At 71.3% G+C, this 56,427-nt stretch carries 50 protein-coding genes, 2 pseudogenes and 1 riboswitch (2 of these 53 cut by a window edge); of the genes and pseudogenes, 12 read left to right on the top strand and 40 right to left on the bottom strand.

All coding sequences use genetic code 11. The features are described from left to right. A protein-coding gene (locus ACFYX0_RS20960) for an acyl-CoA dehydrogenase family protein (protein WP_388972146.1) crosses the window boundary here: on the bottom strand, positions 1-1,071 show its 5' portion. Its footprint begins 102 nt before the window's first position; only the first 1,071 of its 1,173 coding nucleotides appear in the window; its start codon is at positions 1,069-1,071; the stop codon falls past the left edge of the window. A gap of 340 nt (positions 1,072-1,411) precedes the next feature. Between ACFYX0_RS20960 and ACFYX0_RS20965 the strand changes: the two genes are divergently transcribed. Continuing rightward, complete coding sequence (locus ACFYX0_RS20965) at positions 1,412-2,662, top strand: glycoside hydrolase family 18 protein (RefSeq protein WP_388972147.1); 1,251 nt, start codon at positions 1,412-1,414, stop codon at positions 2,660-2,662. A 69-nt stretch (positions 2,663-2,731) separates the two neighbouring features. Here the strand turns inward: ACFYX0_RS20965 and ACFYX0_RS20970 are convergent, their stop codons facing one another. The 5 genes from ACFYX0_RS20970 to ACFYX0_RS20990 form a co-directional block, all read right to left on the bottom strand. Next, entirely contained in the window at positions 2,732-3,391 is a 660-nt protein-coding gene (locus ACFYX0_RS20970; RefSeq protein WP_355913817.1) for a TetR/AcrR family transcriptional regulator, read from the bottom strand. A 143-nt stretch (positions 3,392-3,534) separates the two neighbouring features. Next, a complete protein-coding gene (locus ACFYX0_RS20975; protein WP_311695922.1) occupies positions 3,535-3,681 on the bottom strand; it encodes an SCO1431 family membrane protein in 147 nt (48 codons plus the stop codon). A 168-nt stretch (positions 3,682-3,849) separates the two neighbouring features. Beyond that, positions 3,850-5,220: a peptidase C39 family protein gene (locus ACFYX0_RS20980; RefSeq protein ID WP_388972148.1), complete on the bottom strand. Its 1,371-nt coding sequence runs from the start codon at positions 5,218-5,220 to the stop codon at positions 3,850-3,852. Positions 5,221-5,466: 246 nt separating this feature from the next. Continuing rightward, entirely contained in the window at positions 5,467-7,008 is a 1,542-nt protein-coding gene (locus ACFYX0_RS20985; RefSeq protein WP_388972149.1) for an amino acid permease, read from the bottom strand. Between the two features lie 48 nt (positions 7,009-7,056). Continuing rightward, the gene (locus ACFYX0_RS20990; RefSeq protein WP_388972150.1) at positions 7,057-8,013 is read right to left on the bottom strand and encodes a hypothetical protein; all 957 of its coding nucleotides are present in this window, start codon (positions 8,011-8,013) and stop codon (positions 7,057-7,059) included. A 225-nt stretch (positions 8,014-8,238) separates the two neighbouring features. On the opposite strand from ACFYX0_RS20990, the gene ACFYX0_RS20995 reads away from it, so the two are divergent. Together ACFYX0_RS20995 and ACFYX0_RS21000 are read left to right on the top strand one after the other, a co-directional pair. Beyond that, complete coding sequence (locus ACFYX0_RS20995) at positions 8,239-8,856, top strand: uridine kinase (protein ID WP_388972195.1); 618 nt, start codon at positions 8,239-8,241, stop codon at positions 8,854-8,856. A gap of 430 nt (positions 8,857-9,286) precedes the next feature. Further along, positions 9,287-11,143, top strand: coding sequence for an AAA family ATPase (locus ACFYX0_RS21000; protein ID WP_388972151.1), 1,857 nt, complete (start codon positions 9,287-9,289; stop codon positions 11,141-11,143). A 59-nt stretch (positions 11,144-11,202) separates the two neighbouring features. On the opposite strand, the gene ACFYX0_RS21005 is transcribed toward ACFYX0_RS21000, so the two are convergent. The 9 genes from ACFYX0_RS21005 to ACFYX0_RS21045 form a co-directional block, all read right to left on the bottom strand. After that, on the bottom strand, positions 11,203-12,273 hold the full coding sequence (locus ACFYX0_RS21005; protein WP_355913801.1) for a hemolysin family protein: 1,071 nt from the start codon (positions 12,271-12,273) through the stop codon (positions 11,203-11,205). Continuing rightward, a complete protein-coding gene (locus tag ACFYX0_RS21010; protein ID WP_355913798.1) occupies positions 12,270-13,607 on the bottom strand; it encodes a hemolysin family protein in 1,338 nt (445 codons plus the stop codon). Before ACFYX0_RS21010 ends, ACFYX0_RS21005 begins: the two co-directional genes overlap by 4 nt. A gap of 234 nt (positions 13,608-13,841) precedes the next feature. After that, positions 13,842-14,306 carry a PH domain-containing protein gene (locus ACFYX0_RS21015; protein ID WP_388972152.1) on the bottom strand — a complete coding sequence of 155 codons (465 nt, stop codon included), beginning with the start codon at positions 14,304-14,306 and terminating at the stop codon, positions 13,842-13,844. Between the two features lie 14 nt (positions 14,307-14,320). Next, positions 14,321-15,169 carry an ATP phosphoribosyltransferase gene (gene hisG, locus ACFYX0_RS21020; protein ID WP_388972153.1) on the bottom strand — a complete coding sequence of 283 codons (849 nt, stop codon included), beginning with the start codon at positions 15,167-15,169 and terminating at the stop codon, positions 14,321-14,323. 49 nt (positions 15,170-15,218) lie between these two features. Continuing rightward, positions 15,219-15,491, bottom strand: a complete 273-nt coding sequence (locus tag ACFYX0_RS21025) for a phosphoribosyl-ATP diphosphatase (RefSeq protein ID WP_311695937.1) — start codon at positions 15,489-15,491, stop codon at positions 15,219-15,221. A 34-nt stretch (positions 15,492-15,525) separates the two neighbouring features. Next, positions 15,526-16,011, bottom strand: coding sequence for a 6,7-dimethyl-8-ribityllumazine synthase (ribH, locus tag ACFYX0_RS21030; RefSeq protein WP_355913792.1), 486 nt, complete (start codon positions 16,009-16,011; stop codon positions 15,526-15,528). Positions 16,012-16,030: 19 nt separating this feature from the next. Then, a complete protein-coding gene (locus ACFYX0_RS21035) occupies positions 16,031-17,320 on the bottom strand; it encodes a bifunctional 3,4-dihydroxy-2-butanone-4-phosphate synthase/GTP cyclohydrolase II (RefSeq protein WP_388972154.1) in 1,290 nt (429 codons plus the stop codon). Next, complete coding sequence (locus tag ACFYX0_RS21040) at positions 17,317-17,961, bottom strand: nicotinamide riboside transporter PnuC (protein WP_388972155.1); 645 nt, start codon at positions 17,959-17,961, stop codon at positions 17,317-17,319. The genes ACFYX0_RS21035 and ACFYX0_RS21040 overlap by 4 nt, the downstream gene beginning before the upstream one ends. After that, entirely contained in the window at positions 17,958-18,557 is a 600-nt protein-coding gene (locus tag ACFYX0_RS21045) for a riboflavin synthase (RefSeq protein WP_311695943.1), read from the bottom strand. Before ACFYX0_RS21045 ends, ACFYX0_RS21040 begins: the two co-directional genes overlap by 4 nt. Before the next feature lie 149 nt (positions 18,558-18,706). Further along, positions 18,707-18,837: riboswitch (FMN riboswitch) on the bottom strand. A 336-nt stretch (positions 18,838-19,173) separates the two neighbouring features. Here ACFYX0_RS21045 and ACFYX0_RS21050 point away from each other — a divergent pair. Both ACFYX0_RS21050 and ACFYX0_RS21055 read left to right on the top strand, forming a co-directional pair. After that, positions 19,174-20,058 carry an RNA polymerase sigma-70 factor gene (locus ACFYX0_RS21050; protein WP_388972156.1) on the top strand — a complete coding sequence of 295 codons (885 nt, stop codon included), beginning with the start codon at positions 19,174-19,176 and terminating at the stop codon, positions 20,056-20,058. 88 nt (positions 20,059-20,146) lie between these two features. Beyond that, positions 20,147-20,257: pseudogene (locus tag ACFYX0_RS21055) on the top strand (NAD-dependent epimerase/dehydratase family protein); the annotation flags it as partial. A gap of 101 nt (positions 20,258-20,358) precedes the next feature. On the opposite strand, the gene ACFYX0_RS21060 reads toward ACFYX0_RS21055, so the two are convergent. Further along, positions 20,359-21,621: an ROK family transcriptional regulator gene (locus tag ACFYX0_RS21060; RefSeq protein WP_388972157.1), complete on the bottom strand. Its 1,263-nt coding sequence runs from the start codon at positions 21,619-21,621 to the stop codon at positions 20,359-20,361. A 147-nt stretch (positions 21,622-21,768) separates the two neighbouring features. Here ACFYX0_RS21060 and ACFYX0_RS21065 point away from each other — a divergent pair, with 147 nt between their 5' ends. Continuing rightward, positions 21,769-22,980, top strand: a complete 1,212-nt coding sequence (locus tag ACFYX0_RS21065; protein ID WP_388972158.1) for an MFS transporter — start codon at positions 21,769-21,771, stop codon at positions 22,978-22,980. Here the strand turns inward: ACFYX0_RS21065 and ACFYX0_RS21070 are convergent. From ACFYX0_RS21070 to ACFYX0_RS21080, 3 genes are all read right to left on the bottom strand, one after another. Beyond that, positions 22,940-23,398 (bottom strand): thioesterase family protein, encoded by a 459-nt coding sequence (locus ACFYX0_RS21070; protein WP_355913773.1) that lies wholly within the window; start codon positions 23,396-23,398, stop codon positions 22,940-22,942. The genes ACFYX0_RS21065 and ACFYX0_RS21070 overlap by 41 nt on opposite strands. Positions 23,399-23,583: 185 nt before the next feature. Further along, entirely contained in the window at positions 23,584-23,832 is a 249-nt protein-coding gene (locus tag ACFYX0_RS21075) for a hypothetical protein (protein ID WP_355913770.1), read from the bottom strand. Then, positions 23,790-24,845, bottom strand: a complete 1,056-nt coding sequence (locus ACFYX0_RS21080) for a trypsin-like serine protease (protein ID WP_388972159.1) — start codon at positions 24,843-24,845, stop codon at positions 23,790-23,792. The genes ACFYX0_RS21075 and ACFYX0_RS21080 overlap by 43 nt, the downstream gene beginning before the upstream one ends. Positions 24,846-24,968: 123 nt before the next feature. Here ACFYX0_RS21080 and ACFYX0_RS21085 point away from each other — a divergent pair, with 123 nt between their 5' ends. Then, positions 24,969-25,898 (top strand): polymorphic toxin-type HINT domain-containing protein, encoded by a 930-nt coding sequence (locus ACFYX0_RS21085; protein ID WP_388972160.1) that lies wholly within the window; start codon positions 24,969-24,971, stop codon positions 25,896-25,898. Positions 25,899-26,415: 517 nt separating this feature from the next. Here ACFYX0_RS21085 and ACFYX0_RS21090 read toward each other — a convergent pair. After that, positions 26,416-27,690, bottom strand: a complete 1,275-nt coding sequence (locus ACFYX0_RS21090; protein ID WP_388972161.1) for an alginate lyase family protein — start codon at positions 27,688-27,690, stop codon at positions 26,416-26,418. Between the two features lie 122 nt (positions 27,691-27,812). Here ACFYX0_RS21090 and ACFYX0_RS21095 point away from each other — a divergent pair, with 122 nt between their 5' ends. The 3 genes from ACFYX0_RS21095 (at position 27,813) to ACFYX0_RS21105 (ending at position 31,219) form a co-directional block, all read left to right on the top strand. Further along, positions 27,813-29,243 carry a uracil-xanthine permease family protein gene (locus ACFYX0_RS21095; RefSeq protein WP_388972162.1) on the top strand — a complete coding sequence of 477 codons (1,431 nt, stop codon included), beginning with the start codon at positions 27,813-27,815 and terminating at the stop codon, positions 29,241-29,243. Between the two features lie 280 nt (positions 29,244-29,523). Continuing rightward, on the top strand, positions 29,524-30,198 hold the full coding sequence (locus ACFYX0_RS21100; protein ID WP_388972163.1) for a DUF5995 family protein: 675 nt from the start codon (positions 29,524-29,526) through the stop codon (positions 30,196-30,198). Positions 30,199-30,289: 91 nt separating this feature from the next. Further along, positions 30,290-31,219 (top strand): LLM class F420-dependent oxidoreductase, encoded by a 930-nt coding sequence (locus tag ACFYX0_RS21105; protein ID WP_388972164.1) that lies wholly within the window; start codon positions 30,290-30,292, stop codon positions 31,217-31,219. A 64-nt stretch (positions 31,220-31,283) separates the two neighbouring features. On the opposite strand, the gene ACFYX0_RS21110 is transcribed toward ACFYX0_RS21105, so the two are convergent. The 10 genes from ACFYX0_RS21110 to ACFYX0_RS21155 form a co-directional block, all read right to left on the bottom strand. Beyond that, positions 31,284-32,981, bottom strand: coding sequence for a flavin monoamine oxidase family protein (locus ACFYX0_RS21110; protein ID WP_388972165.1), 1,698 nt, complete (start codon positions 32,979-32,981; stop codon positions 31,284-31,286). A gap of 49 nt (positions 32,982-33,030) precedes the next feature. After that, a complete protein-coding gene (locus ACFYX0_RS21115; protein WP_388972166.1) occupies positions 33,031-33,819 on the bottom strand; it encodes a carbon-nitrogen hydrolase family protein in 789 nt (262 codons plus the stop codon). Between the two features lie 209 nt (positions 33,820-34,028). Then, positions 34,029-34,412: a DUF742 domain-containing protein gene (locus ACFYX0_RS21120; protein WP_388972167.1), complete on the bottom strand. Its 384-nt coding sequence runs from the start codon at positions 34,410-34,412 to the stop codon at positions 34,029-34,031. 6 nt (positions 34,413-34,418) lie between these two features. Continuing rightward, positions 34,419-34,868, bottom strand: coding sequence for a roadblock/LC7 domain-containing protein (locus tag ACFYX0_RS21125; RefSeq protein ID WP_355913736.1), 450 nt, complete (start codon positions 34,866-34,868; stop codon positions 34,419-34,421). Continuing rightward, on the bottom strand, positions 34,858-37,254 hold the full coding sequence (locus tag ACFYX0_RS21130; RefSeq protein ID WP_388972168.1) for a nitrate- and nitrite sensing domain-containing protein: 2,397 nt from the start codon (positions 37,252-37,254) through the stop codon (positions 34,858-34,860). The genes ACFYX0_RS21125 and ACFYX0_RS21130 overlap by 11 nt, the downstream gene beginning before the upstream one ends. A gap of 139 nt (positions 37,255-37,393) precedes the next feature. Further along, a complete protein-coding gene (locus tag ACFYX0_RS21135; protein ID WP_388972169.1) occupies positions 37,394-38,854 on the bottom strand; it encodes an HAD-IA family hydrolase in 1,461 nt (486 codons plus the stop codon). 64 nt (positions 38,855-38,918) lie between these two features. Continuing rightward, on the bottom strand, positions 38,919-40,007 hold the full coding sequence (locus ACFYX0_RS21140) for an ABC transporter ATP-binding protein (protein WP_388972170.1): 1,089 nt from the start codon (positions 40,005-40,007) through the stop codon (positions 38,919-38,921). A gap of 5 nt (positions 40,008-40,012) precedes the next feature. Continuing rightward, positions 40,013-40,825 carry an ABC transporter permease subunit gene (locus ACFYX0_RS21145; protein ID WP_355913726.1) on the bottom strand — a complete coding sequence of 271 codons (813 nt, stop codon included), beginning with the start codon at positions 40,823-40,825 and terminating at the stop codon, positions 40,013-40,015. Beyond that, positions 40,813-41,715 (bottom strand): ABC transporter permease, encoded by a 903-nt coding sequence (locus tag ACFYX0_RS21150; RefSeq protein ID WP_388972171.1) that lies wholly within the window; start codon positions 41,713-41,715, stop codon positions 40,813-40,815. Before ACFYX0_RS21150 ends, ACFYX0_RS21145 begins: the two co-directional genes overlap by 13 nt. Further along, positions 41,712-42,869, bottom strand: coding sequence for an ABC transporter substrate-binding protein (locus ACFYX0_RS21155; RefSeq protein WP_388972172.1), 1,158 nt, complete (start codon positions 42,867-42,869; stop codon positions 41,712-41,714). Before ACFYX0_RS21155 ends, ACFYX0_RS21150 begins: the two co-directional genes overlap by 4 nt. A gap of 224 nt (positions 42,870-43,093) precedes the next feature. Between ACFYX0_RS21155 and ACFYX0_RS21160 the strand changes: the two genes are divergently transcribed. After that, positions 43,094-43,834, top strand: coding sequence for a GntR family transcriptional regulator (locus ACFYX0_RS21160; protein WP_388972173.1), 741 nt, complete (start codon positions 43,094-43,096; stop codon positions 43,832-43,834). Positions 43,835-43,868: 34 nt separating this feature from the next. Here ACFYX0_RS21160 and ACFYX0_RS21165 read toward each other — a convergent pair whose 3' ends face one another. From ACFYX0_RS21165 to fmt, 9 genes and pseudogenes are all read right to left on the bottom strand, one after another. Next, complete coding sequence (locus ACFYX0_RS21165; protein ID WP_263228900.1) at positions 43,869-44,321, bottom strand: Lrp/AsnC family transcriptional regulator; 453 nt, start codon at positions 44,319-44,321, stop codon at positions 43,869-43,871. A 10-nt stretch (positions 44,322-44,331) separates the two neighbouring features. Then, positions 44,332-45,824 (bottom strand): annotated as a pseudogene (locus ACFYX0_RS21170) (amino acid permease). A 342-nt stretch (positions 45,825-46,166) separates the two neighbouring features. Further along, positions 46,167-47,609 (bottom strand): GuaB1 family IMP dehydrogenase-related protein, encoded by a 1,443-nt coding sequence (locus tag ACFYX0_RS21175; RefSeq protein WP_388972174.1) that lies wholly within the window; start codon positions 47,607-47,609, stop codon positions 46,167-46,169. Between the two features lie 130 nt (positions 47,610-47,739). Continuing rightward, entirely contained in the window at positions 47,740-48,069 is a 330-nt protein-coding gene (locus tag ACFYX0_RS21180) for a barstar family protein (RefSeq protein WP_388972175.1), read from the bottom strand. Between the two features lie 187 nt (positions 48,070-48,256). After that, complete coding sequence (locus ACFYX0_RS21185) at positions 48,257-49,300, bottom strand: sugar-binding transcriptional regulator (protein ID WP_388972200.1); 1,044 nt, start codon at positions 49,298-49,300, stop codon at positions 48,257-48,259. Positions 49,301-49,378: 78 nt separating this feature from the next. Further along, entirely contained in the window at positions 49,379-50,065 is a 687-nt protein-coding gene (gene rpe / locus ACFYX0_RS21190) for a ribulose-phosphate 3-epimerase (protein WP_355913707.1), read from the bottom strand. A gap of 222 nt (positions 50,066-50,287) precedes the next feature. After that, a complete protein-coding gene (locus tag ACFYX0_RS21195; protein WP_388972176.1) occupies positions 50,288-52,468 on the bottom strand; it encodes a thioester reductase domain-containing protein in 2,181 nt (726 codons plus the stop codon). 166 nt (positions 52,469-52,634) lie between these two features. Beyond that, on the bottom strand, positions 52,635-54,053 hold the full coding sequence (locus ACFYX0_RS21200) for an RsmB/NOP family class I SAM-dependent RNA methyltransferase (RefSeq protein ID WP_388972177.1): 1,419 nt from the start codon (positions 54,051-54,053) through the stop codon (positions 52,635-52,637). A gap of 75 nt (positions 54,054-54,128) precedes the next feature. After that, a complete protein-coding gene (gene fmt / locus ACFYX0_RS21205) occupies positions 54,129-55,061 on the bottom strand; it encodes a methionyl-tRNA formyltransferase (RefSeq protein ID WP_388972178.1) in 933 nt (310 codons plus the stop codon). Between the two features lie 298 nt (positions 55,062-55,359). On the opposite strand from fmt, the gene ACFYX0_RS21210 reads away from it, so the two are divergent. After that, positions 55,360-55,893, top strand: coding sequence for a hypothetical protein (locus ACFYX0_RS21210; RefSeq protein ID WP_355913695.1), 534 nt, complete (start codon positions 55,360-55,362; stop codon positions 55,891-55,893). Positions 55,894-56,265: 372 nt separating this feature from the next. On the opposite strand, the gene ACFYX0_RS21215 is transcribed toward ACFYX0_RS21210, so the two are convergent. Continuing rightward, on the bottom strand, positions 56,266-56,427 hold the 3' portion of the coding sequence (locus ACFYX0_RS21215) for a primosomal protein N' (RefSeq protein WP_388972179.1). 2,001 nt of this gene lie beyond the right edge of the window; the window shows 162 of its 2,163 coding nt (coding positions 2,002-2,163); its start codon lies off the right edge, out of view; its stop codon occupies positions 56,266-56,268.

Raw genomic sequence — 56,427 nt, forward strand, 5'->3', positions numbered from 1 at the left:
CTCGACCGGGAAGTCGGCGGTGTAGCCGTACCCGCCGAGCACCTGGACGGCGTCGGTGGTGACCTTCATCGCCGTGTCCGTGCAGTGCAGCTTCGCCATGGCCGCCTGCTTGCCGAACGGCCGCCCGGCGTCACGCAGCCGTGCCGCCGCCAGATACAGCGCCCGGCCCGCCTCGATCTGCGTCGCCATGTCGGCGAGCATGAAACGCAGCCCCTCGAAGTCCGAGATCGGCCGCCCGAACTGCGCACGCTCGGTCGCGTACCCGACCGCCTGGTCCAGGGCCGCCTGGGCCAGCCCGATCGCGCAGGCGGCGATGCCCAGCCGCCCGGAGTCGAGCGCGGACAGGGCGATGGCGAAGCCCTGGCCCTCCTCGCCGAGGCGGCGCTCGTCGGGCACCCGCACTCCGTCCAGGTGGACCTGTGCGGTCGGCGAGCCGGTCATGCCCATCTTCTTCTCGGGCGTCACACCGCTCAGCCCCTCGGCGTCGCCGGGGACGAGGAAGGCGGTGATCCCGCGCGGCCCCTCCGCGCCGGTGCGTGCCATCACGGTGTAGAAGTCGGCGATCCCGCCGTGCGTGATCCATGCCTTCGTGCCGTTGATCACCCAATCGCCGCCCTCGCGGAGGGCCTTGGTGCGCAGGGACGCCGCGTCCGAACCGGAGGACGCCTCGGAGAGGCAGTAGGCGCCCAGCAGTCCGCCGCCGAGCATCGCCGGCAGATGCTCCACCTGCTGCTCCTTGGTGCCGTAGTGCGCGAGGGCGTGGCAGGCGAGGGTGTGGACGCTGACGCCGAGGCCGACGGTGAGGCGGACCGCCGCCAGTTCCTCCAGGACCTGGAGGTAGACCTCGTAGGGCTGGTCACCGCCGCCGTACTCGGAGGCGTAGGGCAGGCCGAGGAGCCCGGACTCGGAGAGCAGGCGGAAGACGTCGCGCGGGAAGTGCCCGGCGTACTCCTCCTCGGCCGCCTTCGGCGCGATCTCACGCTGCGCGATGTCGCGGACGAGCGAGATCAGATCCCTGGCCTCGTCCGTGGGCAGTACACGGTCCACCGGCTGCGGGGCGTGGTCGGGCATGGCGACGCTCCTCTCCCTTTTCGGGATCATCGGCGGACGCGCGCCTTGGGTGGGGGCGGCTCCGCCGGGTCTCACTGGGCCTGGCCGATGCTCGTGGCTCCGGGTCTCGGAGGCGGCTGACCAGCGGTTGTGCCGGTTGGAGTATGCCCGATCGGAGGCATGGAGTCACCAGTTAACGACCGCTTACTGCAAGAAACATTCCCCCATCGATATTGGTCCGAACCATTGACCCACTGGTCTAGTCCTCCTACTGTTGCGAGCCCATCCCTTCATCGCGTCCATGCCAATCGCCACGCGTTCCGTCAGCGCGCGTTCCCCTCTCCCCCACGGAGGAGAAACGATGCTCACTTCTCACCGCTTCCGCGCCCTCCCCCTGCGGGCGCTCCTGTCCGCCGCGTGCAGCGCCGCCCTCGGGGCGGGACTGCTCACGGGCGCGGGCACCGCGACCGCGACCGCCACCGAGGCCGGACCCGTCCGGGCGACCGCGGCGGGCTCCAAGGTGGTCGGCTACTTCACCGAATGGGGCACCTACGACCGCAAGTACCTGGTCAAGAACATCGAGACCTCCGGATCGGCGGCCAGGCTCACCCACATCAACTACGCCTTCGGCAATGTCACCGGCGGCAAGTGCGCGATGGGCGACTCCTACGCCGCCACCGACCGCGCCTACACCGCGGCCGAGTCGGTGGACGGCGTCGCCGACACCTGGGACCAGCCGTTGCGCGGCAACTTCAACCAGTTGCTGAAGCTGAAGAAGAAGCACCCGAACCTCAGGATCCTGTGGTCCTTCGGCGGCTGGACCTGGTCGAGCGGCTTCGGCGAGGCCGCTAAGAACCCCGCCGCCTTCGCCCAGTCCTGCTACGACCTGGTGAAGAACTCCAAGTGGGCGGGAGTCTTCGACGGCATCGACATCGACTGGGAGTACCCGAACGCCTGCGGCAACACCTGCGACACCAGCGGCCGGGCGGCGTTCAGGAATCTGATGGCGGCCCTGCGGTCGAAGTTCGGCTCCGGCTCGCTGGTCACGGCGGCGATCACCGCCGACGCCACGAGCGGCGGCAAGATCGACGCGGCGGACTACGCGGGGGCGGCGGCGTACGTCGACTGGTACAACCCGATGACGTACGACTACTTCGGCGCCTGGGACGCGACCGGCCCCACGGCCCCGCACTCGCCGCTGAATTCCTACTCCGGCATCCCGAAGGCCGGCTACACCACCTCCGCCACCATCGCCAAGCTCAGGGGCCTCGGCATCCCGGCCTCCAAGCTGCTGCTCGGCATCGGCTTCTACGGGCGCGGCTGGACCGGGGTCACCCAGGCGGCGCCGGGCGGGACGGCCACCGGCCCGGCGGCGGGCACGTACGAGCAGGGCATCGACGACTACAAGGTGCTCAAGAGCAAGTGCCCGGCGACCGGCACGGTGGGCGGCACCGCGTACGCCAAGTGCGGGAACAACTGGTGGAGCTACGACACCCCGTCGACCGTCGCGACGAAGATGACGTACAAGAACCAGCAGGGCCTCGGCGGCACCTTCTTCTGGGAGCTGAGCGGTGACACCGCGAACGGAGAGCTGATCAAGGCCATCGACTGACGTACACGGCAGAGGACTTGGGCGGGAGTCGCGGCGGCTCCCGCCCAGGCGTGCGGGCCGTGGGTGCGGTCAGGTGTCCCGGCGCGCGGGCGGTGGGGCGACATAGGCGGGCTCCATCTCCTCGATGGCGCGCAGGGTGCCGCCGAGGGTCTTCACGAGCAGCTCGCGCATGGTGTCGCGGGACAGTACCGGGCGGTCGATCCAGTCGAGGGTCGCGCCTTCCACGCTGCACACCCAGCCGAGCAGACCCATGCGCGCCAGCGGGCCGATCTCCCGCCGGCCGTACGCGCCCTCGGCGATGGTGGTGACGATCGCCTCGCGCACCCCCTCCCGGATGGCGTGGACCTGGGCGTCGAAGCCGACTCCGCCGCTCACGATCGTGCGGTACGCGGCCTGGTTGTGCTCCGCATAGCGCAGATAAGTGTCCATGGTGCGGTGCACCCGCTCCAGGGGCGGCAGTCCGAGGCTGCCGGCCGCCAGGGTCACGAGGCCGGCCACCGAATCCTCGACAATGGCGAGGTAATAGCCGCGCTTCGATTTGAAGTAGTAGTAGATCAGCCCTTTGGCCACATGGGCGTGACGTGCGATGTCATCCATCGACAACGCGTCGTACGATGTGTCGGAGAATAACTTCCGCCCGATGGCGATGAGTTCGGCGCGGCGTGCCAGAGAGCGATCGGTGCCGCGCACCCGCGGACGTACGTCGTCTCGCTGTTGACTGTTATTCAATTTCGACCCAAGCCTCCAACTGCCGGCGGGACATCCGCAGTATTGCAGAACGACATCCCCAGCATGTTCGACTCTGATCGACTTGGTGGGACGCTGTTCGGAAGTAGCGGGCCGAATTGTTCAGGAAGGTCGGGACGTCCGGGTCACAGCCAGCCGAGCTGAGTGACGAGCATCGCGAGGACCACCACGAGGACCCAGCCCACGATGTGTTCGAGGATCTTCGGGCCGTCGTCGCGGGGACCGCCCGTGCGGACGCGGAGTCGGGCGGCGGCGGCAGAGATGGCGGTCATGGCGGCTCGCTGGTCTTGGCTCGTGCGGTGGACTCCCCCTCTGTCCACCTTGCCACCGGAATGAGCGGGCGCGGCGGAGAGCTTGGTCACAGGCCGGGGCGGGCGGCGCGCACGCGAAGGCCCCTGCCGTGGCGGGGCCTCGGGACCGGTGACGGAGGCGCTTCCGGGTCAGCGCACGCCCACCGCCGCCAGCGCCTTGCGCTGCTGGGCGGTCGGGTGTGCCGGGAAGTACAGATAGCAGACCCCGCCGGTGCCGGAGACGACCTTGCCGGTGGCGTTGTACCGCTTGGTCCTGAGCCAGATGTTCTCGAACTCCCGTCGGCGGTAGACGCGCCGTACCGCGTTGTCGTCGGGCGAGGCCGGGTCGTTGGCGATCACATCGCCCGCGGCGGTGAAGCCGATCACGGTCATCAGATGGCCCGACGTGCCGTACCCGGCCCCCGTCAGCTCCTCCTTCAGGAACGACTGGGACGTGATCACGGGGATCCCCGCCGCGACCAGCCGCTCCAGATCGGTGAGCGAGGCCAGCCGGGTGACCACGGCCTGGAGGTCCTTGAACGTGGCCGCGTAGGCCGCGTTGAACGGCCAGTTGCCGCATCCCTCGTACTGGTAGTCGTAGGTGGAGCGGGCCGCGTGGCAGACCTGCGGGTCGGCGTACGAGGGGTCGACCCAGGACAGCTGCTCGGGGGTGAGCCGCCCGCCCCGGTACTCGATGATCATCTGCGAGGAGGTGGGGCTGCACCACGCCTCGCCGCCGTTGTCGTACTCGGGGTACTGGCCCTTGTGGATCTCCTGCGAGTAGCGCGGGACGGCCAGCTCCCGGGTGAGGCCCGGGGTGGAGGCCGGGACGGTGAAGCGGTCCGGGATGTCGGATCCCATGGCGCCGAGGCGCCACACGGTCGGAGTGAGCCGGGTGCCCGGTGTGCGGTAGAGGGTCAGGCGCAGGCGGTACGACACCAGGCGCAGGCCCGAGGCCGCGTCCGTGATGGCGAAGGTGTCGGTCGAGATGCTGCTCTTGCCGTCGGCCTGGCCGTCGACGGACGTCCGCCGGATGTCCTGGTCGCCGGCCGCCCAGCGGCCCATCACGTACCAGGGGGTGTCCGTGCCGTCGGAGTAGGTGCCCCGCAGCTCGACCTGGAGCCAGGTGCCCGCGGGGGTCTGCGCGTTCCAGGAGGCGACGGCCTCGGTGGACGGCACGGACAGGCGGCGCACCGGCGAGGTCCAGGTGGCGTACTCCCAGCTCGCGGTCTTCCCGGTGTGCGGGTCCGGGTAGTCGGTGCGGCCGGCCGGAGTCGCGATCACCACCCCGGGGCGGCTGCCGGCGACGGCCCGGACCCCCTGGCCGGCGCCGCTGCGCCAGTCGGAGTACGTGGTCCAGGCGCGGTAGTCCACGGGGCGCGGGGGTTCCTGCGCCGGTCCGGTGGCCGGACCCGCTGGGGCGGCCGCGGCCGCCGGACCCGTGACCGCCCCGGTCACCGCGGCCACGGCGATCGCGGTGGCGAGGACGGTTCTGCGGGACGGCTCTGAAGCTCTGCTCATCGGTCGACGACCCCCAGGTGTCCTGAAGCGATGGTCCGGACGCACGGTTTGCGCCAACTATGGCGGCCGTACGGGGAGTACGCCACCGCTTCGGCCCTCGGCGTGTCCACCAATATTGGTCCCGACCACTGGCGGGACCTGGGCTTTCGCGTCCGGCGGACGCACGCGGGTGCCGGACACCCCCGGTGCGCCCGGCGGGTGGGCACGAGAGTCGCGCACCCCGCCGGACGCGGCGCCGGGTGTCCCTCAGACGAGGTCCATCGCCGCCACCTCGTCCGGGCGGCCGTAGCTGACCGGCCCCTGGAAGCGGCGGCGCGCGGTGGCGAACCACCACGCCGTGGCGACGACCAGCACGGCCCCGAGGGCGATCGGGGCGTAGTTGAAGGAGTCGACGGTGATCGGCGAGGCCTGGGGCAGCATGAACAGCACGCTGCTCAGCAGGATCCAGGCGACCGCGACCACTCCGACCGGCCGGCTCCAGCGTCCGAGCTGCCAGGGCCCGGGGTTGAATTCGGCGCCTAGGCGGAGCCGCAGGAAGATCGGCACGGCGTAGGCCAGGAAGAGCCCCACCACGTTGACGCTGACGATCGCCGTGAACGCGGTGTGGGACCACCAGCCGGGCAGCACCAGGGCGAGCGAGGAGACGACCGCGAGCCACACCGCCTTGACGGGGGTACGGGTGCGCGGCGAGACCGAGTGCCACCAGCGGGAACCGGGCATCGCGCCGTCCCGGGAGAAGGCGAAGATCTGCCGGGTGTTGCTGGTCAGGTTGGCCAGGCCGCAGAAGAGCATGGCGCCGATGACGATCAGCAGCAGCGCCTTCGCCACGCCCGTGCCCAGACCGTCGATGAGGATCTGTACGGGCGGCGCCGAGGAGCCGGCCACCTTGGTGTAGTCGCCGATGCTGTACACCAGGGCCAGCATGAGGACGAGCCCGGTGGCCGCCGACCAGGCGATGGAGCGGGTGATGCCCCGGGGTGCGTTGACCGTGGCCCGGACCGTCTCCTCGGACATGTGGAAGCTGCCGTCGAAGCCGGTGAAGGTCCAGCTGGTGACGAGCAGGCCGAGCATGCCGCCGTAGAGCCCGTTGGTGAAGCCGGTGTTGTTCACGAAGTGCGTCACGAACGAGGCGGGCCGGTGTTCGTCGGGGCCGAACGCCAGGGCGCCCACGATCACCACGAGGCCGGTCAGCAGCCACCACACGGAGATCCGGTTGAGGACCGCGACCAGACGCACGGTGTAGGTGTTGGCCAGCCCCTGGAGCACGATGATCAGCGCCGTGATCAGCACGGTCTGGTGTGCGGTGGGCTGGTACGAGGTCCACTGCAGGGCGATGAACGCCTGGATGAAGGTGGCGGCCGCGTATCCGGTGGCCGCGGTGCCGCCCACCTGTCCCACGAAGTTCAGCCAGCCGGTGTACCAGGACCAGGCGCCCTTGTGCCGTCGGGCGAGTTTTCCGGCGGAGAAATACAGGGCCCCGCTGGTCGGATAGGCGGATGCCACCTCCGCCATCGCGGCGCCGATGAAAAGCACCATGACGGAGACCCCGATCCAGCCGAAGACGAGAATGCGGGGGCCGCCCGCATTCATGCCGAAGCCGAACGAGGAGAAGATTCCGGAGAGGATGTTGATGATGGTGAAGGATATGGCGAAATTGTCGAAGGCCTGGAACCTTCGGGTGAGTTTTCGCGGATATCCCATCGCGTGCAGGGTCGCGTCGTCGTCGATCGCGACGGGATCCCGGCCCGCACGGCGTCTCGTACGGGGCAACGATGTCCGTTCTGACACAATCGGACCCTTTCTGTGTGGGGGTGGACCGATGGACGGAGAGACGGATCAGGGGGCTCCCGGGACGGGCAGTCCGCAGGTGCGGCGGGCGCGTGAGAGCTGTTCCTCGGGGTCCCCGAAGACGCTCCACGGCATACGGGAGGCGTAGGGCCCCATGGCCATCAGGACGGCGCGCGCCTCGAACACGCACTGGGCCATGACCAGCGCGTGCGCGAGATAAGCGAGGTCGAGCACCGGTGTGAAACGGTAACCGGCGACCTGGGGCAGCCAGTTCTGGTAGACCGCGAGCGCGGTGGAGCGCCACTGGGGCTGTTCCCAGACCCGGTCGGCGAGCGACTGCTCCGGGTTGTAGCTCTCCACGAGCGCGACCAGGGGCAGCAGCCGCAGCGGAGAGGTGACGGGCGCCCGCTGACTGAGGAAGGCGGCGACGTCCCAGGCGGCATTCACCGAGCCCCGATGGCGAGCGAAGAAGTAGGCGAGGAAACGGTGGTGGCCCTCGCGGTGGAAGGGGTCGAGCCGCAGGATGTGCGAGAACAGCTCCCAGGGGCCCGGCGGCGCGGTCAGCAGCCCGTGCGGGGCGGGTTCACGGATCACGTGCAGCCGCGCGAGCGACATTCTGGCCACCCAGGGGGTGGAGTCGTGCGGTGCCATGACGGTGGCGCGCGCACAGGCCTTCAGCGCGATGTGCTCCAGCGGACGGGCCCGCTCGTCGCGGGCGTCCGCGGCCCGTAGCGCCCGGAGCGTGGCCACGCGTGCCCAAAACAACGCGGCCTCGGGGCCGGGCTCCTCGGCGAGCCAGCGTTCGGCGAGGTCGGAGTCGGCGGCCTCGGAGGCGAGCACCAGGGATCGATGGGCGCGCAGCCCGGGGTCGTCACGCGTCTCGGCGAGCAGTCCGTGGGCGCCCAGATAGCGGCCGGCCCGCACTTCCACGCATACGCTCGCCAGCTCACGGTCGTCGGCCGCCGGATGCCACATGTACTGCCCTGCGAATAACCCCGCGGCCATGCTCCCCTGTCCGTCCCCGTAACGACACCGGCGGTTGCGCATCTGCACCTTACTCACCACGCGGCACAACCGGAATGCTCATTCCCGCCTCCTGGACCGCGCCGGTGATTGATCAATGAACAGTTCAATGCGAGACCGATTTCCGGCACCGAGGCCTCCGACGCGGTCGCGTAAAATGTCCCTGCGGAAAAGCCCCTGTCCCCTCCACTCCTCGCAGGAAACGCCATTCACACACTCGCCTCCTGTCTGCGGCGGCTGCCGCCGTCCTGCGGCCCCGTCCGCCTCGTCGGCGTCGACGGGCACGCCGGCTCCGGGAAGTCCACGTTCACCGGACAGTTGGCGGCCGCGCTCGATGCGCCGGTGCTGCATCTCGACGACATCGCCACCCACGAGGAGCTCTTCGCCTGGACGGACCGGCTGCTGCGCGAGGTGATCGCCCCGCTCGGCCGCGGCGAGAGCGCGCACTACCGGCCCTACGACTGGCGCACCCGCACCTTCGCCCCCGCCCGCACCCTGCCGCCCGCTCCGGTGCTCCTCGTCGAGGGGGTCGGCGCCGGACGCCGCGCGCTCCGCCCCCACCTGGGGCGTCTGCTGTGGATGGAGATGCCGCGCGAGGAGGCCTGGGAGCGCGGACGCTCCCGGGACGGCGAGGAACAGAGCGCGTTCTGGGCCGGATGGATGGCGGCGGAGCAACAGCACTTCGCAGCGGACCCCTCGCGACCGTACGCCGATCTCCTGGTGCACCAGAGGCCGATGGGTTATCAGGTGGTTCGTGGACCCGCCGGGACCCCTGGTCCGGACCACGAGATCACCGACAGTGACGAATCCACGCCGTTGTGCTGAACTTGTGAAGACCCTTGCGGACGAACTTCCTTGAGCGCTTCAGGTCGGCTTGACCCGGGGGCCGGGCAGGACTTACGTTCTCAATGTGCGGTTTCGAAGCCGCCCTCAGACGCGAAGCCCCCGGTTGTTCCCCCGTGATCGGGGGCTTCGTTCTGCCCTGAACACCCTTTCCGGGCGCTGCGAGGCGAGATCCGCTCACACCCGGTCACCATCCGTAGTGCGCCCGTGGCCTCCCACCTCGTCGAACGGCTCGTGCGGCACCCTTCGGTGCGCCGCTCCCCCGCAGGTACGATGCCTCTCGGTGCGACCATCGGACAGCCGCTTCGCGCACTGTTCCAACTCCGGTCCGCGGTACAGCGGTTCGAGCACGACGGCCGGCGGGCACGGGCCCGGCGGTGAACCAACGGGGGCACGGTTTGTGGGGGACGTGATGGACTTCGGCACGCGGGGCCCCGAGGCTCCGGCCGACCTCGCCTGGGTGCGGGGCGTCGACGCCTACACCATGGGCGCCTATCCGCAGGCGGAGGAGGAGTTCCGCGCGGCGGTCCGGATGGATCCCGGGATGGCCGACGGCTGGCTCGGGCTGCACGCGCTGCGCGTGGACACGACGACCGCGCTGCTGCGGATGTTCCGCCATCGCGACCGCTTCGGGGAGCAGCGGGCGCGGCACCGGCGGACGATCAACTCCTGGTACTGGCTGGGCTGGTGGGTGCAGCCGGTGCTGGAGAGCCCGCGCGACCTGCTGCTCGCGCACGCCTCGCACTGGCTGGACGGCCGCCATGTCCCGGAGCTGGACCGGGCACTGGCCGGGCTGCCGCCCGTCGACACCGACGCCCAGGTCCGCTTTCTGCACGCCTGCCGCGCCTACCTCGTCAAGGACTGGGAGCAGCTGGTCCGGCACACCGATCCGCTCATCGACGACCCGATGCTGGGCATCGAGGCCGGGCTGTTCGGCGGGATGGCCCGGGTCCGCCTGGAGATGTACGGCCAGGCCGAGCCGCTGCTGTCCGCCGCGCTGATGCGCTGCCGCAGCGAGCAGCCGCAGCGCAAGGAGCTGCGGTACTGGCTGGCCCGGGCGCACGAGGGCACCGGCCGTTCGGCGGCCGCGCTGCCTCTGTACCGGGCGGTGCACCGGGTCGACCCGGCCTTCATGGACACCTCCGCCCGGCTCGCCGCGATCGCCGAGGGCGACGGGTACGACGAGTCGGTCGACTTCACGTCGGTGGCGTTCGCCGGGGGCGCCGATGCGCTGGACGGGCCGGACTGCCTCGATCCGCTCTTCGGCGCCGAGAGCCGGGAGGTGAAGCTGTCCGAGCCCGAGCCGCCGACGGGCCCGCTGCCGGCGCAGAACGATTTCGTACGGGAGAAGGACACGCCCCCGGCGCCGCCGCTGCCGACGGGCCCCACGGATCCGGCGCTGCTGGAGGAGGCCCTGACCGAGCTGGAGCGGATGGTCGGCCTGGAGCCGGTCAAGCGCCAGGTGAAGGCCCTGTCGGCCCAGCTGAACATGGCGCGGCTGCGGGCGGGCGAGGGGTTACCCGTCCAACCGCCCAAGCGCCACTTCGTCTTCTCGGGCCCCTCGGGCACCGGCAAGACCACGGTGGCGCGCATCCTGGGCCGGGTCTTCTACGCGCTCGGTCTGCTCGGCGGCGACCATCTGGTGGAGGCGCAGCGGGCGGACCTGGTCGGCGAGTACCTGGGCCAGACCGCGGTGAAGGCCAATGAGCTGATCGACTCGGCGATCGGCGGCGTGCTGTTCGTGGACGAGGCGTACTCGCTGTCTAACTCAGGTTACGGCAAGGGCGACGCCTACGGTGACGAGGCCCTCCAGGTGCTGCTGAAGCGCGCCGAGGACAACCGGGACCACCTGGTGGTGATCCTCGCCGGCTACCCCGAGGGCATGGACCGTCTGCTGGCCGCCAACCCGGGCCTGTCCTCCCGCTTCACCACCCGCGTCGACTTCCCCTCCTACCGGCCCCTTGAGCTGACGTCGATCGGCGAGGTCCTGGCGGGCGAGAACGGAGACGTCTGGGACGAGGAGGCGCTGGACGAGCTGCGCTCCATCGCCGGTCATGTCGTGGACCAGGGGTGGATCGACGAACTCGGCAACGGGCGGTTCCTGCGGACGCTGTACGAGAAGAGCTGTGCCTACCGGGACCTCCGGCTGAGCGGATACCCCGGGATCCCCAACCGGGACGACCTGTCGACCTTGCGGCTGCCGGATCTGATGCAGGCCTACGGGGAGGTCCTGTCCGGGCGCGGGCCGCACGATCCGTCGGGTCCCTGAACGGCGGGGGCCGGCGTCCGCGATCGCGGACGCCGGCCCCTGTGGCCTGGAGCACGGTGTCAGCCGGCCACGGCTGCCTGCTCCTCCGGCATGCGCGGCTGGGGCGGTGCCTCCCGGTGGGCCGGGTCCCTGACCTCACCCACGAGGAGTTCCAGCACGTCCTCCAGGGCGACCAGACCGAGCACCCGGCCGGAGCCCTCGGCGACCGCGGCGAGGTGGGTGGCGGCGCGCCGCATCACCGTGAGCGCGTCGTCGAGCGGCAGCTCCGCCGCGAGTGTGATCATCGGACGCCACAGCTGCTGCGGCACCGCCCGCTCGGACTCCTCCAGATCGAGGACGTCCTTGACATGCAGATAGCCCATGAAGGCGCCGTTCTGGCCGACCACCGGGAAGCGGGAGTACCCGGTGCGCGCCGTGAGCGCCACCACCTCGCCGGGGGTCACCGTGGGCGCCACGGTCACCAGCAGCTCCGGGTCGAGGAGGACGTCGGTCACCGGGCGTGAGCCCAGCTCCAGCGCGTCCCCCAGCCGCTCCTGCTCCTCGGGGTCGAGCAGTCCGGCCTGGCCGGCGTCCTCCACCAGCTGGTTGAGCTGCTCGCTGGTGAAGACGGCCTCGACCTCGTCCTTCGGCTCCACCCGGAACAGCTTCAGGATCAGCCGGGCGCAGGCGCTCAGTGCGACCGTCACGGGCCGGCACAGCCGCGCGAACGCGACCAGTCCCGGGCTGAGCCAGAGCGCGGCCTTCTCCGGTGCCGCCATCGCCAGGTTCTTCGGCACCATCTCGCCGATCACCAGATGGAAGAAGACGACGGCGGCGAGCGCGATCACATAGCCGAGGGGATGGACCATTCCGTCGGGCAGCCGCGCCGCCTCGAATATCGGTTCGAGCAGATGGGCCACCGTCGGCTCGGCGACCGCGCCGAGCGTGAGCGAGCAGACGGTGATGCCGAACTGGGCGGCGGCCATCATCTGCGGGAGCCGCTCGAGGCCGTAGAGCACCTGACGGGCCCGGGCGGTGCCGAGCGGCTCGATCTGGCTGCGCCGCACGGACACGAGCGCGAACTCGGCGCCGACGAAGAACCCGTTCACCAGCACCAGCAGTGTGGCGAGCACGAGTTGGAGCAGGCTCATCGCACCGCCTCCGCGACCGGTGCGGGGGCGTCCGCGAGCTTCACTAGCCTGACCCGCTCGGCGCGGTAGTGCTCGACCTGGCGCACGGTGAGCCGCCAGCCGGGCAGCTCGGCCCGGTCGCCGGGCGCCGGGATCCGGCCGAGGAGATCCGCGACGAGTCCAGCGACGGTCTCGTAGGGCCCCTCGGGCACGTCCAGGCCTATGCGCTGGAGGATGTCGACCCGGCAGCTGCCGTCGGCCTCCCAGGCGGGCCGCCCGTCCTCGGGCGGCGCGACCGCGAGTTCCGGCAGGTCCTGCACGTCGTGCTCGTCGCGCACCTCGCCGACGAGTTCCTCGACGATGTCCTCCAGGGTGACGACACCCGCCGTGCCGCCGTACTCGTCGACGACGACCGCGATGGGCTGCTGGCTGCGCAGCAGCTCCAGGAGGGGCTGCACCGGCAGGGTCTGGGGGACGAGCAGCGGCGTCTGGGCGATGCGCACCACGGGGGTGCGCAGCCGTTCGTAGGCCGGCACCGCGAGGGCGTCCTTGAGGTGGACCATGCCGACGACCTCGTCGATCTTCTCTCGGTAGACGGGGAAACGGGACAGTCCGGTGGCCCGGGTCAGATTGACCACGTCCTGGGCCGTGGCGGACGACTGAAGCGCGCTCACCTTGACTCGGGGGGTCATCACATGCTGCGCGGTCAGCTCGCCGAGGGACAGCGTCCGCACGAACAGGTCGGCCGTGTCCTGTTCCAGCGCCCCGGCCCGCGCCGAGTGCCGGGCCAGGGAGACCAGCTCCCCGGGCGTACGGGCGGAGGCCAGCTCCGCCGTGGGCTCGACGCCGAGCGCGCGCACCAGCCGGTTGGCGACCGTGTTGAGGGCCGCGATGACGGGCCGGAACAGCCGGGAGAACAGATGCTGGGGGCCCGCGACGAAGCGGGCGACCTGGAGCGGCCGGGACACCGCCCAGTTCTTGGGGACCAGCTCGCCGATCACCATCTGGGCGGCGGACGCCAGCAGCATGCCGACGATCACGGCTATGCCGTCCGCCGCGCCGTCGGGCATGCCCACGAGGCCCAGGGGACCCCGCAGCACCCGGGTGAGCGCGGGTTCGGCGAGCATGCCGACGAGGAGCGAGGTGATGGTGATGCCGAGCTGGGTGCCGGAGAGCTGGAAGGACAGCTCCCTGAGCGACTCGACGACCGTACGGGCCCGTGCGTCGCCGTCGGCTGCGGCCTTCTCGGCGTCGGCCCGCTCGACCGTGACCAGTCCGAATTCGGCCGCGACGAAGAATCCGTTGGCCAGGATGAGCAGAAGAGCCGCCCCGAGGAGCAGCAGTGCGAGGGTCATGATGCCGCCGCCTCCGCGTCGACGCGTACCGCAGGAGAGCGGTACGCGCTATGTCGGCAGGGGGCGGCGCAGGTACTACAGGACGATCCGTCCATCGCCGGAGGGAGTCACTCCTCGGGTAGCAGGAACCCCTGAGCACCGGGCGGAGCCTCAGGGGCGGAGGCGCAACAGGAACGCCTCTCCCACCAGATTAATCAAGATTCCGTCGTATGTGTCGGGCAGGACCGCCCGGAGTCAGCCCTGATGTCGCTCGAGACCGGCCGTGGACCGGGCCTCGGCGAGCGCGCGCAGGGTGCGCGCGTCCTCGATGGCCCGCTGCTTGGCGATGCCCGGCTGGATGCCGAGCGCGGGCAGGCTGGTGCCGTCGCTCAGGTTCAGGAACACCCAGGGGTCACCCGGACGCAGGTTGACCTGAAGGATCTCGGCCCAGTCCAGACGGCGCCGGCCTGCGATGTTGACGACGGTGACCCCGGATTCGTCGGCGACGACCTTGGGCCGGGCGAGCAGCAGCAGGATGCCGCAGAGAAGGGCCCCTGTGAACACGAAGCTGACACGTTCCCCGGCGGTGAGCGTGTCCAGCAGCAGGGCGACCGCGGTGATCACGGCGAATATGGCGATGCCCGCGGTGACCAGCACGGCCCGGGTGCGGGCGGGGCGGAAGGTCACGGGGAGGGCGGGCAGGTGTGGCAGATCAGGCATCGGTGTGCGATCCCTCACAGACGGCAGGCGTGGATCGCCGTGGTCAGGATGGCACGGGCGCCGATCGCGTACAGGTCGTCCATGATCCGCTGGGCCTCCTTGGCCGGGACCATGGCGCGGACGGCGACCCAGCCCTCGTTGTGCAGCGGGGAGACGGTCGGGGACTCCAGGCCCGGGGTGAGGGCGACGGCCTTCTCGAGCTGCTCGACGCGGCAGTCGTAGTCCATCATCACGTACGTGCGGGCCACCAGGACGCCCTGGAGACGGCGCAGGAACTGCTGGACCTTGGCTTCCTCGGTGTCGGCGCCGGTGCGGCGGACGACGATCGCCTCGGACTTCATGATCGGCTCGCCGAAGACCTCCAGACCCGCGTTGCGCAGCGAGGTGCCGGTCTCGACGACGTCCGCGATGACCTCGGCGACACCGAGCTCGATGGCGGTCTCCACGGCGCCGTCCAGGTGGACGACGGAGGCGTCGACGCCCTGGTCCGCGAGGTGCTTGGCGACGATGCCCTCGTAGGAGGTGGCGACCGTCGTGCCCGCGAGGTCCTCGATGCTGCGCGCGGTGCCGGGCCTGCTCGCGAAGCGGAAGGTCGAGCGGGCGAAGCCGAGCGGAAGGATCTCCTCGGCGTTGGCGCCGGAGTCGATGAGCAGGTCCCGGCCGGTGATGCCGATGTCGAGGCGGCCGGAGGAGACGTAGATCGCGATGTCGCGGGGGCGGAGGTAGAAGAACTCGACCTCGTTCTCCGGGTCGACGATCCTCAGTTCCTTGGACTCCCGGCGTTGCTGGTAGCCGGCCTCATGCAGCATCTCCGCCGCAGGGCCGGACAGTGAACCCTTGTTGGGGACGGCGATGCGCAGCATGAGGTCGGCTTCCTTTGCTCGTTCGTACGGAACTGGAGGGAGGGCTTGCTCAGAGGTGGGCGTAGACGTCGTCCAGGGAGATCCCGCGCGCCACCATCATCACCTGGACGTGGTAGAGCAACTGGGAGATCTCCTCGGCGGCCGCCTCCTTGCCCTCGTACTCGGCGGCCATCCAGACCTCGGCGGCCTCCTCGACGACCTTCTTGCCGATGGCATGGACACCCTTGCCGACCAGCTCGGCGGTACGGGAGCTGGCGGGGTCGCCGTGGACGGCCTTGTGCTGGAGCTCGGTGAACAGCTCCTCGAACGTCTTCTTGGACATGGTGGTGCTAACCCTACGCGCTCCGGACGCTGTCTCAGTGCCAGGGCTCGGATACGGAGCGAAGCGTCGCGGCGGTCGCCACGGCCGCCGTCACGGCCTCGTGGCCCTTGTCCTCGTTGGAACCCTCCAGTCCGGCGCGGTCCAGGGCCTGCTCCTCGGTGTCACAGGTCAGTACGCCGAAGCCGACGGGGACGCCGGTCTCCACGGACACCTGGGTGAGGCCCTGGGTGACGCCCTGACACACATAGTCGAAGTGCGGCGTGCCGCCGCGGATGACGACCCCGAGGGCGACGATGGCGTCGTAGCCCCGGCCCGCGAGCACCTTGGCGGCGACCGGCAGCTCGAAGCAGCCGGGGACCCTCAGCAGTGTCGGCTCGTCGATCCCGAGCTCGTGCAGGGCCCGCAGGGCCCCGTCGACCAGACCGTCCATCACCTTGTCGTGCCACTGTGCCGCGATGACGCCGACCCGCAGGTCGCTCACGTTGCGTACGGACAGCTCCGGTGCACCCTTGCCGCTCACGTCTCTCCTCTGTGCTCTGTTACTGGTTGCCGCAGGCGGACACGGCGGTCGTGTCCAGCCAGGGCAGGTCGTGCCCCATCCGGTCCCGCTTGGTGCGCAGGTAACGGAGATTGTGTTCGCCCGCCTGTACGGGCATCGGCTCCCGCTCGGTGACCTTGAGCCCGTGCCGGGTCAACGCCTCGGTCTTGTCGGGGTTGTTGGTCATCAGACGCAGGCTGTGGACCCCGAGGTCCTCCAGGATCTGGGCGCCGGCCGCGTAGTCGCGGGCGTCGGCGGGCAGGCCGAGCTCCAGGTTGGCGTCCAGTGTGTCGCGGCCGCGCTCCTGGAGTTCGTAGGCGCGCAGCTTGGACATCAGCCCGATGCCGCGTCCCTCGTGGCCGCGCAGATAGACCACCACGCCCCGGCCCTCGGTCTGGATGCGCTCCAGGGACGCCTCCAGCTGGGGGCCGCAGTCGCAGCGCAGGGAGTGGAAGACATCGCCGGTGAGGCACTCGGAGTGCACGCGGACCAGGACGTCCTCGCCGTCGCCGATCTCGCCGTGGACGAGGGCGATGTGCTCGACGCCGTCGGCGGTCGACCGGTAGCCGTACGCCGTGAAGGCGCCGAAGGCGGTGGGCAGACGGACCTCGGCCTCCCGGCGGACCGTGGGCTCGGAGGTACGGCGGTAGGCGATCAGGTCCTCGATCGAGATGATCGTCAGGCCGTGCTTGCGGGCGAACGGAATGAGTTCCGGCAGGCGCAGCATGTGGCCGTCCTCGCCGGCGATCTCCACGATCGCGCCGGCCGGGCGCAGGCCCGCGAGCCGGGCGAGGTCGACAGCGGCCTCGGTGTGGCCGTTGCGGACGAGGACGCCGCCGGGCCTGGCGCGCAGCGGGAAGATGTGGCCGGGGCGGACGAAGTCGCCGGGGCCCGTCTCCCCCCCGGCGAGCAGCCGCAGGGTGGTGGCGCGGTCGGAGGCGGAGATCCCGGTGGTCACACCGTGGGCGCCGCTCGCGTCGACGGACACGGTGAACGCGGTGCGCATCGACTCGGTGTTGTGGTCGACCATCTGCGGGAGTTCGAGGCGGTCCAGTTCCTCGCCCTCCATGGGGGCGCAGATCAGGCCACGGCACTCGCTCATCATGAAGGCGACGATCTCGGGGGTGGCCTTCTCGGCGGCGATGACGAGGTCGCCCTCGTTCTCGCGGTCCTCGTCGTCGACGACGACGATCGGGCGACCGGCCGCGATGTCGGCGATGGCCTGCTCGACCGGGTCGAGCGTGAAGTCCTCGATGTTGTCCATGCTGTACAGGACGGGCGCGGTCGTCATGCGTGGGCTCCTTCCAGTACGGGCCGCGCGGCGTTGCGGGAGCGCAGCCACCAGTCGCGCATGCCCCACAGGACGAGCGCGCCGTAGATGACGTAGACGAATCCGGAGAAGGCGAAGCCGTTGGCGAAGTTGAGCGGGACACCGACGGCGTCGACGAGCAGCCAGGCGAACCAGAACTCGACCATGCCGCGCGCCTGGGCGTACATGGCGACGATGGTGCCGACGAAGATGTAGGCGTCCGGCCAGGGGTCCCACGACAGCGACGGGAAGGCGGTGAACAGGCCCGCCACGGCGAGCGTGCCCACGGCCGCGACGCCGGCCAGGACCGCGCGCTCCGGCCACGTGGCGAACCGCACGGAGACGTGGCCGTCCTCCGCCTGGCCGTTGCCGCGGCTCCACTGCCACCAGCCGTAGCCGGCGACGACCATGACCACGATCTGCTTGCCCGCGCTACCGGACAGATGGGCGGTCGCGAAGGCCGCGAAGAGGATGAGGCCGGACAGGAACTGGGTCGGCCAGGTCCAGAGGGAACGCCGCCAGCCGAACGCCAGGGCGACCAGGCCGATGATGTTGCCGATCATGTCCGACCACTTGATGTGCTGGCCGAACAGGACGAACGCCTCCGAGTTCAGCCAGTTCACCGGGTGGCCCCGTTCGCCAGCAGTCGCTCGACGTACTTGGCGACGATGTCGACCTCCAGGTTGACCGGGTCGCCGGGCTGCTTGAGGCCGAGCGTGGTCAGAGCCAGGGTGGTGGGGATGAGGCTGACGGTGAAGTAGTCGGGGCCCGCCTCGACGACGGTGAGGCTGATGCCGTCGACGGTGACGGAGCCCTTCTCGACGACGTAGCGCGAAAGTCCCGCGGGCAGCGCGACCTTGACGATCTCCCAGTTCTCGGAGGGCGTGCGCGCCAGCACCGTTCCGGTGCCGTCGACGTGGCCCTGCACGATGTGCCCGCCGAGGCGCGCGCCGACGGCGGTGGGGCGTTCGAGGTTGACCCGCGAGCCGACCGCGAGGGCGCCGAGGCTGGAGCGTTCGAGGGTCTCCGCCATGACGTCGGCGGTGAACTCGTCGCCCTCGTGCTCGACGACGGTGAGACAGACACCGTTGACGGCGATGGAGTCGCCGTGTCGAGCTCCCTCGGTGACAACGGGTCCACGCAGCCGGAAGCGGGAGGAGTCGCCGAGATTCTCGACGGCGGTGACCTCACCCAGCTCTTCGACGATTCCGGTGAACACTTCCCGGGTCCTCCTGCCTCTGTAGGGCACGGACTCCGGGGTCTGTCGATGACGACAGCAGACACGAGCGAGAGCACCGGGACGACGACGCCGGACAGAGCCCGTCCCATGGACGAGCCGGTACGGCGGCGCGCACGAATGCCCGCCCGCCGCGCACTGCCTCCCATCCGGACTTTAACCGTCGGTCCAGGAATTTCACCTGGTCAACCGATCGCTGGAAGCGACCGGGTCGCGGACTGTAACCGCCGGTTCGGACTTTCACCGACCCCGGAGTGCGCTGCTTTTGGTACAGGCCCAGTGTGCCACGCTCGATCCGCAGCCATGTGAGTGAACCTGTGTGCGGTGCCTCACACGTTCGGGTGTCGTCTCTCCGGGCCCGTCGAGCGCGTTCTTCGACTCACGCGACGGGACGTCACCGACACCCCCGCACCAGGGACAACGCCCGTCCCATCGACGCCACTTGACGAGTGGTCCATACCTATTGACGCTGTTGGTCTAGTCCTTTTAGGGTCGGCGGTCCCGGCTCGGTGCGCCGTCCCCGAACGGCCCGGCGGCGGTGACGGAGGCCCTTGCCCCGCCGCCGGGCTCTCACCGGGAGGTCTGGGACGCTGGCGGCGTGACCACACACGCCGACGAGTTCGAGATCCACCGTTCCCGCCTGTTCGGCCTCGCCTACCGGATGCTGGGATCCGCCGAGGAGGCGGAGGACACCGTCCAGGACGCGTATCTGCGCTGGAGTTCGGCCGACCGGGAGGATGTGGAGCGGCCCGGGGCCTGGCTCGCCAAGGCCGTCACGAATCTCTGCCTCACCCGGCTCACCTCGGCACGTGCCCGGCGCGAGGTCTACCCCGGGCCCTGGCTGCCGGAGCCCGTGGTCACCTCGGACGGCGCCCTCGGACCGCTGGAGTCGGCCGAACAGCGCGATGCCGTGTCGTTCGCCCTCCTGGTCCTGCTGGAGCGGCTCACCCCCGCCGAGCGGGCGGTGTACGTGCTGCGCGAGGCGTTCGCGTACGGCTACCGGGAGATCGCGGAGGTGCTGGACCTCGGGGAAGCCAACTGCCGTCAGCTGCACCGCCGGGCGACACAGCGCCTGTCCGCGGAGGGCACCCGGTTCGAGGCTGAACCCGAGCGTCAGGCCCGGCTCGTGGAGTCGTTCCTGACGGCGGCCCGCGACGGCGACGTGGCCGAGTTGGAGCGGCTGCTCGCGGCGGACGTCACCTGGTGGGGCGACGGCGGCGGCAAGGTCAGCGCGGCACGGCGGCCGATCGAGGGGCGCGAGAGGGTCCTGCGCGTCATGGCGATCGGGTTCCGGCGCTACATCGCGCCCCTCGGCCTCACGGTCGAGGAGATCAACGGCGCTACGGCGCTGGTGGCCCGGGACGGCGACGAGATCGTCGGGGTCATCACCCTGGAGATCCACGAAGGGGTCATCACTGAGGTGCGCGCGGTGGTGAACCCGGACAAGCTGGCGTTCGTGAAGCGCCAACTCGGCGGGGCCTGAACATGTCACATACGACGGGTGCTGTGCGGTCGTAGCGTCGAAGGGGCGTTCCGGAGGGGAGCGCCCCCGCGCGAAGGGACACAGCGGCATGAGCACGATCCTGGTGACCGGCGGTACCGGAACTCTCGGCCGGCTCGTCACCGAGCGACTGCGGGCGGACGGCCACGAGGTGCGTGTTCTCGCGGCGGCACGCAGACCCGGCAGGGGCCGCCCGACGAACTCGCGGCGGCACGCAGACCCGGCAGGGGCCGCCCGAGGCACCGCCCGGTGGGGCGGTCCCAGGGGCCCCGCGGCCTCCGGTCAGCGGGTCTGTGGCCCGAAGAGGTCGTCCTGCGCGCCGTCCCGTGCGGTCAGCAGCGCGCCGCGCAGGACCGCGCCGCCGCCCAGCACGCTCGCCCGCACCTCGGTCGGCAGCGGTGACATCCGGACCAGCCGCTCCTGGACGAGCCCGGCGAGCACCGGGCCGCCCGCCTGTCCGACCTCGCCGCCGAGCACCACACAGCCGGGGTCGAGGACGGCGGTCACGGACGCGGCGCCGATGGCGAGACGGCCGGCGAGGGCGTCGAGGAAGGCGGAGGCGGTGTCCTCGTCCGGGACGGCGTCCCCGCCGCCACCGATGTCCCGGCCTGCCCCGGCGTCTCGGTCGTCCCCGTCACCCCGGCCCGCCACCGCCCGTACGGCCCGGCGGACCAGCGCGGCCGCGGCCGGGCCGTCCGCCTGGCCGTCGATCAACAGCCCATAGGTACGGGCAAGTTCGGCGATGGCGGCCGCGCCCACCAGGGAGTGGAAGCCCCCTTCGCAGTCCGTCGCCGACGGCAGTGTCGTGGTGCACGGCACCGGCAGGAAGCCGATCTCACCGGTGCCGCCCGAGGCACCGCGGCGCAGGGCGCCGTCCAGCACCACGGCCGCGCCCGTGCCGTGCCCCAGCCACAGCAGCACAAAGGTGTCACGGTCGCGCGCGGCGCCCTCGCGCTGCTCGGCCAGCGCCGCGAGGTTGGTCTCGTTCTCCACGATCACGCGCGCCGGCAGCCGCTCCTGGAGCGCGGTGACCAGCCGGCGGTGCCATTCCGGCAGCCCGCTGGAGTCGCGCAGTTCCCCGGTGGCGGGGTCGATCAGTCCGGGTGCCCCGACCCCGACCGTGTGCAGCGACGCGGCACCGGCCTCCTTGGCGGCGCGCTCCACCAGCGTCACCGCCTGTTCCACCGCGGGCCCCGTACCGGTGTCGCCGCGGATGGGCACCGACGCCTCGGCGAGCACCCCGCCGAGCAGATCGGACACGAGGACGGAGACGCCACCGGTGCGCACGTCGAGGGCCGCGAGATGAGCGCGGTCGGCGACGATCCCGTACAGCCGCGCGTTCGGACCGCGCCGCTGCTCACCCGACTCCCCCACCACCGTGATCAGCCCGGCCGCGGTCAGCCGTTCGGCGAGGTCGGCGACCGTGGGCCGGGACAGTCCGGTGAGCTGCTTCAACTGCCCTGCCGTCAAGGGGCCTTCCTGCTGGAGGAAGCGCAGGGCGAGCCGGTCGTTGATGGCCCGGGCGGTGCTCGGGGATGCGGGCATACCGGGATCCTTCCAGATCGACGGGGCCTCGGGCGACGGAGCCGTTCGAGGGGCGGCTTCCTTTGCCAATCTATCTATCAGGTAGGGTTCCTAATAGTTTTCGGCGCGCAGCGGGGGCGGACACCTAGGGGCCCGAGAATGAGCGTGATGACGGACAGAGGCTATGACCAGCGCGAGGTGAGGCGCGCCCGCTGCGCCGTGGCCGCCGTGTTCGCCGTGCACGGCGCCGTCACCGGCTCCTTCGCGACCCGGGTGCCCTGGATCCAGGACCATGCCTCGCTCAGCGCCGGCCAGCTGGGGCTGGCGCTGGCGTTCCCCGCGCTCGGCGCGTCGGCCGCGATGCCGCTCGCGGGCCGGATCACCCACCGCTTCGGCGCCCGCAACGCCCTGCGCGGTCTGCTCGCCCTGTGGACACTGTCCCTGGTCCTGCCGTCCCTCTCCCCCAACCTGCTCACCCTGTGCCCGGCACTGTTCGTCTACGGCGCCTCGGCGGGCATGGCGGACGTCGCGATGAACGCGCTCGGCGTGGAGGTGGAGAACCGGCTCGGCCGGTCGATCATGTCCGGTCTGCACGGCATGTGGAGCGGGGGCGCCCTGCTGGGCTCGGCCGCCGGCACCCTCGCCGCGCACCTCGGCTCGGACGCCCGGGTGCATCACGCCCTGGCGGCCGTCGTACTGACCGTGCTGGGGCTGGTCGCCTGCACCTGGGTGCTCGATCTCCAGGCCGCCGAGGACGAGGAGCCGCCGCCCCGGTTCGCGCTGCCGCCGAAGTCGGCGCTGCTGATCGGTGCCATCGGGTTCTGCGCGGTGTTCGCGGAGGGAGCGAGTCTGGACTGGTCCGCCGTGTATCTGCGGCACGAGCTGGCCACCTCCGCCGGGCTCGCGGCCGCGTGCACGACGGGCTTCACCCTCACCATGGCCGTCGCCCGGCTCGCGGGCGACAAGGTGGTGGACCGTTTCGGCTCGGTGCGCACGGTCCGGGCGAGCGGTGTCCTGGCCGTCCTCGGCGGTCTGCTGATCGTCGGCGCGGGCCATCCGGCGGTGGCGATGGCCGGTTTCGCGCTGATGGGCCTCGGTATTGCGGTCGTCGTGCCCCTGTGCTTCGCGGCGGCGGGCCGCAGCGGGCCGAACCCCAGCCAGGCCATCGCCGGCGTCGCGACCATCACCTACACCTCGGGGCTGGTGGCGCCGAGCGCGATCGGCGGGCTGGCCCAGGCGACCAGTCTCGTGGTGTCGTTCGGCCTGGTGACGGTGCTGGCCTGCGGGCTCGCCGCGTTCGCGGGGGTGCTGCGCGCGGGCGAGCGGGACCGTCCGGGGGTCAGTCGGCCGGACGCAGCAGTTCCCGGCCCGCGGCCCTGAACCGCTCGCTCCACGACGTGGGGCGCAGCGTCGCCGCGTCGAGCCGGACGAGGACCCGGGTGCCGTGCGCGTACGTCACCGCTCCGTCGGCCGAGCAGAACCGGAACCCGTAGGTGAGACCGGTGTTCCCGAGCCGCTCCAGCCACAGGTGCACGGCGTACCCGCCCGGCCTGGTCACCGGGGCCTCGTAGCTGATCCGCAGTTCCTTGACCGCGTTGCAGAAGTCGCCCGCGGCCTCCCAGTCCCCGTCGAAGACCCAGCCCAGCTCGTGCCACAGCGCCGACCAGGCCCGTTCGACCATGACCGGATAGCGGGCGTTGTGGAGCAGTCCGAGCGCGTCCAGGTCGTCGAAGTGGACGGTGACGGGGATCAGCCGGCCGTACGACACGGCGGACGCGGCCTGGGCTTCGACGGTCACGGGCGGGGCTCCTGAAACGTTCCTGGTGAGGCGCTCGCGACGCCGCGGCGCTTGACCAACCCATGGTAAGCGGTCGCTCAGCCGACTCCCTCCGTGGGGCCGCGGCGATCGAGCCGGGCTGCCCGGAGGCGGGCCGAGGGGCGGCCTCTCTCGGATGCCGCCCCTCGGGAACCGTGACCGGTGCGTCAGCCGGCCGGTGCGAGCTGGACTTCGTCGTGCAGGCCCTTGGCGTCCACTCCCGGGAAGAGGGAGAGGTGGCCGTCGTTCCAGCGGACGATGAGGTCGTCGGCGGTGGTGTTGGCGGTGAAGGCACCGGCGGCGACCAAGGTGGCGTCCTTCCAGTTCGACTTCGCGGGCCGGACCTTGATCTCGCCCGGCAGACCCTTGGCGGTCAGGCCCGGACAGATGGTGGTCTCGCCGTCGATCCAGCGCACCAGGAGGTCATCGGTGCCCTTGCCGGTGAAGGAGCCGGTGGAGAGCTGCTCGGCATAGGGCCAGGTGGCGTTCTTGGCGACGATCTGGGCTGCTTCTTCAGCCCGTTGGCCGCCAGGTCGCTGAAGAGGGAGACGTGGCCGTCCTTGAAGGCCACCAGCAGGTCGTCGCGCTGTCCGCCGGGCGTGAAGCGGCCGGTGGACAGCACCCGGGCGTCGTCCTGCCAGGCGGGGGTCTTCGGTGGGGCGAGCTGCTTCTCGCCGTGGAATCCCTTGGCGTCGACGGTCGTGTACTGGGTCATCTCGCCGTCGATCCAGCGCACGACGAGTCCGTCCGTGCCGGTGCCGGCATTGATGCTGCTTAGCGAGAGGGCCTTGGCCCAGATGCTCTTGGCGGCGGCCAGCCGGTATTCGGCGGCGAAGGGGTGGGCGGGGTCGTTGCCGTTGCCGCCCTGGTAGAGGGGGACCTTGCCGTCGTCCCAGCGGACGATCAGGTCCATGTGCCGCCTGCCGCCTGCCGAGCCGCCGGTGTAGTAGCCCGCGGTCATCTGCTCGGCGTGCTTCCACGGGGCGCCGACGAACGCGGGGCCGTAGGCGACCTGCTGGACCCAGTCGGCCAGGTCGTCGACGCGGGCGGCGCTCGCTCCCGTGCGGGTCTCCGCGGGGTCGGCGCCCAGGCAACCGCCCTGCCAGGACAGGCTGTTGACACCTACGACCACGGTGCGTCCGTTCGCCGTGCCCAGCGCGGGGCCGCCGGTGTCGCCCTTGCAGATCGCGGCGCCGTCGGACTTGGCCGCCAGGCCCAGGGTGGTGGTGCCCACGGCCTGGACGGTGAACGCGGCCGCGTGCGCTCGGTCGGGCACCCACTCGTCGTGTGTGCGCCCGTATCCGGCGGCCTGGACCTCGTCGCCCACGCCGGGCGCGGTGTCGGCCACCGGGACGGGGGTGACTCCGCTGACCGGCGTGGCCAGTTGGGCCATCACCACGTCGCGGTCCGTACGGGGGACAAGGTTCACCACCTGCTGGGAACCGCCGCCGAGGGTGGCCGTGGTCTTCAGCTTCGGCGCGCCGAGGCTTCCCGCGCCGCGAAGGTTGCCGAGAAGTGCCTTCAGTGCTTCCTCGCCGGCACCAAGGTCCTCATGGCCGACGGCTCGACCAAGAACATCGAGTCCGTCAAGGCCGGCGAGCTGGTGCTCGCGACGGATCCCGTGAGCGGTGTCACCGGGGCACGACCGGTGACCGACCGGATCGTCACCGAGCACGACAAGCGGTTCGACGAACTGACCCTGCGCACCCGCCACGGCATCGAACAACTCACCGCCACGAACGAGCACCCCTTCTGGTCCCCTTCGGCCGGAAACTGGGTGAAGGCCGGGAACCTGCACGCTGGGGCGACCCTTCGGACCGTCGACGGCAGCACGGTCACCGTCCAGAGCCATCGCTCCTTCGAGAAAACCGCCCGGACATACAACCTCACCGTTGCCGGCCTGCATACGTACTACGTACTGGCCGGCCGGACACCGGTCCTCGTCCACAATGCGAACTGCAATGTCGCCGATGCGCGACGCCTCCAGGCCAAGATGGCCGCGGAGGAACTCGCAGGCGCCGACGGGCACGCGTTCCGTAAGCACGTCCTGGAGCAGGGAGAGTTTCCCGGCATCCGGACCCGCCAGCAGTTCGCCGACATGGTCGAAGACGTCGTTCTCAACGGCGAGCGCCGAGTTGGTGCCGGCGGGCGAAGCGCCCACTGGCGTAATGGAGTGATTGTGATCAGGAACCCCAACGCTCGGGACGGTGGCACCGTCTTCGCACCCAAGGAAGGAAAAGACTATTTCTCAGGAACTTCAGGCCCGAATAGGAGGAACGCCTTCATGAAGGTGGAGGACCACGGTGCGGAGATCGTCGTCACCATGCCCAGAGAGGAGTTCTTCCTCGTCGTCTCACTCATGAGCGAAGCGCTTGAGACGGGGGACGAACGAGACTTCGAGACACGCGTGGGCGCATCGAAGGACGAGGTGCGGGCCCTGCTGCGGAGCCTGCCTGATCTACCGCTGGGCGGCAACCACTAGCTCCGTTCTGCGCCACTACAGCCAGAAAGGCGCTCGGCTGGGATGCTCCAGCCGGGCGCCTTTCCGCGCAGCGACTCCTTCCTTCGTACCGGAGCTGCTGGGCCATACGTTCGGGCAGTTGAGCTGCGACCCGCTGTGGACTGCTGCCGGGCTCCGCGCTGTCGTTCCGGCATGCCCCACCTCGCAGGCGAGGTCGTCCCGGGTCGCCCACCGGCTGCGCGGCCCGCTCACCCGGATGCGTCCCCCGCTGGAACGCGTCCTCGGCCCGCGCATCCAGCACCCGGCCGTGCTCCGGCTGCTGGAACGCTTCAGCTCCCCGGCCCAGATCCGCAAAGCCGGACGCCGTCAACTGATCACCATGCTCCCTCCCGGTTCGGCAGGGCAGCCTGCCGGTCGGCCGACCGAAGTGGCTGCCGCCGTAGTAGAACCCGTGCCCGACGGTTCGCGGCCTTCATGACCCGTCCGGCACCTGCCGGCAACGCGAGACGGTCCGTCCGCGACCGCTCCCCCGGCGGGTTCAGCCCGCAATGGAGTCCAGCTGCTCGGCCGCGGGGCGCAGGGCCCACAGGTCGCCGCCGGGCGGGGGCTCCAGCAGGTGTACGGCCTGCCTGGCCCGGAGGTCGCCCGCGTCCGCCGCCGCGTGCACCACGTCGGTCGCCGCGTACCGGTGGAACTCCAGCTCCGGATGGGTCCAGGAGGCGGCGCCGGTAGCGGCGGGCAGCAGGTAGTCGACGGCCTGGAACAGGCCCTGCCCGTCCGGGCCACGGTAGGACCACAGGTCGACGCCGACATGCCGGCCTATGGCCGCGAGCCGGGTGTAGGCGACCAGGTCGAAGGTCGAGTAGTGCCAGCTGCGCGTCCGGGCCAGTTCCTGCGGCTGGCTGCCGTCGCCCTCTATCTGTGTGTCGATGCGCGCGGTGCGCGCGGCGAGGACGGTCCGCCGGGCGAGGTCCTTGTCGCCGGTGGCGTACGCGAGGGCGGCGAGCTGCATGTCGTAGAAGGTGCCGTGGTTGTTCTGGGCGGCGCCCTCCTCCTTGCCGAAGGCGCTGTCCGTCAGCCAGTTCCGGAAGGCGACGTTCCAGTCGTGCATCGCGGTCCGGTCCGCCCTGGACCAGCCGGGCGCGCCGGTGTCCAGCAGGGCGATCGCGTCGAGGACGCTGGTGTAGGACTGCGAGAAGTCGATGATGCCGATGGCGCGGCCGTCGTACTTGCACGGGATGAACTGCCCGTGCTCCAGATCGGGGTTCATCCGGGTCGCCGGGTCGAGGAACCAGGTGCGCAGGACCTGGGCGGCCTTCTGGGCGTACTGCTTCTTCCCGGTGTAGTACCAGGCCAGCGAGAGGTCGTAGGACGAGCCGAAGACCTTCTCCACGTCCTGGCGGTCCGTCCCGCTGTCGACGTCGGGGTTGCGCTGCCCGTCACGCTGCACATAGGGGCAGCCCCAGGGGTTGTCCGCGGTCTTCGGCTGCGTGGGCCACCAGTAGGGGGCCTGGCTCAGATACTCGTGGACGTCCCCGCCGGGTGCGGGCCTCGGCTTGTCGACGACCGTCCACGGCCCCTGGCCCAGCCAGGCGTCGGCGCGCGCGGTCAGAGCCTTGAGCGCACCGCGCAGCCGGGCGTCCCCGTGGTCGAGCCGGATTCCGGTCTGTTGCAGCCGGGTGCCGTCGAGCACGGCGGTCGCGGGGACTTTCGGGGCCGCGTGGGCGGAGGCGGTGGGTACTCCCGCGATCGCCACGGCCGTGAAGGCGGTCGCCACGGCGAGCAGGGCGGCCAGCCGGGATCGAGCACTCATCAACGCTCCGATCATATACGTGAACGCAGTTCATGAGTGGGACCGTGTGAGCGTAGGGCCCGCTGGTGCCCCTGACAATGGTTCGGACAGTTCTTCACGTACAGAGAAAGAGAAGCTTCACCATGGACCTCGGCGTGCGCTGGAAGCTGCACGGTGACGGGCGTACGCCCGCGCCCGGAGCGGTCGTCCGCCCCGACGAACGGCTCTCCTGGCCCCGCACGATCGGGCTCGGCGCCCAGCATGTCGTGGCCATGTTCGGTGCAAGTTTTGTCGCCCCCGTGCTCATGGGGCTCGACCCCAACCTCGCGATCATGATGTCGGGCGTCGCGACCGTGATCTTCCTGCTGGCCACCCGCGGCCGGGTGCCGAGCTACCTCGGCTGCTCCCTGTCCTTCGTGGGCGTCGCCGCGGTGATCCGGGCGCAGGGCGGCACCAGCGCCACCGTGACCGGCGCCGTGTTCGTCGTGGGCATCGTGCTGTTCCTGGTGGGCCTCGCGGTCCAGCGGTTCGGGGCGCGGATCATCCACGCGGCGATGCCGCCGATCGTGACCGGCGCGGTCGTCATGCTGATCGGGTTCAACCTCGCGCCGGTCACCGCGTCGACGTACTGGCCGCAGGACCAGTGGACCGCGCTGCTGGTGATGCTGTTCACCGGGCTCGCCGTGGTGTGCCTGCGCGGTTTCTGGTCCCGGATCGCGATCTTCCTGGGCCTGCTCTTCGGCTACGGGATCTCATGGGCCTTCGACCGGGTCCTCGGAAAGATCCACTCGGTGGACGCGAGCGGCAAGCTCACCGCCCACTGGCGTCTGGACCTGTCCGGGGTCGGCAAGGCGGACTGGATCGGCCTGCCCCACTTCCACGGACCGTCCTTCCAGTGGTCCGCCGTCCTGGTCGCCCTGCCCGTGGTGATCGCCCTGGTCGCGGAGAACGCCGGGCACGTCAAGGCGGTCGGCGAGATGACCGGCGACCCGCTGGACGACAAGCTCGGCACCGCGATCTCCGCGGACGGCGTCGCCTCCATGCTCTCCACCGCGGTCGGCGGCCCGCCCAACACGACGTACTCCGAGAACATCGGCGTGATGGCGGCCACCCGTGTCTACTCGACCGCCGCCTACTGGGCCGCGGCCGGCTTCGCCCTGCTCTTCGGCGTCTGCCCCAAGTTCGGCGCGATCGTGGCCGCGATCCCCGGCGGAGTGCTCGGCGGCATCACCGTCATCCTGTACGGCATGATCGGCCTGCTCGGCGCGCAGATCTGGATCAGCTCCAAGGTCGACCTGCGCAACCCGCTGAACCTGGTGCCGGCCGCCGCGGGCATCATCATCGGCGTCGGCAACGTCAGCCTGAAGTTCACCGACCACTTCTCGCTGAGCGGCATCGCCCTGGGCACGCTGGTCGTCATCACCGGCTACCACGCGCTGCGGGCGCTGGCACCCGCGCATCTGAAGACCCAGGGACCGCTGCTGGACCCGGGCACCTCCTCGTACGACGAGGAGAGCGCCGAGGGCGACGGCACCTCGGCTCCCCGGGACACCCTCGGGCACACGGGCTCCTAGGCCCTGTCGTCAAACTCCCGCCTGCCCCGCGACGCCATGCACGCACTCTCGCCGCACCTGACGCCGCGGAGCCCGCCCTCCGGGCGGACGACGGGAGTTTGACGACAGGACCTAGGGAGCGTGCGACGCGCGCACGCCGGTTCGTGGAGCGCAGCGCGCGGGCACGCACGTTCGTGGACGCCCTCCGTCCCCCTGACGGCCGACGGAGGGCGTCCCCCGTTCCGGGGAAGCACGCGGGCCGCGGCTGCTCCGGTCGGCCCAGGGCTGTCACCCTGCCCCCATGGTGCGGTTGGAGCAGTTCACGACCGGGGTGGACTCGGTCGTCTCACGGATGCGCGCGCTCGACGGAGACTGGCCGGAGCGCGACGGCGTCGCGGTCTTCAACCGGGTCTACCTAGCCGTCACCCAGGAGGTCGACCGCCGTCTGGAGGGCGGGTACTTCCGGGACCGCCGAGGGGCGATCGCGCTGGACGTGCGGTTCGCCGAGCGGTATCTGGCCGTGGCCGAGGAGGGGCCGCTGCCCGCCTGCTGGCGGCCGTTGTTCCAGCTGCGGCGCCATCCGGGCGTACGGCCGCTGCAGTTCGCGCTGGCCGGGATCAACGCCCACATCGGCCATGACCTGGCACTCGCCGTCGTGGACACCTGCCGCACGCTCGACTGCGAACCGGCCGTTCTGGAGGACGAGTTCGAGCGGGTGGGCGACCTCCTCGTCGCGCTGGAGGAGCACATCCGCGAGGACCTGATGCCCGGGCCCGATCTGCTCCAGCTCGCCGACCCGCTGACGCATCTGCTCGGCGCCTGGAGCCTGGAGCGGGCCCGGGAGGCCGCCTGGTCGGCGGCCCGCGCGCTGTGGGCGCTGCGGCATCTGCCGGACGTGGCGGAGGAGTTCGCGCACCGGCTCGACGCGGCGGTGGGATTCGCGAGCCGGATGCTGCTCACCCCCCTGCCGCACTGATCCGGCCGGCCGCGCCTGTCGTGTCGCGACGTGCCCTTGTGACCGCTGTACGTTGATGAGGCGGCCCCTCCCAGGCGAAGGAGCGACAGGTATGGCGACCCGGCTCGGACTCGGCCTCCCCCAGAACAAGCAGTACGACATCGGGCGGGACGTGCCGGACGTCGCACGCACCGCGGAGGCGATGGGCTACGACAGCCTGTGGGTGTACGAGCGCGCCCTGTTCCCCGAGACCACCACCCAGGGGCTCTACGGCGTCGAGGGCCTGCCCTGGCCGGACAGCTACCGCGGGGTGGCGGAGCCCCTGGTCACCCTCGCCCTCGCCGCCACCGCCACCCGGCGCGTCCGGCTCGGCACGAGCGTGCTGGTGGCGCCCCTGCACGGCCCCTTCCAGCTCGCCAAGGCGCTGGCCTCGCTGGACGCGGCGAGCGGCGGCCGGGTCGTGGCGGGCCTGGGCACGGGCTGGTCCCTCGACGAGTACGCGGCGGCCGGGGTGCGCCCGTTCGAGGAGCGCGGCCGGGTCATGGACGAGATCATCGATGTCTGCCGTGCCGTCTGGGGCCCGGACCCGGTCACCTACGAGGGCTCGCTCACGACGATCTCCTCGGCGGTGGTCGCGCCCAAGCCGGCCCGGCCGATCCCGATCCTGCTGGCGGCGACCAACAGGAGGGCGCAGCGGCGGCTGGTCGAGAAGGCCGACGGCTGGATCCCGGTGGCCCTCGGCGCCGAGGTGCTGGCAAGTCAGTGGCGCGTCTTGCAGGACCTGGCCGCCGAGCAGGGCCGCGTCGAGCCGCTGCAGACCGTGCTGCGCACGAACGCCGCGTACTCGGCGAAGCCGTACTCCGGCCAGGACCGGGGCCCCTTCCAGGGCAGTGTCGACCAGATCGTGGAGGATCTGGTGGCGCACGCCCAGGTCGGCCTCGAGGAGATCCTCATCGACCTTCAGGGCTCGGTCCGGGACGCGGAGGAGCTGAAGGACGTGGCCGCGCAGGTGTACACGTCCGTACGGGCGGCCGGCATCTGACCGGCCGCCCGTCGTCGGATCATCGGTCCGACAGCCCGAGGATCCCTCGGTCCGTCGGTCCGGCTCAGTCCTCCGGCAGCTCCACCGGCGCGATCTCGTCGTAGACGTCGCCGGGGCCGGGGTTGGTCGGGTCGGTCTCGCCGCCGAAGTGGTGCATCACGCCCCACACGGCGTTGAGCGCAGTCTGCACGGCGCCCTCGGCCCAGCCCGCCGTCCAGGAGATGTCGTCGCCTGCGAGGAAGATGCCGCGCTTGTCGGCGGGCAGCCGGTCCTGCATGAAGTGCGTGAACAGGCGCCGCTGGTAGCGGTAGTGGCCGGGCAGGTTGGCCTTGAACGCGCCCATGAAGTAGGGCTCGTTCTCCCAGGAGACGGTAACCGGGTTGCCGATGATGTGCTTCCTGATGTCGACCTTCGGGTAGATCTCGCCGAGGGACTTCAGCATGACCTCCATCCGCTCGCTCGCGGACAGCGGCAGCCACTTCAGGCTGTCGTCGCACCAGGTGTAGGACAGGCAGATGACGGCGGGCTTGTCCGGACCGTCGTCCAGCAGATAGGTGCCGCGGGTCATCCGGTCGGTGAGCGTCATCGACATGACGTCCCGGCCGGTCTCCTCGTCCTTGTCCAGCCAGAAGGGCCGGTCCACCGGCACGAAGAGCTTGCTGGACTCCATGTAGTGGGTGCGCTCGATGGCCGTCCAGTGGTCGATCGGGAACAGCGCGTCGTCACAGGCAATCTTGGAGAGCAGCATCCAGGACTGGGCGGTGAAGATCGCCGCCGGGTAGGTGCGGATGTCGCCGTGCGCGTCGGTGACGGTGATCCGGTTGCCGGCGGTGCGGTGCAGCCGGGTGACGGCGGGCCGGGGCTCGCCGCCCTCGTGCAGGGACTTCAGGGACGTCCCGTGGGCCCAGTGCACGATCTTCTGGGGCTCGCGCTCCCACAGCCGCAGCGGCAGCTGCTGGGAGCCGCCGACGATGCCCCGGTGGTGGTCGTCGGCCTCGGTGTAGACGACCCGCAGGATCTCCAGGATGGAGTTCGGGAAGTCGGTGTCCCAGCCGCCGGTGCCGAAGCCCACCTGGCCGAAGATCTCGCGGTGCCGGAAGGACTTGAAGGCCTCGGAGTCGCAGAGGAAGCCGTAGAAGGTCTGGTTGTCGAGCTTCTCGACGAGCTTCGCCCAGATCTCGCGGATGCGCGGCACATCGCGCTCGCGCATGGCGCGGTTCATGTCGGAGAAGTCGGCGCCCTCCTCCAGGCAGGCGTTCCACGCGTTCGCGACGTCACGGTAGACCTGCGGCAGGTCGTCGAGCGTCTCGGCGTAGTGGCTCTCGCCCTTGAGGTCCACGACCGTCGAGGGGGTGGCCTCGGCGAGCGGGTTGGGGAACGGCGCGGTCCGGAGGTCGACCAGGTCGATGTAGTGCTGGAGTGCCGTGGAGGAGGGCGGGAAGCGCATCGCGCCCATCTCGGCGGTCAGCGACGGGTCGCAGCCCTCGAATCCGACGGTGCGCAGCCGGCCGCCGATCTGGTCGGCCTCGTAGACGACGGGCTTGAGGCCCATCTTCATCAGCTCGTACGCGGCCACGATGCCGGAGAGGCCACCGCCGATGACGGCGACCTCGGTGCCGTGCTCGGTCGCGGGAATCTGGCCGAGGCCCGCCGGGTGGGCGAGGAAGTCGTCGTAGGCGTAGGGGAAGTCCGGGCCGAACATGGTGATCGGCGGCTGCTGCTCGTCGGCGTGCTCGACGGCGTTGGGCACCGTGGACGTCATGGGGTACGGACTCCTTGCGGGAAGAACTCGGGGGAGGAGGGCTGCGGGGTCAGACCAGGGACCCGTACAGGCCGGGGCGGCGGTCCTTGAGGTACGGGTTGGCCTCGCGGGAGGCGGCGAGGTGCGCGGGGTCGACGTCGGCGAGGACGAGTTCCTCGACGCGGGCGGCCCGGGCGCGGGCGATCCCGTCGGGTCCGGCGAGGGTGGACAGCCCGACGAACTCGAACTCCCCTTCCTGGCCGACCCGGTTGACGTAGGCGATGTACATCTGGTTCTCGAAGGCCCGCACCGGTACGAGGGACTCGGCGACGAACTGGAACGGATGCATCTGGGCCGTGGGGACCACGAGGAGGTCGGTGCCGGCCAGGGCGTGGGCGCGGACGTTCTCCGGGAACTCGACGTCGTAGCAGATCATCAGGCCGATGTGGAGGCCGTCCAGCTCGGCCTGGACGACCGGCTGGTCGCCCGGGACGAAGTGATCACGCTCGAAGCCGCCGAAGAGGTGGGTCTTGCGGTAGTTCGCGAGGCGGGTGCCGTCGGCGGAGATGAGCTGGGCGGCGTTGAAGACGGTCTCGCCGTCCCGCTCCGGGTAGCCGTAGGCGACGGCCAGGCCGTGCCGGGAGGCGATGTCCGCGATCACGTCGGCGGAGTCGCCGTCGGCGGGCTCGGCGAGCCGGGCGATCGCGTCGTCGATCGCGTAGCCGGTGAGGAACATCTCCGGAGTGATCAGCAGCCGGGCCCCCGCAGCGGCGGCACGGCCCGCGGCCTCGTCGAGCACCTTGAGGTTCTCGACGACCGAGCCGGGGCGGCCGGAGCTCTGGAGCAGGGCGGTGCGCATGCGTGTTCTCCACCGGTGCGGAAGGGTTTGGGGGGCCGCTTAGACGGTACGGTCGGCGCCCTCGGCCGGACAAGGAGAACCCGTTGCGCGCCGGTGCGTGATTCGTTGCGTGCACCGGGGGCCGCCCGGCGATTCGTTGCGTGCCTCCCGAGCCGCCTCGCGACCGGCGGGGCGCGAGTGGCCCGGGTGCGCCAGCCGGCCCCCCGGGCTCACAGCTCGCGCAGCCGGTCCACGATCTCGCGCAGCAGCTCGGGGTCGGCCGCCGGGGCGCCCGCGGGCCCGGAGCGCGGCTCGTCGATGCGTACGAGTCCGGCCTCCGCGAGGTCGCCGACCAGCACCCGGACGACGGTCAGCGGCAGATCGGCGTCCGCAGCGAGTTCCACGACCGGCCGGGGGCCGCGGCGCACCAGGTCGAGCAGGGACGCCCGGGCATGGTCGACGTCCCCGCGCCGGTCCTCCGTGTCCAGGGCGGTGATCCGCGACATCAGGTCGATGGTGTGCCGGTGCGAGGGGCGGGTACGCCCCCGCGTCACCATGTACGGGCGCACCATCGGCCCGGTCTCGTCCTCGTACCAGTGGTCGTCGTCGGACACGGTGGGTCAGGAGCCGGCCGGGCCCGTGGCCGTCCGCACGGCGGCGTCCATATGGCGGCCGACCCGGCGGACGAGCAGCGCCATCTCGTGCGCCAGCTGTCCGACGTCGGTGCGGGCCTCGCTCAGCACGGCCAGCCGGGTGCCGGCCCCGGCCGGGGTGATGAACAGGTACGCGTCGTCGAGCATCACCATGGTCTGCCGGACGTTCCCGCCGCCGAACCGCTCCCCCGCCGAGGCTGCCAGGCTGTGGAAGCCGGAGGACACGGCGGCGAGGTGCTCGATGTCCCGTCGGGGCATGCCCTCCGAGCGGCTCAGTGGCAGGCCGTCCGCGGTCAGCAGCACGGCCTGGCGTACATGGTCGGTTCTGGCCACGAGATCGTCGAGCAGCCAGCCCAGATCGGTGCCGGGCTGCTGCTCGGCCTCGTCGGAGTGCTCGGGGCTCTGGTCACGGCGCATCGTCGGCGTCGGTCCCTTCCTCGGTGTCGGTTCGCTCCGTGGGGGGCTCGTGGGGGCCGGTGTCGCTCGGGATGCCCTTCCGGCCGCGGTCCAGGCCGCGCTGGTAGGCACCGAAGATCGCCCGTACCTCCTCGGCGCTCACCTCACGCCCCGGGGCCTCCTCGGCGGCCGGGGCGTCGGTGCGCAGTTCGGGGGCGAGCGAGCTCTGCCGGACCCGGGTGGGCAGGGCGTGGGTGGCGGAACCGGGACGGCCGGGAGCCGGGGCGTCGGGGCCCGTCCCACCGGTGGCCGGGGCGTCCGTGCCCGCATTGTCGGAGGCCTCACGCGCGGGCCGCCGCTCCGGCTCGGGCGCCGGCTCCCGGGTGAGCACCGCCGTCCTCTCCCGTACAGGCAGCGTCAGCACGGGCGCGTCCTCCCGCCGGGCCGGAGTCCCGGGCGGCACGGGCGCCTCGTCGGGAGCGGCCGGAGTCCCGGGCTCCACCTCCGCCAGAACCGCGGCCGGCAGCAGCACCACCGCCGTCGTACCGCCGTACGGCGACCGGGTCAGGGTGACCTCGATGCCGTGCCGGGCGGCGAGCCGGCCCACCACGTACAGGCCAAGCCGGTCGTGGCGGGTCGGGTCGAAGTCGTCGGGCCGGGTGAGCGTGCGGTGGGCCGCGTCGAGCTGGTCGGGGCCGAGACCGAGGCCGCGGTCGTCGATCTCCAGGACGAAGTCGCCGCGGACGCGGTCGGTGCGCAGGGTGACCCGGGTGTGGGGCGGCGAGAACACGGTGGCGTTCTCGAGGAGCTCGGCGAGCAGATGCACGACGTCGGCGACGGCGTCCGCCGCGACCCCGACCTCCGGCATCGGCGGGACCACGACCCGTGCGTAGTCCTCGATCTCGCTCACCGCGGAGGACACCACGTCGGCTACGGGCACGGGCCGCCGCCAGCGGCGGCCGGGCGCCGCACCGGAGAGGATGATCAGGCTCTCCGCGTTGCGCCGCATACGGGTGGTCAGATGGTCGATCCGGAACAGCTCCTCCAGGGCGTCCGGGTCGTCCGTACGCCTCTCCAGCGTGTCGACCAGCTTCAGCTGGCGGTGGACGAGCGCCTGATTGCGCCGCGCGATGTTGAGCAGCACGGCGAAGAGCCCGCTCCTGAGCATGGCCTGCTTCACGGCCGCCTCGACGGCCGCGCGGCGGGCGGCGTTGAAGGCCCGGCCGACCTGCCCGATCTCGTCGGAGCTCGCCTCGCCCTCGGCCAGTGGCGGCGCCGCCACCTGGGCGTCCACCTCCTCGCCCGCGCTCAACCGTTCCATGACGTCGGGCAGTTGCCGTGTCGTCAGCAGGTCGGCGGCGTCCCGCAGGGCCTCCAGTCGGCGCGAGATCCGCCGGGCGCCGCGCACCGCCAGCCAGAGGGACAGACCCATGGCGGCCAGTCCGACCAGCGCGACGACGGCGGCCTTGGCCAGTTCCCGGTAGGCGAACGCCGTCCCGCGTGCGGCCGAGTTCTTGGCCGCCTGAGTGCACAGCAGCATGTAGCGCTGCACGGCCCGGTCGGTGGTCGTCCGCCAGGAGTCGGCCGCGACCGCCCGGCCCGCGCCGTCGGCACCCGCCCGCAGCAGGGCGTCCTCGCCCTCGGTCAGGGCCCGGTGCACGTCGTCGCGCTGGAACCGCTCGAAGAGCGTCCGCGAGTCGGACGGCAGGGCGGGGACATAGGTCCGCTCGAACACCCGGCGGTCCTCGATGGTGGCCGCGAGCATGTCGTACTGACCGCCCGTCAGCCTCCCCGCGGCGCGTGCCCCGGCGACGATCGCGTCCTCCCGGGAGACGAACTCCCTTACCCGGACCAGCTCGCTGACGGTCTGCGCCTCCCGCGCGAGGCGGCCGGCCTGCAACGCGGTGAGGGCGGACTGGACGTCGAAGTCGGGTTCCACGAGGGCGCTGTACTCGGACACCGCGCCGTCCCAGGAGATACGGCCCGACAGCACCCGCTCCCGCAGTCCCTCCAGTTTGTCCGCAGCGGCGAGCGCGGAGTCGAGTGCCCGCTGCTGCCCGGCGGACAGCCGGCTGCGGTCCGCGCCCTGGATCGCCGTGCGCATGGCGTTCACGGCCCGGTCGGTGCGGCGCTGCTGCTCCAGTAGATCGAGGGCCGCACCGTTGCGGTGGCCCCCGCCCAGATACGCGGCGGCGAGCCGCCGCTCGATCTGGATCTGGCCGGTCGCCGTGTCGACGGGCGTGCCGAAGTCCTCGTAGACGCCCTGGAGCCGGACCAGTGCCCGGAGTTCACCGGTCACCGACACCATGGCGAAGCTCCACAGGATCAGCAGGGCGATCGCCGGAGCCAGTGAGAGCGCCACGATACGCGCGCGAACCGTGGTGGGACGGCCGAAGGGCCAACGCATGGTCTCCCCCGGGGGAACAGGACGGTCGGGTGCCTGGCGGGACTCGGGTGACCTGCAGGTATTACCCGCCGGTAGTGAACGCGCCACAACCTACGGGAAGGATCACGCCACCGCAATGGTTGCCCTGGGTAACCCGGAGTCAGAGCCTCCGGGACACGGCGAAGGTGGTGAGGACCGCCGCGTGGTCCGAGGGCCAGTCGTTGTCGGCGACGTCGGGCCAGGCGCTCGGGGTGCCGGTGACCACGGTGCGGGAGTCGAGCACCGTGAGGCCCCGGTGCAGCACGAAGTCGATGCGGTCCTGCGGTTCGGGGCGCCCGCTGCCGTCCTCGTGCAGAGGGTGGATCGGGGACCATGTGTGGCCCGGGTCGCGGACCGGGTCGGGGTGCGCCGCACGGTAGGAGTCGCGCAGGCCCGCCTCCTCGGCGGCCCGGGTCACCGGCCAGGCGACGTCCGGCCAGTCCAGGTGCGAGGGGCAGTTGAAGTCGCCGGTCAGCACGACCGGCACATCGGCCGACTCGTCGATCCGCCGCAGGGTGTCCCGCATCTGTGCGAGCCGCGCCTCCTCATGGGCGATCAGCTCGGCCTCGGGCAGTCCGTCGAAGAGGGACTCGTAGGGCCCGTAAGGCGTGTAGTCCAGGTGGGCCGTCCAGATGTCGACCTCGCACCCCGGGGCGACGCGCACCCTGACGCCAGCCGCGCCGTAGAAGCCCACCTCCGGGTCGCCGAAGCGGCAGGTGATGGGGTACCGGCTGATGACGCCGAGGTTCTCCCCGGCCCGGTGGTGGTACCAGCCGAGCGCCTCGGCCAGTTCCTGGGCCGCCGTGCCGGCCGTCTCCTGGAGGCCCACCACATCGGCCCCCGTCTCCAGGACGGTCTTGAGCTGCTTGGCCCGGTGGTCGTCGACCATGCCTCCGCCGAGCCACAGGTTCCAGCTCATCACCCGCAGTTCGCACGACAGCAGGGACCGCAGCCGCTCGGGCGTGACCTCCTCCAGGCTGGCCAGCACGGTGCGCCCGGGGGCCGCGTCGATCGGCGCGAGCGACGGTACGGCGAGCACCGCGCAGCCCGCCGCCTCGGCCGAGGCGACCCCGGTCGGGGTGTCCTCCACGGCCACACAGCCGGCCGGGTCCACACCCAGCGCACGGCACGCGGCCAGGTACGGGTCGGGCGCGGGCTTGGTGTGCTCGGTGTCGTCGGCGGTGACGGAGACCGCGAAGCGTTCGGCGCCCAGCGCCTGGAGGACGGTGTCGGTGACGGCCCTGGGGGAGGCGGTCACCAGCGCGGTGGGGACGCCGTCGCGGGCGAGGGCGTCCAGCAGAGCGAGCGCGCCCGGGCGGGGCACGACCCCGTTCCGGACCCGGTCGGCGAACTCACGGTGCAGCTCCGCGGCGACATCGGCGGCCGGGGCGCCGGTGAGCGAGGCCAGCCAGTCGGCCGTGTGCTCGATGGGGCGGCCGAGCACCTCCGGCTGATCGTCGTCGTCCAGTGTCCGGCCGAGTCCGGCCGCGACCCGCTCCACCGCCTCCCACCACAGTCGCTCGGTGTCGACGAGGGTGCCGTCCATGTCGAACAGGACGGCCTGGAGCGGGAGTCGGGTCACGGTTCTCTCTTTCCTGTGTGGGGGGAGCAAGGCATGCAGGGCATGCGGACGGGAACAGCGGGCCTCAGCGGGCGCGTTCGGCGACCAGCACCGGACGCTCCGGCAGCGTCACCGTCACGGCGGCGCCGGCGCCGAGTCCGGCCGCGTCGTGCGCCGGCAGGTCGGCCTTCACCTCGGTGGCGTCGGCGAGACGCACGGTCAGCCGGACTGTGGCGCCCAGGAACGCGGTGGCGACCACGCGCGCCTCTCCCGTGTCGTCCGCGGTCACCCGGACCGACTCGGGCCGCACCAGCACGTCCACCTCGGTCGCGGCGGGCGTGTCCCCGTCCACGGGGAGCCGCTGCCCGAGCACCTCGACGGTGTCCGAGTTCAGCCGGCCCGGGATCCGGCTCATCGTGCCGACGAACTCGGCGACGAAGGCGGTGGCCGGACGCCCGTACAACTCGGCCGGGTCGGCGCACTGTTCGAGTCGGCCGGCGCGCATCACCGCGACCCGGTCGGCCATGGACAGGGCCTCCTCCTGGTCGTGGGTGACGAACAGGGTGGTGATGCCGAGTTCCTGCTGAAGGCGGCGGATCTCCTCGCGCAGGGTGAGCCGCACCTTGGCGTCGAGCGCGGAGAGCGGCTCGTCGAGCAGCAGGACGCGCGGGCGCAGGGCGAGCGCCCGGGCCAGGGCGACGCGCTGCTGCTGTCCGCCGGAGAGCTGGTGCGGGAAGCGCTCGCCCTTGTCGCCGAGACCGACCAGGTCGAGCAGCTCGGCGGCGCGGGCGCGCCGCTGCGCGGTGCGCACCTTGCGCATGCGCAGCCCGAACGCCACGTTGTCGAGCACGGTCAGATGCGGGAAGAGGCTGTACGACTGGAAGACCATACCGGCGTCGCGGCGGTGCGCCGGAACGCGGGTGATGTCCTCGCCGTCGACGAGCACCGCGCCGGAGTCGGGGTGCTCGAATCCGGCGAGCATCCGCAGCGCGGTGGTCTTGCCGCAGCCGGAGGGGCCCAGCAGGGCGAGGAGTTCGCCGGGCCGGACGGTGAGGTCGAGCCCGTCGAGGGCCACGGTGGGGCCGAACTCCCGGCGCAGGGCGCGGAATTCGACGGTGGCGGCGTTGTCGCGGGATTCGGCCGCAGCGGTCGGGGCGGCCTGGTCGAGGGTCATGTGGTTCATCCCTTGGCGGCGGTTCGGGAGCGCCCGCCGAAGACGGCGAGCGAGAGGAGCAGGGCCCAGGTGACGAGCAGGCTGAGCACGGAGACGGCGACGGACAACTGGGCCTGCTCGCCGCCGATGCTGTAGATCCACACGGCGAAGGGGGTGAATCCGAGCAGCTGTGCGACGGTGAACTCGCCGAGGACCAGGGCCAGGGTGAGGAACGAGGCGTTCAGCAGGGCGCCGCGCAGATTGGGCAGCACCGCCTGGACGAGGGCCTTGGGCCAGCTGGCCCCGCAGCTTCGGGCCGCCTCGACCAGGGTGCGCACGTGGATGGCGCGCAGGCCGGCGTCCAGCGCCCGGTACACGAACGGCAGCGCCATCACGACGTAGGCGAGGACCAGCACGAACGGGAAGTCCGGGTTCTGGATCGCCACGAACGTCTCGAACAGCGGCGTGCGGGACAGATAGTCGGGGCCCCACTTGAGCACGGTCGAAATGCCCGCGACGAACGCGATCGGCGGCACGACCAGCGGCAGTGAACAGACGACCTCCACGACCGGACGCAGCTTCGGCGCGCCGAGCCGCAGCGCGACCATGGCGGGCACCATGAGCAGCAGGACCAGGGCGATGGTCGCGGCGGCCAGTTCCAGCGAGAGCAACAGGCTGGTGGTGAAGCCGTCAGTCGAGACGATCTTGCTGTAGGCGTCGAAGGTGACGCCCTGGCCGGGGACGTCCACCGTGAAGATCACGGAGGCGGTGAGCGGGACCAGGAAGTACAGCCCGGCGAAGGCCCAGACGGCCCAGCGCCACAGGTTCAGGCGAGCCATCGGGTACTCCGTCGTTGCAGGGGCAGATACACGGCCATGACCAGGCCCGCGACGATGACCATGTCGAGGCTGAGCGCCAGCGCCACATGCTCCTGCCCGACCAGGACGTTGCCGCCGAGGGCGTCGGCGATCTGCAGCGTCACGAGCGGGACCGCGCTGCCCACCATGGCCGCGGCGGTGGCGTAAGCGGCGAACGCGCTGCCGAAGAGCAGTACGAACCCGCCGAGCAGTGAGGGCAGCAGCACGGGCAGGGCCACATGCCGCCAGTACTGGAAGGCCGTGGCGCCGTTGTTCTGCGCGGCCTCGCGCCACTGGACGCGCAGGCCCTCCAGGGCGGGGGTGATGGTGAGGACCATCAGCGGGATCAGGAAGTACAGGTAGACGATCACCAGACCCCAGAAGCTGTAGAGGTTCCAGCCCTTGTCCTCGAGGCCCAGGTGCTGGGTCACCACTCCGGAGTTGCCGAGCGTGGCGACGAAGGCGAACGCGAGAGGGACGCCGCCGAAGTTGGCGAGGACCCCGGACGCGGTGAGCACGGCCTCGCGCACGGCCCGGAAGCGGGAGGTGACCACGGCCTGCGCGAGCAGCAGGCCGAACACGGTACCGATCGCGGCGGAGATGACGGACAGCTTGACGCTGCCGACCAGGGCCGTCAGATAGGCGCCGTGCAGGGAGCCGGTGAGGTTGGCCATGGTGTACGAGGTGACGCCGGTGGCCTCGTCCTTGACGGTGAAGGCGCCGTTGAACATGGCGAGCGCCGGAACACCGAAGGCGATCGCCGTGAACGCGAGCAGCGGGAGGACGGCGAGTGCGCCGAACGAGCGGCGGCGCCGCCGCTGCTGCGAAGCAGCGGCGGACGCCCGTTCGGCCTCGGTGAGGACGGCGGTCATCCGGAGACGGCCTTGCCCCAGCCCTGCGTCAGGACCGCACTAGCCTTGTCCTGCTGGGCCTTGGTCGGGAACGAGGGGGTGCCGGTGACCTGCGGGAGGGCGGCGGCGGCCGTCTTGTCCAGCGTGCCGGCCGTGTCCATGGCAGGCATCAGCACGGGGCGGGCGTAGCCCTTCAGCCAGAGGTTCTGGCCCTCGGCGCTGTACAGGTACTCCTCCCACAGACGCGCGGCGGCCGGGTGCGGGGCGTCCTTGTTGATGGCCTGCGAGTAGTACTGGGCGTACCGGCCGTCGCTCGGGACGGCGATCTTCCAGTCCAGGCCCTTGGACTTGAACTCGTCCGCGTAGCCGGCGTTCAGGTAGTCCCAGTCGATGCTGATCGGGGTCTCGCCCTTCTCGACGGTGGCCGGGGTCGACTCGACGGGCGTGTAGTTGCCGCTCTTCTTCAGCTTGGCGAAGAAGTCGATGCCGGGCTGGATGTTGTCGAAGGAGCCGCCGTTGGCGAGGGCCGCCGCGAAGACGCCGCCGAAGGCCGAACCGGACTTGGTCGGGTTGCCGTTGAGCGCGACCTGGCCCTTGTACTCCGGCTTGAGGAGGTCCTTGAACGTGGTCGGGCACACCTTGACGCGCTTGGCGTCGCAGCCGATGGAGACGTAGCCGCCGTAGTCGTTGAACCAGCGGGCCTGCGCGTCCTTTTGCGAGGCGGGGATGTCGTTGTAGCCCGCGACCTTGTAGGGGGCGAGCAGGCCCTGCTGGGCGGCGCTGGCCGTGAAGGAGCTGCCGATGTCCAGGACGTCGGGGGCGCGGTCCTGGCCCTTGCGGGAGGTGACGGCCTGGATCTCCTGCGAGCTGGTCCCGTCCGGGTTCTCGACCGTGACCTTGATTCCGTACTTCTTCTGGAAGCCGTCGAGCAGGGCGCCGTAGTTGGCCCAGTCGCGGGGCAGGGCGATCGCGTGCAGCGTGCCCTCCTTCTTGGCCGCCTTGACGAGGCCGTCGAGGCCGCCGAGGTCCGCGGCGGAGGTCGCGGTGGCCGCGCTCTTGCCGTCGGTTGTGGTGGACGCGTTGTCGGGAGCGGCGCCACAGGCGCTGAGGGCGAGTGCTGCGGCGACGGCGAGGCCACCGGTCAGGACGGCGGTTCTCGGCAGGAACACGGTCACTGTCTCTCCAGGAGTACACGCGAGCGGTGAAGCTGAGGGCGGGAGGGCTTGTTCAACTTGTCTGAACAAGTTGCCCCTAGTACGCCCGTCGCTGGTGTCTTTTTCGTTAACGCCGAAGGAACCCTGACCCCTTCTTGCCTGCACAATCCCCGCGAGGGAAGATCACGCCCAGGTCTCGATTAGGCTGGCCATGCTGTGAACAGCAGTCGACTCAGAGGGGAAGCATGGCGGCGCGACACGAGGAGATCGCCGACGAACTGCGGCGGGCGATCGACCGCGAGGAGTACACAGTGGGCAGTCTGCTGCCCACCGAGTCGGACCTCGCTGCCCACTACGGCGTCTCCCGCGGCACGGTCCGCCAGGCGGTCGCGGCCCTGACCGCAGAGGGGCTCATCGGGTCCCGGCAGGGCGCCCGCCGGGTGGTGCTGGCCAGCCGGCGCAGCCAGAGCTTCGCGGAGCTGCGCAGCTTCGCCGAGTGGGCGCGCGCCATGGGCCGGGAGGCGACCGGGCACGTCGTGGCGCAGGAGTACCGGCCGGCGACCAAGGAGGACGCCGTACGGCTTCATCTGCCGGAGCACACACCGGTGTTGCACGTCCTGCGGGTGCGCGGGCTGGACGGCGAGCCGGTGCTCCTGGAGCGCACGGTGTACGCCGACTGGATCTCCCCCGCGGTGCACTCCATCGAGCCGGACTGCCCCTCGGTCACCCAGCGGCTCTACGAGGACACGGGCCTGGTGTTCGCGTACGGCGAGCACGTCATCGACGCCGTCGCGGCGGGCGCCCAGGACGCCGAGCTGCTCGGTGTCCGCCGGGCCGGCCCGCTGCTGCGGGTCCGCCGGGTCACCACCACCCGCGAGGGGCGCCCGGTGGAGTGGTCGGACGACCGCTACCGCTCGGACGCCGTGAGCTTCAGCGTGCACAACTCGATCGGGAACAACGCGCTGGCCCGGAAGACCGCGGAGTAGGGCGCGGCCCGGCCGGCGCCCTCGAGGAGACGGCTCAGGTGGGCGATCCCGACGAGAAACGGCGCAGCAGGGGCGACAGCACAAGGACCGACTTCGTGCGCTCCACGAACGGCTCCCCGGCGATCCGCTCCAGCACGCGCTCGAAGTGGCGCATGTCGGAGGCGAAGACCTGGGCGATCGCGTCCGCCTCACCGGTGACGGTGGAGGCGGCCACGACCTCCTGGTAGCGCTCCAGCCCCCGCTGGATGGTCTCCGGGGACGTGTTGCGCCGGCAGTAGATCTCGACGAACCCCTCGGTCTCCCAGCCGAGCGCCCCGGGGTCGACCCGGACGGTGAACCCGGTGATGGCGCCGGTCGCGCGCAGCCGGTCCACCCGCCGCTTCACGGCGGGCGCGGACAGGCCGACGAGCTGCCCGATGTCCGCGTAGGAGCGGCGGGCGTCCTCGGCGAGGGCGTGGACGATGCGTTCGTCGAGATCGTTCAGCAAGGCGGGTGGTTCACTTCTCTACGGTGACTGCGGGCGCCGCGGGCTCCGCGGCGGCCAGCCGGGATCGCCGGTGGCCATACACGAAGTAGAACACGAGCCCGACGGCCATCCAGACTCCGAACACCACCCAGGTGACGGCCGAGAGACTGCCCATCATCCACACGCAGAAGGCGAAGCCCAGGGCGGGCAGCACCGGCGACAGCGGCACCCGGAAGGTACGGGGCATCTGCGGACGGGTCCGGCGCAGCATCACGACCGCGACATCGACCAGCGCGAAGGCGAACAGCGTGCCGATGCTGGTGGCGTCGGCCAGCTGGCCGAGCGGGATCGCGGCGGCGAGGACACCGCAGAAGGCGGAGACGATGACGGTGTTGGCGCGCGGCGTGCCGGTACGGGGGTGCACCCGCGAGAACACCTTCGGCACCAGGCCGTCGCGGGACATCGCGAACAGGATGCGCGTCTGGCCGTAGAGCACGGTCAGCACGACGCTCGCGATGGCGATGACCGCGCAGGCCGCCAGCAGCGTGCCCCAGAAGGTCTGTCCCGTGACGTCCTTCATGATCTGGGCGAGCGCCGCCTCGGAGTCGTTGAACCGCCGCCAGGGCTTCGCGCCCACGGCGACGGCCGCGACGACGACGTACAGCGCCGTCACGATGACCAGCGACAGCATGATCGCGCGGGGCAGGTCGCGCTGCGCGTTCTTCGCCTCCTCGCCGGCCGTGGAGGCGGCGTCGAAGCCGATGTACGAGAAGAAGAGCGTGGCCCCGGCAGCGCTGACCCCCGCCATGCCGAGCGGCATGAAGTTCGCGTAGTTGCCGGAGCGGAAGCCCTGGATGCCGATGAGGCAGAACAGCAGCAGCGCGGCGATCTTCACACAGACCATGATCGTGTTGGCGCGCGCCGACTCCCGGGCACCGCCGAGCAGGAACGCCATGGCCAGCAGCACGACGATCAGCGCGGGCAGGTTGAAGATGCCGCCGTCACCGGGCGGCGCGGACAGCGCGGCCGGGATGGTGACGCCGATGGTGCCGTCCAGCAGCTCGTTGAGGTACTGGCCCCAGCCCACCGCGACGGCGGCGACCGAGACGCCGTACTCCAGGACCAGACACCAGCCGCAGATCCAGGCGATCAGCTCGCCCATCGTTGCGTACGCATAGGAGTACGAGGATCCGGCGACCGGGATCGTGCCCGCCAGCTCGGCGTAGGACAGGGCGGAGAACAGCGCGGTGAGCCCGGCGATCACGAAGGACAGCGTCACGGCCGGACCGGCCTTGGGGACGGCCTCGCCGAGGACCACGAAGATGCCGGTGCCGAGGGTGGCACCGATGCTGATCATGGTGAGCTGCCACAGCCCGAGGGAACGCCGAAGCGTTCCTCCTTCGCCCTGGCCGCCCTCGGCGACCAGGTGTTCCACGGGCTTGCGGCGCATCAGCCGCGCGCCGAGGCCGGGGGACGGCGGGGCTGGATGACTGGGGGACTGCGGGGTGCGCCTTGGTCGAGCACGCATCGGCTCCTTTTCGCTGCCGGTCACGGGGGCAGGCGGGGACCGGCGGCACCAAGGGCAGGGACCACCGAGCGGGGTCCTCGCCACGCCGCGTACAGCGCATGACCCTATGAGTCCGCCCTTCACAGGCGTAATGCAGCAACCTTGCGCACCGTCGCAAGATCCATGCGTTCACCGGGATGTCACGGACGTTTGTTGCGCAGGACCTTCAGATGTTTGCGATGTGTACGACTGAGCTGCACGAACCCGTCCGAACACGGCTACGGCCCCCGTTCCGCCCGGAGGGGGAACAGGGGCCGTACGGCCGAGGCGACCAGATCACGTCGCCGGGGCGGCGGAGGTCAGCTCCAGCTGGCGTGCAGCGGCTTGCCCTCCGCGTAGCCCGCCGCGCTCTGGATGCCCACGACGGCCCGCTCGGCGAACTCCTCCAGCGAGTTGGCGCCGGCGTAGGTGCAGGAGGAGCGGACGCCCGCGATGATCGAGTCGATCAGGTCCTCGACGCCCGGGCGGCCCGGGTCGAGGAACATCCGGGAGGTCGAGATGCCCTCCTCGAACAGCGCCTTGCGGGCCCGGTCGTACGACGACTCCTCCGACGTGCGGTTGCGGACCGCGCGCGCCGACGCCATGCCGAACGACTCCTTGTAGAGCCGGCCGCCCGCGTCCTGCTGCAGATCGCCCGGGGACTCGTAGGTGCCCGCGAACCAGGAGCCGATCATCACGTTGGAGGCACCGGCCGCCAGCGCCATGGCGACGTCGCGCGGGTGGCGGACACCACCGTCGGCCCACACGTGCTTGCCGTACTTCCGCGCCTCGGCCGCGCACTCCAGCACCGCCGAGAACTGGGGCCGGCCGACACCGGTCATCATCCGCGTGGTGCACATGGCGCCGGGGCCCACACCGACCTTGACGATGTCCGCGCCGGCCTCGATCAGATCGCGCACGCCCTCGGCGGCGACGATGTTGCCCGCTACCAGCGGCACCTGCGGGTCCAGCGCCCGCACCGTCCTGATGGCGCTGATCATCGACTCCTGGTGGCCGTGCGCGGTGTCGATCACGAGGGTGTCGACGCCCGCGTCGAGCAGCTGCTTGGCCTTGCCCGCGACGTCGCCGTTGATGCCGACGGCGGCGGCGATGCGCAGCCGGCCGTTCGCGTCGGTGGCCGGCGTGTAGAGGGTGGCCCGCAGGGCGCCCTTGCGGGTGAGGATGCCGGCGAGCTTGCCGTCCTCGTCCACCGCGGGCGCGTAACGGCGGTTGGCGCCGTCGAGGGTGTTGAACGCCTCGCGGGGGTCGATACCGGCGTCGAGCAGCAACAGGTCCTTGGACATGACCACTTCGAGCTGGGTGAAGCGGTCCACGCCGGAGAGGTCCGCATCGGTGACCACACCGATCGGCCGGTGCTCCTCGTCGACGACGACACCCGCGTTGTGCGCGCGCTTGGACAGCAGCGCCAGGGCGTCGGCGACGGTCTGGTGCGGGGCGAGCACGATCGGGGTGTCCAGCACCAGGTGGCGGCTCTTGACCCAGGAGATGACGTCGGTGACCACGTCGATCGGGATGTCCTGCGGAATGACGACCAGTCCCCCGCGCCGGGCCACCGTCTCCGCCATACGGCGGCCGGCGATCGCGGTCATGTTGGCGACGACCAGCGGAATGGTCGTACCCGAGCCGTCCGGGGAGGAGAGGTCCACACCCTGCCGGGAGCCGACCGCGGAGCGGCTCGGCACCATGAACACGTCGTCGTACGTCAGGTCGTAGGCAGGCTGGATGTCATTCAGGAAACGCACGTGCTGCACATCCCAGTCGATCAAAGGCGGCCCCCGGACAGGACAGCCAGGGGGAAGAGCACGTACTTCATTGTCCCATGCCCGGCACGGCAGAGTCCCCGGACAGATCATCCAGGCAGGTCAGAGCGGGTTAGTGGGATCCTCCAAGCGCGAGCGCCACGGTCAGCTCCGGGGTGCCGTCCACGGCCTCGCAGAACACCTCCTCGGCGATCCGCCACTCCTCGGGCCGCTCCTTCGCGTACGCCCGCCAGCCCTGGATCACCAGCAGCAGCCCCCGCTCCACGGCACCGGCGGGCCAGACGGTGAGGTCGGTCAGCGAGTCGGCGAGGGCGTCCCAGTTACGGCCGAACCAGTCCGGGAGCTCCAGGGCGAGCCCGATCCGCTCCATGAACTCGGCCTTGTCGGTGACACCGTCGAGGTCCAGCGTCACCACGTGCCGGGACTCGAGGTCTTCGGTCATGTCGATACCGCCCTGAACGCGTTGTAGGGATCTTCGAGGTGATCGTCGGTGGGGCGCACCGCGCCGCCCGGCCGCCGGTCGGCACATGGTGTCCCGCCGTACGGATACGGGCGAGGGGACGGCCCTGCCGCGTCAGTGGGGCATGACGCGGCCGGGGCCGTCCCCTCGCATTCTGCCGTCGGTCCCCTCAAGGACCGTCGGGGTCCGCGCGGTGCAGGGCCGGGGTCGGCGCCGGACCCGCCGTCATCAGGTAGTCCGCCGCCGACGTGTCCGTGACCAGGCTGGTGACCAGCCCGGAGCGCAGGACCGCGTCGATCGCGGCCGCCTTCCGCTGCCCGCCCGCGATCGCGACGACCTCGGGGATACGGCGCAGCTGGTCCGCCTTGACGGTGATGCAGCGCTCCCCCAGGTCCCGCCCGACCCGGCGGCCCTCGGTGTCGAAGAGGTGCGCGGACATCTCGGCGGCGACGCCGAGGGACGCGTAGTGCGCCCGCTCCTCGTCGCTGAGCATGTCGTGCACCGTCGAGATGCCCGGCTCCCAGGAGCCGATGGAGACACAGGCGACCGTGACCTTGTCGAAGTACTCGAAGGCACGGGCGATCCCCGTCTGGTTGCGCAGCGCGGCCGCCGTCGCCGCGTCCGGCAGCAGCATCGGCGCGTAGATGGGGTGCGCGTCCCCGCCGGAGACCTGGGCGGCACGGCGGACGGCCTCCACCGAGCCGCGCTCGGCGGTCCCGGCGTCGTACACGCCCGTCAGCTGCACCACCGTGCACGGCGGCAGCCGGTCCAGGGCGGCCGCCATATGGATGGTCGACCGGCCCCAGGCAAGCCCGAGCACATCTCCCTCGGTCACCAGTTCGCCGAGCAGATCCGCGGCCACCTCCCCGAGGTTCTCGGGGTCGGGCGACTCCTCGGCCTCGGCAGGGGACTCCACGACCACGGCGTGCCTGAGGCCGTAGCGGGCGCGCAGCGCGTCAGAGCGCTCCGCGTCCAGCTCGGCCGGCACTCTGATCTCGATCCGTACGAGATCCCGTTCGAGGGCGGTCTCCAGGACCCGTGCCACCTTGAAGCGGCTGACGCCGAACTCCTCAGCGATCTGGATCTTGGACTTGCCCTCGAGATAGAAGCGACGGGCCATGGCCGCCGCCTGCACCAGCTCAGCGGGTCCCATCCGCATGGCTGACCGGCCCGCCGACATACCCGACACGGCCATCTCCTCACTGCTGTTCACACTCTGCATTCGCCGTTCATCCTTGCAGATCCGGCGGATTCGATCAGCCCGGACGGTCGGCGTTCAGGTTCCGTTGGCTCAGTCGTCGCACGCCCACGACGCCCGGGCCGTCGCCGCCTCCGCCTGGCTGCGCAATGCACGTACCGCCGCGGCCGGGTCGGCCGCGCCGTAGACCGCCGAGCCGGCCACGAAGACGTCCGCCCCGGCCTCCGCACAGCGCTCGACGGTGGAAGCGGAGACTCCGCCGTCGACCTGGAGCCACAGTTCGAGGCCGTGCTTGCTGATCAGCTCACGGGTGCGGCGGATCTTCGGCAGCATGATGTCGAGGAACGCCTGCCCGCCGAAGCCCGGCTCCACCGTCATGATCAGCACCATGTCCAGCTCGGGCAGCAGGTCCTCGTACGGTTCGATGGGCGTCGCGGGCTTGAGCGCCATGGAGGCCCGCGCCCCCTTGGCCCGGATCTCCCGCGCGAGCCGGACCGGCGCGGCGGCCGCCTCGGCGTGGAACGTGACCGATCCGGCACCCGCCTCGACGTACTGCGGCGCCCACCGGTCGGCGTCCTCGATCATCAGATGGCAGTCCAGCGGGGTGTCCGTCGCCCTCGCCAGGGCCTCTACGACCGGCACACCGAGCGTGAGGTTCGGGACGAAGTGGTTGTCCATGACGTCGACGTGGAGCCAGTCGGCTCCTCGCGCGGCCTGCGCTTCCTCGGCGAGGCGGGCGAAGTCGGCGGACAGGATGCTGGGGTTGATCTGCACGGCCATGCCCCAAGCCTGCCATGCCCGCCGACGGTTGCTCCCCCCGGTCCGAATGCCGGGCTGCGCGCCCGTGACCACAGCGCCCCGCCGGGCCGGGTTCCCGCGTCTCCCGCGCCGTGGCCGGCGGCGAAGGCCCGGCTTGCGGATCTTCCGTTTCCTCACACGGTGACCAGCGCCGATCCGTCTCACGATCCCGGCCACGCGTCGGCCTCCGCGTGCGGTCGGCCTTCACAGCACATGCAACTGCCGCAGGTCGCTGATGTACTTGCGGATCAGTGCCGCCGACAGGTGCGGAATGTCCTTGTCCGGCCCCACCTCGGCCGCGCGCACCGCGGTACGGAAGCGGTCGGTGGGAAAGCCCGCGCCGTCGATGGGCTCCTCGGGGTGGGCGAAGGCGTGCAGCAGGGGCAGCAACGAGTACTGCTTCTGCTGGTCCGGCATGGCGCGGATGGCGGTCTCGAACCGGGTGAACCACTGGTCGTAGTCGTCGATCCGTGCGACGGGGCAGCCGGCGTCGTTCAGCCAGTCCACGAAGACATCCAGTGAGATGCCGTCGGCGTGGGGGTTGAGCACATTGAACGTCCGACAGCCCCGGGAGGCCTGCCCGCCGATGGCGGTGATGGCCTCGGCGGTGAAGTCGACCGGCAGCCCGTTGTAATGCGCGGCCTGACGGTTGCCCGCGGCGTCGAGCCGGTAGAAGGAAACCGGTGCTATGCCGGTGGCGACCAGGCTGAACAGCAGACGGGTGAAGACATCGGGCACGTTCAGCTGCCCGGCGTACGTGCTGTGCGCGAGGATCATGTCGGAGCGGAAGGTGGCAACCGGCAGGCCGCACAGGTCGTGGGCCTCCCTCAGGAGCACCTCGCCCGCCCACTTGCTGGTCCCGTACCCCGCTGCGTAGCCGCCGTCCAGCCTGCGCACCGGGCTGGTCGCCCTGATGTCGGCGTACTCGTCGGCCGACGACACCTGGGAGGAGATCGCCGCGACCGTCGACAGATAGGTGACCGGCTTGATCCGGGTGGTGATCGCCATCCGGATCAGCTCGGCGGTGCCGACCACATTGGGGCCGAACAATTGTTCGTACGGCAGCACATGGTTGACCAGCGCGGCCGGGTGCACGATCTGGTCGACGGTGCGGGCCAGCCGCTGCCAGGTCGGTTCGTCCAGTCCCAGGTCCGGTTCGCCGATGTCGCCGGCCAGCACTTCGAGGCGAGCCGCGGCCGACTCCCGGAAACGGCGTAGCAGTTCGGGGTCACCGCTGTCGTAGACGGATTCGAGTCGCTGCCGCGCGGCCTCGGCACTGTCGCCTCGCACGATGCAGACGAGGGTGCCGCCGGTGGCCGCCAGCCGCTCCATCCACTCAAGGGCCATGAATCGCCCCAGATAGCCGTTGGCGCCGGTCATCAGGACGGTGCGCACCGGTCCGGTGGGGAGCGGCAGCTTCGTGGCGGCGGCGAGGGTCCGCTCGTCGACGAACTTGTCGAGGGTCAGATCCGCCGCCTTCACTTCCGTGCTGCCCGCGCCGTGTACGGCTGTGAAGGTCGGCCGCTTCGCCCCCGCCAGGTCGGTCTCGATGTGCTGCGCCAGCCGCCGAAGATTGTTGGCGGGGCTGATGATGACACCGACCGACACGGCGATGCCGAAGATCTGCCCCAGCAGGTTCGACAAGGTGAGCGCGGACAGGGAATCGCCGCCGAGGTCGGTGAAGCGCGCGTTGGGGTCCACGAGGCCGGTCGCGCCGCCCAGCACCGCCTGAGCGGCCTGCAGCACGGTGTCGATCACCGGCTGCTTCGCGCCCACGTGGCGCAACCTGCTCAGCGCGCTGGTCTCCCGGTCGGCCAGCTCCGCGTACAGCTGCTCCAGCCGCGGGCCGTACCGGTCCGCCAGCCGAGGACGCAGCAGCTTGCGCGTCGAGGAGAGCAGGCCGTTGTCGGTGGTGAAGGGCTCGGTCTCGATCAGGAAGTCGCGGGGGATCTCGTACGAGTTGAGGCCGGCGTCCGCAGCCGTCTGCCGCAACGACTCGTGCAGCTGGGCCGCGAGGTCGCCGCCGCCGCGCAGCGCCTCCTCGGTGGGCACGATCACCGCGAGCAGAAAGGCCCGCTCGCTGTTGCCGTGGACGAACATCTGCCGCACCAGTGGACTGGTCGCGAAGGTGGCCTCCACCCGGGACAACGCGACGAACTCGCCCTGTGCCAGCTTGAGCACGTTCTTGCGGCGGTCGACATAGACCAGCTCGTCCGGACCGATCTCGGCCATGACGTCACCGGTGCGGTAGTAGCCGTCCTCGTCGAAGATCTCGGCGGTCGTGTCGGGACGCCTGTAGTAGCCCGGGATGATCGTTTCCGACTTGATCAGCAGCTCACCCCGCGGGTGCGGGGTGTCGGTGCGCAGGTAACCCAACTCGGGCACGTCCACCAGCATGTGGTGGCGAGCGGTGCCGGGGATCGTGCAGGCAGGAGGGCCCGGTCCGCGGAAGTGAACTCGACCCTGGCGGTGCCGAGTTCGACGCCGCACAGAAGAAGCTTCACAACATGAGAACCGGTCACTCGTTTGGAGAACCTACGGCTCCGGAGGGTCAGGCGGTGCGGCGGATCAGGGCCAGATACATCGCGTCGGTGCCGTGCATATGCGGCCACAGCTGTACGTCAGGGCCGTCACCGACGGCCGGTACGCCGGGCAACAGCGGCCGGGCGTCGATGAGTTCGGCGTTCCGGTACTGCTTGAGGACGTCGTCGACCACGGCCCGGGTCTCGGCGAGATGGGGCGAGCAGGTCGCGTAGCCCACGACGCCACCGACGCGTACGGACTCCAGAGCCGTCCGCAGCAGGGCGCGCTGGAGGGGCGCGAAGCCGTCGAGGTCCTCGGGCCGGCGCCGCCAGCGGGCCTCGGGCCTGCGGCGCAGCGCACCGAGCCCCGTGCAGGGCACGTCCATCAGGACCCGGTCGAACACCCCGGGGCGCCACGGCGGCCGGGTTCCGTCGGCGGTGACGACCTGGTACGGCCCGGGGTTCCCGGCGAGCGCCTTGGCCACCAGACCGGCGCGGTGCGGCTGCTTCTCGGAGGCGAGCAGCGTGGCGCCCCGCTCGGCGGCGAGGGCGGCCAGCAGCGCGGCCTTGCCACCGGGTCCGGCGCAGCCGTCCAGCCACCGCTCGTCGGAGCCCTCCAGGGGCGCGTTCGCGAGGGCGAGGGCGACGAGCTGGCTGCCCTCATCCTGGACGCCCGCGCGGCCCTCCCGCACGGCCTCCACGGCCCCGGGGTCGCCGCCCTCGGTGAGCCGGACGGCGTACGGCGACCAGCGGCCGGGCACCGCGGCCTCCTCCCCGAGCAGCTCCTCGGTGGTGGCGCGGCCGGGCCGGGCCACCAGTGTGACCTCGGGCCGCTCGTTGTCGGCCTCCAGCAGGTCCTCGATCCCGGCACGCCCGCCGCCGAGGGAGTCCCACAGGGCGGAGACGATCCAGCGCGGGTGCGAGTGGACGACGGCGAGGTGGTCCTCGGGGTCCTCGTCGTAGGGCGGCGCGACCTGTTCCAGCCAGCCGTCGAGGTCGTTCTGGGCGACCTTGCGCAGCACGGCGTTGACGAACTTGGCCCGTCCGTCGCCGAGCACGACCCGGGCGAGCTCGACGGTGGCGGAGACGGCGGCGTGGCTGGGGATCCGCGTTCCCAGCAGCTGGTGCGCCCCGAGGCTCAGCACATCGAGCACGGGCGGGTCGACCTCGCGCAGTGGCCGGTCGACACAGGCCGCGATGACGGCGTCGTACGTCCCCTGGCGGCGCAGTGTCCCGTACACCAGCTCGGTGGCGAGCGCCGCGTCCCGCCCGTCCATCTCGCCCGCCTCGCGCGCCTTGCGCAGCAGGGGCGGCAGGACGAGATTCGCGTACGCGTCCCGCTCGTCGACGGCCCGTAGCGCGTCGAAGGCGAGGATGCGGACGGGGTCCTTCTTGGGCCGACGGTAGGGCTTGCCGGGCTTGCGGGGCCGACGGGACTGGTCACTCACGAAAAAGGTGCTCCGGTTATGGGACGACGTGCGCTTCCCAGCGTACGTCCGGGGGTCGGCGGGCGGACGGGGAGGTCAGCCGCCGAGGGTCTCGGCGCCGCCGATGCGCACTCCGCGCGCCCAGTCCGCGGCCTGCATCGGCTTCTTGCCCTGGGCCTGCACCCACACCAGCTCGACGGCGTAGGAACCGGTGCCGACGTGCACCTTGTTCTTGCCGGCCGCGAGCTGTCCGGGGGCGAGATCCGTCCGCTCGGGCACGGGCGTGACCTGGATCAGCTTGAGCCGCTCGCCGCGGAAGGTGGTCCAGGCGCCGGGCGCGGGCGTGCAGCCCCGGACCACGCGGTCCACCCGGAGCGCGGGCGCGGCCCAGTCCACCTGCGCGTCCTCGACGGTGATCTTGGGCGCGAGCGTGACGCCCTCGGCGGGCTGCGGTACGGCCTTCAGGGTGCCGTCCTCGATGCCGTCCATGGTGGCGGCGAGCAGCCCGGAACCGGCGAAGGCGAGGCGGGTGAGCAGGTCGCCGCTGGTGTCGGTGGAGCGGATCCGCTCGGTGACGGTGCCGTAGACGGGCCCGGAGTCCAGTCCTTCCTCGATGAGGAACGTGGAGGCACCGGTGATCTCGTCGCCCGCCATGAGCGAGTGCTGCACGGGGGCGGCGCCGCGCCAGGCGGGCAGCAGCGAGAAGTGCAGATTGACCCAGCCGTGGGTGGGGATGTCGAGGGCCACCCGGGGCAGCAGCGCCCCGTAGGCGACGACGGGGCAGCAGTCGGGCGCGATCTCCCGCAGACGCGCGAGGAAGTCCTCGTCGCGGGGCCGGTTCGGCTTGAGGACCTCGATCCCTGCCTCCTCCGCCCGTTCGGCGACGGGGCTGGCGACGAGCCTGCGCCCACGTCCCGCCGGTGCGTCGGGCCGCGTGACGACGGCCGCCACCTCGTGCCGGCCGGACGCGATCAGGGCGTCCAGCGCGGGAACGGCGACCTCGGGGGTACCTGCGAAGACAAGCCTCATGGGTGGGTGACGGCCTCTCGGGCGGGAGTCGGGACAAGGCCGGGCGACTGCGGCGGGCCGAGGCGCACGGATAGCTCACCAGTCTATGGGGGGTTGTGGCGCCGAAAGCGCGAAGGGCGCCCTGATCCAGGGCGAATGCCCCTCACAGCGCACACCGCCACAGGGGGCGTACATCCACCTCCTTACGCCCCCGCACCGTGACCAGAGCCCCTCACGCGCGTTGGTCAAGAAAGAGTTGACCACAACGGGCCGCGATCGCGGCCCGATTCATTTCAACGCCGGTTCGAGAGGCTTGTTCATGGCCGACCACGCAACCCACGACGCCCAGGCCCGGGCCAGCCTGCACCTGCTGGTGCGGGACATCGAGCGGGTCCGCCGACAGGTGGACGCGTTGCGCACCCTCACCGCTCAGTTGGGCAATGTCTACCGCCCGCGCCGCTCCGGCCCGTCCACGGGCTTCGTCGTCTACGGCCGCGCCCCCGCCCCGACCGTCCGCCTCGCCCAGGAGCTGCGGGACAGTGTCGAGACCCTGGTCACGGCGGCCGTGGACTTCGACCGCTCGCTCGGGTTCTCGTGGGACGCCGTGGGCTCCGCACTCGGCGTCACCAAGCAGGCGGTGCACCGCCGTTACGGCGCCCGCCGGGCCGCCGCCCAGGCACCCACCGAGGCCGAACGCGCGCCGGAGGCGACCGGCACCCGCACGCTCAACATGGGCGGCGGCATGCCCACGGTGCCCGCGGCCCGTTCGATGCCGACGCAGCCCACGGCGGGCAGCCCCACCCTCCGCGACGAGGTGCGGTCGACGGCCTTCCCCGGCCCGCGCAACGGCTGAGCGGCCCTCCGCCTGCCTCCCGGCCGCACCGGGAGGCAGCCGTGCGGCCGCGCCGCGACGGCACCGATCCGTGTCCGAGGGCGGCCCCTGAGCACCGCCGGGTGCGTCCCGATCCCCCAACTACCGCTGTCTTACGGCGACATCCGCTGGTGCACGAACCGGCCGCGGTCCGGCGGACGTGCGCCGCCCCGGAAGCCGCCACGGCCCGCGCGCGTCGCCCCGAGCCCGCCACACCCCCGCCGACGGGCCCGGCGCCCGTATCCGCGGGCCCGTCGGCCCACCACTCCCCGGCCGACGTGCCCAGCGCCCGTATCGCGGGCCCGCAGGCCCCGCCTTCACGCGCCGTACCTTCGACCGCGGATGCGCCGCCGGTCAGCCGATCTCCGGCGGGTCGATCCGGATCCGTACCGCCTCGCTCCCGCCGCTCCCCCCACGAGCCATCCGGGCCGCCAGCGCGGTCTTCAGCGCGGAGGCCAGTGCCGCTCCGCTGCCCGGTGGTACGCGGATGAGTGCCCGCTCCCACCGCTCCCCCGG

It is taken from the genome of Streptomyces sp. NPDC002573 (assembly GCF_042889625.1).
GTDB lineage: Bacteria > Actinomycetota > Actinomycetes > Streptomycetales > Streptomycetaceae > Streptomyces > Streptomyces gibsoniae.

Excerpts from the sequence above, each read along its gene's own strand:
- ACFYX0_RS20965 (WP_388972147.1), top strand. The coding sequence starts at position 1,412 with ATGCTCACTTCTCACCGCTTCCGCGCCCTCCCCCTGCGGGCGCTCCTG.
- ACFYX0_RS20975 (WP_311695922.1), bottom strand. The coding sequence starts at position 3,681 with ATGACCGCCATCTCTGCCGCCGCCGCCCGACTCCGCGTCCGCACGGGC.
- ACFYX0_RS20980 (WP_388972148.1), bottom strand. The coding sequence starts at position 5,220 with ATGAGCAGAGCTTCAGAGCCGTCCCGCAGAACCGTCCTCGCCACCGCG.
- ACFYX0_RS20990 (WP_388972150.1), bottom strand. The coding sequence starts at position 8,013 with ATGGCCGCGGGGTTATTCGCAGGGCAGTACATGTGGCATCCGGCGGCC.
- ACFYX0_RS21000 (WP_388972151.1), top strand. The coding sequence starts at position 9,287 with ATGGACTTCGGCACGCGGGGCCCCGAGGCTCCGGCCGACCTCGCCTGG.
- ACFYX0_RS21005 (WP_355913801.1), bottom strand. The coding sequence starts at position 12,273 with ATGAGCCTGCTCCAACTCGTGCTCGCCACACTGCTGGTGCTGGTGAAC.
- ACFYX0_RS21010 (WP_355913798.1), bottom strand. The coding sequence starts at position 13,607 with ATGACCCTCGCACTGCTGCTCCTCGGGGCGGCTCTTCTGCTCATCCTG.
- ACFYX0_RS21015 (WP_388972152.1), bottom strand. The coding sequence starts at position 14,306 with ATGCCTGATCTGCCACACCTGCCCGCCCTCCCCGTGACCTTCCGCCCC.
- hisG (WP_388972153.1), bottom strand. The coding sequence starts at position 15,169 with ATGCTGCGCATCGCCGTCCCCAACAAGGGTTCACTGTCCGGCCCTGCG.
- ACFYX0_RS21025 (WP_311695937.1), bottom strand. The coding sequence starts at position 15,491 with ATGTCCAAGAAGACGTTCGAGGAGCTGTTCACCGAGCTCCAGCACAAG.
- ACFYX0_RS21035 (WP_388972154.1), bottom strand. The coding sequence starts at position 17,320 with ATGACGACCGCGCCCGTCCTGTACAGCATGGACAACATCGAGGACTTC.
- ACFYX0_RS21060 (WP_388972157.1), bottom strand. The coding sequence starts at position 21,621 with ATGCCCGCATCCCCGAGCACCGCCCGGGCCATCAACGACCGGCTCGCC.
- ACFYX0_RS21065 (WP_388972158.1), top strand. The coding sequence starts at position 21,769 with ATGACGGACAGAGGCTATGACCAGCGCGAGGTGAGGCGCGCCCGCTGC.
- ACFYX0_RS21085 (WP_388972160.1), top strand. The coding sequence starts at position 24,969 with ATGGCCGACGGCTCGACCAAGAACATCGAGTCCGTCAAGGCCGGCGAG.
- ACFYX0_RS21090 (WP_388972161.1), bottom strand. The coding sequence starts at position 27,690 with ATGAGTGCTCGATCCCGGCTGGCCGCCCTGCTCGCCGTGGCGACCGCC.
- ACFYX0_RS21095 (WP_388972162.1), top strand. The coding sequence starts at position 27,813 with ATGGACCTCGGCGTGCGCTGGAAGCTGCACGGTGACGGGCGTACGCCC.
- ACFYX0_RS21100 (WP_388972163.1), top strand. The coding sequence starts at position 29,524 with ATGGTGCGGTTGGAGCAGTTCACGACCGGGGTGGACTCGGTCGTCTCA.
- ACFYX0_RS21105 (WP_388972164.1), top strand. The coding sequence starts at position 30,290 with ATGGCGACCCGGCTCGGACTCGGCCTCCCCCAGAACAAGCAGTACGAC.
- ACFYX0_RS21110 (WP_388972165.1), bottom strand. The coding sequence starts at position 32,981 with ATGACGTCCACGGTGCCCAACGCCGTCGAGCACGCCGACGAGCAGCAG.
- ACFYX0_RS21115 (WP_388972166.1), bottom strand. The coding sequence starts at position 33,819 with ATGCGCACCGCCCTGCTCCAGAGCTCCGGCCGCCCCGGCTCGGTCGTC.
- ACFYX0_RS21125 (WP_355913736.1), bottom strand. The coding sequence starts at position 34,868 with ATGCGCCGTGACCAGAGCCCCGAGCACTCCGACGAGGCCGAGCAGCAG.
- ACFYX0_RS21130 (WP_388972168.1), bottom strand. The coding sequence starts at position 37,254 with ATGCGTTGGCCCTTCGGCCGTCCCACCACGGTTCGCGCGCGTATCGTG.
- ACFYX0_RS21140 (WP_388972170.1), bottom strand. The coding sequence starts at position 40,007 with ATGACCCTCGACCAGGCCGCCCCGACCGCTGCGGCCGAATCCCGCGAC.
- ACFYX0_RS21145 (WP_355913726.1), bottom strand. The coding sequence starts at position 40,825 with ATGGCTCGCCTGAACCTGTGGCGCTGGGCCGTCTGGGCCTTCGCCGGG.
- ACFYX0_RS21150 (WP_388972171.1), bottom strand. The coding sequence starts at position 41,715 with ATGACCGCCGTCCTCACCGAGGCCGAACGGGCGTCCGCCGCTGCTTCG.
- ACFYX0_RS21160 (WP_388972173.1), top strand. The coding sequence starts at position 43,094 with ATGGCGGCGCGACACGAGGAGATCGCCGACGAACTGCGGCGGGCGATC.
- ACFYX0_RS21180 (WP_388972175.1), bottom strand. The coding sequence starts at position 48,069 with ATGACCGAAGACCTCGAGTCCCGGCACGTGGTGACGCTGGACCTCGAC.
- rpe (WP_355913707.1), bottom strand. The coding sequence starts at position 50,065 with ATGGCCGTGCAGATCAACCCCAGCATCCTGTCCGCCGACTTCGCCCGC.
- fmt (WP_388972178.1), bottom strand. The coding sequence starts at position 55,061 with ATGAGGCTTGTCTTCGCAGGTACCCCCGAGGTCGCCGTTCCCGCGCTG.
- ACFYX0_RS21210 (WP_355913695.1), top strand. The coding sequence starts at position 55,360 with ATGGCCGACCACGCAACCCACGACGCCCAGGCCCGGGCCAGCCTGCAC.